The organism is Vogesella fluminis, assembly GCF_014652335.1.
Taxonomy (GTDB): domain Bacteria; phylum Pseudomonadota; class Gammaproteobacteria; order Burkholderiales; family Chromobacteriaceae; genus Vogesella; species Vogesella fluminis.
Window position 1 is genome coordinate 1 of the sequence record NZ_BMYP01000023.1, and the last position, 53,158, is coordinate 53,158.

Genomic DNA, 53,158 nt, shown 5'->3' on the forward strand with positions numbered 1-53,158 from the left:
AACAAAGCCCAGCTCAATCGAGCTGGGCTTTGTGCTTTGTGCGCGTTGCGGTCAACGTTGGCCGCAGTGCTCAGCGAGACGCGTCCTCCATGCCGCTTTGTGCCTTGTGTTCTATAGTACGAGTCGATAGCGTTAGTCGTAGCAACAAGGTCGGCTCTGCATTAAGATAGACGTCTTTCCCCGGGTCATGTCGGAGTGGGGCATACATTATTTACCGTCTCTCCGTGTTGTTCCATGAGATTAACCATGAAGAATCCCCAGATGAAGTCCAATAATGAAACCGCGCTCGGTGCGGCGCTCAAATCAGCGGTCCAGAGCCTTAGCAAGAAAAGCCAGACAGAAATGATTGCGGCACATGTTTATGCCAAGTATGACGTGTTCAAACTGTTCCGCCCCTTGGCGCTGGGGATTCATGAGGCCTTGATTGCGGAACTGCCGCAGTTTGATCCGCAACTGGTTTCGCGCATGCTGGCCAATCATTGCCGCAAGCAGCGTTACGTGAAGTCGCTGGCTCGCGGCGGCAAGCGGTTCGATCTCGCACTGAAGCCGGTGGGGGTAGTCTCTGCCGAGGAAAAAGCGGCCGCCGAGAAAATGTGTCTGCCGAAGGTGGAGAAGCCTGCTGCAGCCCCTGTGCCTTCCGATGCCGCCGAGGCGTAACGGGCAGATATTGCCGTCCCTCTTGTGAGGGATTTTTGTTGTGCAGTGCCCGCTTGAGGTGTGGTGATGCTGACTGTCCGTAACGGCGTGCGAGTCGAGGTATGGCGCGGTGATATCACGCAGCTGGATGTTTCGGCTATCGTGAATGCGGCCAACGTTTCGTTGCGCGGCAGTGGCGGGGTCGATGCTGCCGTGCATCGCGCGGCTGGGGGTGAGCTGCTGTCGGCCTGCTTGCAGTTAAATGGTTGTACCGTCGGGGAGGTCTGTGCCACGCCGGGTTTTGCTTTGCCTGCGCGCTGGATTTTCCACGCAGTCGGGCCAGTGTGGAAAGGCGGCGAGGATAACGAAGCGCAACTGCTGGCGTCCTGTTATCACAAGAGCCTGCAATTGGCGGCAGAAAAACAGGTGGCCTCGCTAGCTTTTGCGGCTATCAGTTGTGGTGCCAACCGCTTTCCTCCGCTGGCTGCGGCCAATATCGCCTGGCATGTGGTGGAGACCTATCTGGCGGCACCTCCGCCGGCATTGCGCAGGATTGTCTTTGTCGCCTTTGATGATGAAGTCCATCATGCCTGGCAGAAGGTGCTGGTTGGTATCAGTTGATTCGTGATCCGGACGGGGCAGGCTCTCGCCAGGGGGAAGGTCATGTGCTCCGGTCAATGCTTGGCAGGAACCGGTATTAGGGCCTGTTGACGTTTCGTTTGTGGATCGCGTTTGGGTCAAAACCAGCCTGGCCCGGCGTTACGGCCTCTGGCTGATGGCGCTGCTGATTAGAATAAACAGCAATGTTTATGCCGTGGAAAATGGATTGGAGGAATCGAATGCATATTGCGAATTCTGTAACAGATTTGATCGGTAATACTCCGCTGGTGCGTCTGAACCGGGTGACCGAGGGGGCGGTGGCAACAGTGGTCGCCAAGCTGGAATTCTTCAATCCGGGGCATAGCGTCAAGGATCGCATTGCAATATCAATGATTGATGCCGCCGAGCAGGCCGGCAAGATCGGGCCGGATACCATCATCGTTGAGCCGACCTCGGGCAATACCGGTATCGGGCTGGCCATGGTATGTGCCGCACGTGGCTACAAGCTGGTCATTACCATGCCGGAGACGATGAGCCGTGAGCGGCGCCAATTATTGCGCGCTTACGGTGCGGAGCTGATCCTGACGCCCGGCCCGGAAGGCATGAATGGTGCCATTGCCAAGGCCAGGGAACTGGTTGCTGCCAACCCTGAAACCTACTTCCTGCCGCAGCAATTCGAGAATCCTGCCAATCCGGAGATTCACCGGCAAACTACGGCAGAAGAAATCTGGCGGGATACCGATGGCCAGGTGGATATCTTCGTGGCTGGCGTCGGTACCGGCGGCACCATTACCGGCGTGGGTGAGGTACTGAAGGCGCGCAAGCCCGGCGTGCAGATTGTTGCTGTCGAGCCGGATGCGTCGCCGGTGTTGTCTGGCGGCGCCAAGGGGCCGCACCTGATCCAGGGGCTGGGTGCCGGGTTTGTGCCGGCGATCCTGAATACCGCGATTTACGATGAGGTGATTCGGGTCACGAATGATGATGCCTTCGAGATGGCACGTGCAGTGGCGAGCAAGGAAGGCGTGCTGGTGGGGATATCTTCCGGCGCTGCGGTATGGGCGGCCTTGCAGCTGGCCAGGCGTCCGGAGAATGCCGGCAAGCTGATTGTGGTGGTGATTCCCTCCTTCGGTGAGCGTTACCTGTCAACACCATTATTTGAGCACCTTGCTTGAAGTGAGTGAGGGCGGGGTTACAATGGCGACCATGAAACAGATATTCATGGTCGCTTTTGTTTTGGGTGCGCTGTCCGGATGCGCGGTGTTGCCTCCGTTGCCAGGGGCTGCCGGCAGCATTTCGCGGCCGGTCGCCGTGCCGCCATCGCAGCGGCTGTATGAGGAAGCACAGACGCTGTCGGCACGGGTTGCCAAGGGCGAGTTGAGCCGGGTGGCGGTTGCCGACCGCCTGGGGGAGCTGCGTGTACAGCTGGTTGGCCGCAATGTGGTCGATGATGACGTGTTTGCCCTCTATCGGCAGATTGCGGTGCGTCGCGATGCCGGGCAGATCGACAGTGCCAAGGCGCAGCAGTTGATGCAGCAGCGGCTGCAGATGTGGCTGCAACGTTGGCCGCACCTTGCCGGCAAACCGGCTCAACCGGCATTCACGGATTTCATGCTCAAGTTGTATGGCATGCCGGCGCTGGGGCGGTGACATCATGAAGCGCAAAGCAGCAAATAGTGCCATGCCGTGCCCGTGTGGCAGTGGCCAGGACTATGCGGCCTGTTGCGGCAGGTATCATGATGGACAGCCGGTGCCGAGCGCCGAGGTGCTGATGCGGTCGCGCTATGCTGCTTTTGTGCTCGGGAACGAGGCTTATCTGCGGCAGAGCTGGGCCGCTGAAACCTTGCCGGATGAGCTGTTGCTGGATGCAGGTGTCAAGTGGCTGGGGTTGTCCATCTTGTCGACAGAGGCCGGTGGCGAGCAGGATCAGACCGGTGTGGTTACCTTTGTTGCCCGCTACAAGATCAACGGCCGTGCCGGACGGATGCGGGAGTGCAGCCGCTTTGTGCGCGAACAGGGCTTGTGGCGTTATCTCGATGGCGAGGTAGACAATCAGGGTCTGTCATGAGCCGGAAAAACGCCGGTTTTCCGCTCATGAGCACCGTGTTCTGGCGGTGAAGACAAGACAATCCCTGCCGGTCGCTTCGCGTACTTCCTGCCGCGGCAGCCGTTTGCTCTTGAAATCCATGGCACGGCAGCCGTAGGGGAAGCGGGCATCGTGGGTGATGTAGTAGTGTGCGCAGGTGCGGCAGTGCGGCGCAGGGGAGCTGGGGCGGTTCACGGTCGGATTCGGCTCTGGGGGTGGAAGCGGATTGTCGCACGGCAGGGGCGTTGCCGGCCGGGTGGGGGTAACACTCACCCGTCGAAAATCGTGCGCAACTGTCCCTGATAAAGTCGTCGTCGCGGGTCTAGAATGGTGACAGACCGATGACAGCACGGCTGTCACCCCGAATGGCGATACACAGGGACATCCCCATGAACCATACCTATCTTGCCCATCTGCAAGCTACCCTGGCGCAGATCCGCGCCGACGGTTTCGAGAAGCCGGAGCGCGTGATTGCCTCGCCGCAACGTGCCGACATCACCCTGTCCGGCGGCCGCGAGGTGCTGAACTTCTGTGCCAACAACTACCTCGGCCTCGCCGACGACGCGCGTCTGATCGTGGCGGCGAAGCAGGGCCTGGACGACTACGGCTACGGCTGCGCCTCGGTGCGTTTCATCTGCGGCACGCAACAGGTGCACAAGGACCTGGAAGCGGCGATTTCCGGCTTCCTCGGCACCGACGACACCATCCTCTATTCCAGCTGTTTCGACGCCAACGGCGGCGTGTTCGAGACCCTGCTCACCGAAGACGACGCGGTGATCTCCGACGAGCTGAACCACGCCTCCATCATCGACGGCGTGCGCCTGTGCAAGGCCAAGCGTTTCCGCTACAAAAACAACGACATGGCCGATCTGGAAACCCAGCTCAAGGCCACCGACGCCGCCGGCGCCCGCTTCAAGCTGGTGGTCACCGACGGCGTGTTCTCGATGGACGGCATCATCGCCGACCTGAAAACGCTGTGTGATGTGGCCGAGCGCTACGGCGCCATCGTGATGGTGGACGATTCGCACGCCGTCGGCTTCATGGGCGAGCACGGCGCCGGCACCCCGGAGCTGTGCGGCGTCAGCGACCGCGTCGACATCTACACCGGCACGCTGGGCAAGGCGCTGGGCGGCGCATCCGGCGGTTATGTCTCCGGCCGCAAGCCCATCATCGACCTGCTGCGCCAGCGTTCGCGCCCCTACCTGTTCTCCAACACCCTGGCGCCGGCCATCGCCGCCGCCAGCCTGAAGGTGCTGCAGATACTGGCCACGGAAGAGGGCGCAGCGCTGCGCGCCAGGCTGAAGCGCAACGCCGACCATTTCCGTCAGGCGATGAGCGAGGCCGGCTTCAGCCTGGTGCCGGGCCAGCATCCGATCATTCCGGTGATGCTGGGCGATGCCAAGCTGGCCGGCGAGATGGCGGCGGCACTGCTGGCGGAGGGCGTTTTCGTCACCGGCTTCTCCTACCCGGTGGTGCCGAAGGGCAAGGCGCGTATCCGTACCCAGATGTCGGCCGGCCATAGCCTGGCGCAGGTGCAGCACACCGTGGCCGCCTTCATCAAGGTTGGCCGCGAGCTGGGCGTGATCTGATTTTTTGGCCACGACCCCCACGAAGAGACACGATAGTTTTGCCACAGAAACCACCGAAGACACAGAAACGATACTTGCAGCCGGCAATCGTGTGACGGGGTGCTGTATGTTCGTGTCTTTCGTAGGGTTCGTGGCTATTAGTCCGGCCTTTAAATACCCTGGTCCCGCTCGTCCTGAGTCTGTCGAAGGGCGTGGTACCGCGGGCTTCGACAAGCTCAGCCCGAACGGGCATTTTGTGGCCGGCTTTAAGCGTTTTCCGTGTCTTCCGTGGATTCTGTGGCAATAAGGGGTTTAGCAATGAAAGCACTAGCCAAACTGCAGGCCGCTCCCGGCCTGTCCATGACCGATGTTCCGCATCCGGAAGTCGGCCACAACGACCTGCTGATCAAGATCAGCAAGACCGCGATCTGCGGCACCGACATCCACATCTGGAACTGGGACGACTGGGCGCAGAAGACCATCCCGGTGCCGATGCACGTCGGTCACGAGTATGTCGGCGTGGTCGCCGGCATGGGTTCGGAAGTACAGGGCTTCAAGATCGGCGACCGAGTCTCCGGCGAAGGCCACATCACCTGCGGTCACTGCCGCAACTGCCGTGCCGGCCGTCGCCACCTGTGCCGCAACACCACCGGTGTCGGCGTCAACCGCGAAGGCGCGTTCGCCGAATACCTGGTGATCCCGGCCTTCAACGCCTTCCCGATCCCGGACGACATCTCCGACGATCTGGCGTCCATCTTTGACCCGTTCGGCAACGCGGTGCACACCGCGCTGTCGTTCAACCTGGTCGGCGAGGACGTGCTGATCACCGGCGCCGGCCCGATCGGCATCATGGCGGTGGCCATCGCCAAGCACGTCGGCGCCCGCCACGTGGTGATCACCGACGTCAACGACTTCCGCCTCGATCTGGCGCGCAAGATGGGCGCCACCCGCGCGGTGAACGTCGGCCGCGAAGACTTGAAAGCGGTGATGCAGGAACTGCACATGAGCGAAGGCTTCGACGTCGGTCTGGAAATGTCCGGCAACCCGCATGCCTTCCGCCAGATGCTGGACACGATGAACCACGGCGGCAAGGTGGCGCTGCTGGGCATTCCGCCGGCCAACACCGCCATCGACTGGAATCAGGTGATCTTCAAGGGCCTGGAGATCAAGGGTATCTATGGTCGCGAGATGTTCGAGACCTGGTACAAGATGGTGGCGCTGATCCAGTCCGGTCTGGATATATCGCCCATCATCACCCACCACTTCAAGGTCGACGATTTCGAAGCCGGCTTCGCCGCCATGCTGTCCGGACAGAGCGGCAAGGTGATTCTGGACTGGCAGTAAGCGCAATATGATGTTTGCGGCCAACCTTTGGCACAAGGTTGGCCGCAATGGATGGCAGAGCAAGGCACGATGCGGTTAGAATCGTGCCTTGTTTTTCATCTTTGAAACGCCGCGACATGCTCACTTTTCAGGAAATCATCCTCACCCTGCAGCACTACTGGAACCGTCAGGGCTGCGCCTTGCTCCAGCCGTACGATACCGAAGTGGGCGCAGGCACCTCGCATACCGCCACCTTCCTGCGCGCCCTCGGCCCGGAACCGTGGCACGCCGCCTACGTGCAGCCCAGCCGCCGCCCGAAAGACGGCCGCTACGGCGAGAACCCCAACCGCCTGTTCCAGCACCACCAGTTCCAGGTGGTACTGAAGCCGTCGCCACCGAATATTCAGGACCTGTACCTGGGCTCGCTGCGCGAGCTGGGCATCGATCCGACCGTGCACGACATCCGTTTCGTCGAGGACGACTGGGAAAACCCGACCCTCGGTGCCTGGGGCCTGGGCTGGGAAGTGTGGCTCAACGGCATGGAAGTGACGCAGTTCACCTACTTCCAGCAGGTCGGCGGCCTCGATTGCAAGCCGGTGCTGGGCGAGATCACCTACGGCCTGGAACGTCTGGCGATGTACCTGCAGGACATCGAGAACGTGTACGAGCTGGTGTGGACCTACCTGCCGGACGGCACGCCGGTGAGCTACGGCGACGTGTTCTTCCAGAACGAAGTCGAGCAGTCGCGCTTTGCCTTCGAGCACAGCAATGTCGAGCTGCTGTTCAAGCAGTTCGGCGACTACGAAGCCGAGGCCCGCCGCCTGCTGGATGCCGGCCTGCCGCTGCCGGGCTACGAGATGATCCTGAAGGCCGGCCACACCTTCAACCTGCTGGACGCGCGCGGCGCCATCTCGGTGACCGAACGCGCCGCCTACATCGGCCGCATCCGCAACCTGGCCCGTGGCGTGGCGCAAGCCTATTACGCCGCGCGCGAGGCGCTGGGCTTCCCGATGTGCAAGAAAGACTGATGCCATGAAGACGTGGGCAGCGCTGTTCTTTGTGCTGTTGGCCACGCTGGCCGCGCTCAGCTGGTATGTGCGCAGTCAGCAGGCGGTGCCGCAACCGGAGGGCGAGTTCCAGGTGTACCAGAGCGGTACCGGCCTGGAACTGTCCCTGGAGCTGGCCACCATCGCCAACGTCAATGACGGCCTTGTCCGTTTCGTCAACCAGGAGCGGTTCAGCGAGCGCAAGACCCAGAAAGAGCTGGGCATCCGCTATCACATCCGCCGCCTCGAAGGCCGTGCCGACTGCAACGCGCGCCAGTATGCGTTCATCGGCGCCTCGTACTGGACCGCCAGTGGCCAGCACGTGTACACGCAGATGTTCCCGTTGCAGCGTTTCAACTGGACCTTCGTGCCGGTGGTTGCCGATTCGACTGCCGATACCATGCTGCGCCTGGTGTGCCAGCTCGCCCCCAATGCTCCTAGCTTGAAGATTGAATGACCATGACTGCTACCCTGTTGATCGAGCTGCTCACCGAAGAGCTGCCGCCCAAAGCACTGGAAAAGCTGGCCGCCAGCTTTGCCGATACCATTACCGACGAACTGAAAAAACTGCAGTTCGTGGCCGGCAACGTGCAGTCGCACGTGTTCGCCAGCCCGCGCCGCCTGGCGGTGCAGATCCCGTCCGTCGCCGCCATCCAGCCCGAGCAGCATAGCGTGCGCCGAGGCCCGGCGGTCGCCAGCGGCATGAAGGATGGCCAGCCGACTCCGGCGCTGGCCGGCTTCGCCCGCTCCTGCGGCGTGGAGGTGAGCCAGCTCACCACCGTGCACGACGGCAAGCAGGACGTATACGCCCATGCATCGACCAAGGCCGGCGAGAGCCTGTCCGCGGTGCTGTCCGGCATCGTCGCCGCCGCGCTGAAAAAGCTGCCGGCACCGAAGCTGATGCGCTGGGGTGATCTGGACGTGCAGTTCGTGCGTCCGGTGCACGGCCTGATGATGCTGCACGGCGAGCAAATCGTCGCCGGCGAGGTGCTGGGGCTCTCCAGCGGCAACGTCACCCGCGGCCACCGCTTCCTGTCCACCGGTGAGGTGAGCATCCCGAGCGCCGATGCCTACCCGCGCACGCTGGCGGAGGAGGGCAAGGTGATCGCCAGCTTCCTCGCCCGCCGCGAGTTGATCCGTCAGCGCCTGTCGCACGCCGCCGCCAAGCTGAACGCCACCATCGCCGCACCGGACGCGCTGTTCGATGAAGTGACCGGCCTCGTGGAATGGCCGGTGGTGCTGGAGGCCGGCTTCGAGGCCGAGTTCCTGAACGTGCCGCAGGAATGCCTGATCCTGACCATGCAGCAGAACCAGAAATACTTCCCGCTGCTGGACAGCTCGGGCCGCCTGATGAACCGCTTCCTGCTGGTGTCCAACCTGGAAACCGACGACCCGCGCTACATCGTCGGCGGTAACGAGCGCGTGCTGCGCGCGCGCCTGTCCGACGCCAAGTTCTTCTACGAGCAGGACCAGAAGCACCGCCTCGACAGCCGTCTGCCGCGTCTGGAGCACGTGGTGTACCACAACAAGATCGGCAACCAGCTGGAACGCGTCACCCGCCTGTCCAGCATCGCCGCCGCCATCGCCGGCAAGCTCGGCGCCGACAGCTCGCTGGCCGGCCGCGCCGCGTATCTGGCCAAGGCCGATCTGGTGTCGGACATGGTCGGCGAATTCCCCGAGCTGCAGGGCATCATGGGCCGCTACTACGCGCGCCTCGACGGCGAGGACGAGGTGGTGGCCGACGCCATCGAAGGCCACTATCACCCGCGCTTTGCCGGCGACAGCCTGCCGCAGGGCGCCATCGCCACCGCGGTGGCACTGGCCGACAAGCTGGAAACCATCGTCGGCATCTGGGGCATCGGCCTGGTGCCGACCGGCGACAAGGACCCGTTCGCGCTGCGCCGCGCCGCACTGGGCGTGCTGCGCATGGTGCTGGAGCAGCCGCTGGACCTGAAGGCGCTGATCAGCGCCGCCGCCGATGCCTTCCCGGCCGGTCTCTTGTCCGCCACCGTGGTGGACGAGGTGTACGCCTTCTGCCTGGAACGGCTGAAGAACTACCTCGCCAACGACTACAAGGGCGACGAGATCGACGCCGTGCTGGCGCTGGCGCCGACGCAGCTGAACGAAGTCGGCGCCATCCTGGCCGCCGTCGCGCAGTTCAAGGCGCTGCCGGAAGCGGCAACGTTGGCCGCAGCCAACAAGCGCGTGAAGAACATCCTGAAGAAGACCGAGGGCGACATCGCCGCGGTGAACCCGGCGCTGTTTGCCGAGGACGCCGAGCGTGCACTGTTCGCGGCGGTGGAAGCACTGGCACCGGCGGTGGACGCCAAGTTCGCCGCCCATGACTTCGCCGGCGCGCTGACCCAGCTCGCCTCGCTGCGTGCGCCGGTGGATGCCTTCTTCGATGGCGTGATGGTGATGGCCGACGACGCGGCGGTGCGCGGCAACCGTATCGCGCTGTTGGCAAGGTTGGCCGCACTGTTCAACCGCGTGGCCGACATCTCGCTGCTGGCGGAGTAAGTTCGTTCTTGCCACAGAAGGACACGGAAGACACGGAAATTTTCGGCAGCGTTTGTCGCTGCTGAATGACAGTTTCCGTGTTTTTCCGTGTGTTTCCGTGGCTAAATACCGGTTTTTGCTGTTTTCAGTGGCCTGAAGGACTCCATGAAACTCGTCATCCTCGATCGTGACGGCGTGATCAACGAAGATCGCGACGATTTTGTCAAAAACACCATGGAATGGCAGCCGCTGCCGAAGAGCTGCGACGCCATCGCCAACCTGACCCAGGCCGGCTGGCGTGTGGTGGTGGCTACCAACCAGTCCGGCATCGGTCGCGGCCTGTTCGACGTGAACGCGCTCAATGCCATGCACGAGAAGATGCACCGCCTGGTGGGGCAGGCCGGCGGGCGCATTGATGCCGTGTTGTTCTGTCCGCACGTTACCGGCGACAACTGCGGCTGTCGCAAGCCGATGCCCGGCATGATCGAGCAGATCGCCGAGCGCTTCAATGCACGCTTCGAAGGCCTGCCGATGATCGGCGACAGCCTGCGCGACCTGCAGGCCATCGCCGCGGTCGGCGGCCGGCCACTTTTGGTGAAGACCGGCAAGGGCCTGCGTACGCTGGAAAAGGGCGGCCTGCCGGAGGGCACGCAGGTGTTCGACAACCTGTTCGCCGCCGCCGACTACCTGATTAACCTGGAAAACTGAACTGCTCATGTTGCTGATTCGTAACCTGATCTACTGGCTGCTGGTGGCCATTGTCACGCCGCTGTTTTTCCTCGGCCTGTTTATCGGTGCGCCGCTGCCGCGCCGCACCCGGCACGTGATCGGTGAAAGCTGGGCGCGGCTGTTGACCTGGCTGCTGTGGCACGTGATCGGCTTGCGCTACCGCGTGATCGGCGCCGAGAACATCGTCAAGCAGCCGGCGATCATCTGCGCCAAGCATCAATCCGGCTGGGAGACGCTGGCATTGCAGGAGATCTTTCCGTCGCAGGTGTTCGTCGCCAAGAAGGAACTGATGTGGATTCCGTTCTTCGGCTGGGGGCTGGCGCTGACCAACCCGATCGCCATCAACCGTTCCGACCGCGCCAATGCCAACCGCCGCATGCTGGAGCAGGGGCTGAACCGCAAGCAGCACGGCTTCTGGATCAGCGTGTTTCCGGAGGGTACCCGCACCCGCCCCGGCGTGGCCGGCAAGTACAAGCCGGGTGCGGCGCGGATGGCGAAGCAGCTGGACATGCCGCTGGTGCCGGTGGCGCACAATGCCGGCGAATTCTGGCCGCGCAACGCCTTCCTCAAGCATCCGGGCGAGATCACGCTGGTGATCGGCCCGGCGATTTATCCGCGCGACGATGTCGGCCCGGAGGCGATGACGCGGCAGGCGGAGGCATGGATCGAGGCGCGCCAGCGCGAGATCGGCGGCGTCGGTCCGTTTGCCCATCCCGATGAACGCAAAGCCCGCGCCGCTTAGCCTGCAGTTGCCGCACGGCGCGGTGACGGTGCGCCTGATCCGCCGCGCGCGGCAGAGCGTCGGCATCCGCATCAAACACGGCGAGGTGGAACTGATCGCGCCGCCGGCGGTGTCGCTGGCCTACCTGCATGAGGTGCTGGCCAGCAAGCGCGACTGGATCGCCCGCCATCTGGCGCGCCACCACGCCGAGCAGGACGAGCGCGCGCTGACGCAGGGCCAAGTGCTGCTCGGCGGCGAGAGCTACCGCCTGCACTGCGTCGCCGCCAGCCGCCACCAGGCGCAGCTGGTCGGCGACACCCTGCACCTGGCCGGGCCGATGCTGGAGCAGCCGGCACGGCTGGCCGCCAGCGTGGTCGGCTACCTGCAGCAGGAGGCGCGGCAGCGCTTTGCCGCGCGGCTGGCGTTGTGGCAGCCGCGTGCGGCGCGGCTGCTGTCCGGCTGGGGCCTGTCCTCGGCGCGCACGCGCTGGGGCAGCTGTACCGGCAAGGGGGTGGTGCGCCTCAATTGGCGGCTGGTGCAGGCGCCGGAATCGGTACTCGACTACGTGATCGCCCACGAGCTGGCCCACCTCTTGCACATGAACCATTCGCCGGCGTTCTGGGCCGAGGTTGGCCGCCTCTATCCCGGCTGGCAGGGCGCGCGGCAGTGGTTGAAGCAGTACGGCGACAGCCTGTTCCGCTACGGCTAATGTAGTGTTTCACGCTATTTGAAACATATGAAAACCAATATCCATGCGGGTTTCAAGCTGATTTCAAGTTCCATCAAGAACGCAGCACTACACTAAGTACCTGTTCACGATCTGCTGCGCTTCGACGATACTGCGTTGAAAACGACTTCGGCATGCTTGTTTATATCTGGCTAAATGCCGCTTCCTCAGCCGTTTTCGCCTTGTCTCGTCCTGGCTCACTAGTGTAGTGTTTCACGCTATTTGAAACATATGAAAACCAATATCCATGCGGGTTTCAAGCTGATTTCAAGTTCCATCAAGAACGCAGCACTACACTAGATCGTGAGTATGTTCTGGATACGACCCGCAAACACACTGTTCTAGCCGGCGCGGGCTTTGCTTTCACCTGCGCCGTCCCCATCTGATCTGCCTCGCTGCCTGTTGCGGCCAACCTTTTCCGGAGAACACCATGCGCCTCTTGCATACCATGATCCGCGTCGGCAACCTCGACCGCGCCATCGCCTTCTACACCGAGGTACTGGGCATGAGCCTGCTGCGCCGTCACGACTACCCCGACGGCCGTTTCACCCTGGCCTTTGTCGGCTACGGCGACGAGGACAGCAACAGCGTGATCGAGCTGACCCACAACTGGGATACCGACAGCTACGAACTGGGCAACGCCTTCGGCCACTTGGCGGTGGAAGTGGCTGACGCCTACGCCGCCTGTGACGCGGTGCGCGCCAAGGGCGGCAAGGTGGTGCGCGAAGCGGGGCCGATGAAGCACGGCAGCACCGTGATCGCCTTTGTAGAAGACCCGGACGGCTACAAGATCGAATTCATCCAGCGCGGCACGCGCTAAGCCGACACGGATAAGCAGCGGCCAGTTGCAGCATTGCGGCTGGCCGTTGTGCCGTCTGCCGTTGTAGATGCGGCGGCAGCGGCGGCGACTCGGTTACAATGAATATCATCCGGACAAGGGAAGTGCCGCTTGCATGCTGATCCTCAATCAACGTCAGAAAGACCTGCTGGCCTGGGTTAACCGCGAGGGCTATGTCGCGGTCGAGAAAATGGCCGCCCATTTCGCCGTCACCCACCAGACCATCCGCCGCGACATCACACTGCTGGCGGAACACAAGCTGCTGCAGCGCTACCACGGCGGCGCCAGCGTGCTGTCCAGCGTCGAGAACGTCGCCTACGACGCGCGCCAGGTGCTGATGATCGAGGAAAAGCGCCGTATCGCGCGCGCGCTGGCGGCGGAAATCCCCGACAACGCCTCGCTGTTCATCAATCTCGGCACCACCACCGAGGAGGTGGCCAAGGCGCTCTCCCAGCACCGCGGCCTGCGCGTGATCACCAACAACTTCCACATCGCCAACCTGATGTGCGACTACCCCGACTGCGAGGTGCTGGTCGCCGGCGGCGCGCTGCGCAAGCGCGACCGCGGCCTGACCGGCGAGGCGACGGTGCAGTTCATCCGCCAGTTCAAGGTCGACTACGGCATCATCGGCGTGTCCTGTATCGAGTACGGCGGCGTGCTGCGCGACTACGACTACCGCGAGGTGCTGACCACGCAGGCGATCATGCAGCAGTCGCGCCAGGTGTGGCTGGCGGCCGACCACTCCAAGTTCGATCGCCCGGCGCTGGTGGAACTGGGGCATCTGGCGCAGGTGGATGCGCTGTTTACCGACCAGCCGGTAAGTGCGGAAATGGCCGAGGTGCTGGCCGCCGGCGATACCCGGCTGGTGGTGGCCTGATCATGGCGGCGACCGACTACTTGGCTTGTGACCGGCTGCTGGCAGAGGTGCGCGCCTGCCGGCTGTGTGCTGCACATTTGCCGCAGGAACCGCGTCCGCTGCTGCAGCTGGGCCGAGGTGCGCGCCTCCTGATCGCCGGTCAGGCACCGGGGCGCAGGGCGCACGACAGCGGCGTGCCGTTTGATGATGCCAGTGGCGAGCGCTTGCGGCTGTGGCTGGGGGTGGACAAGGCTGTCTTTTACGATCCGCAGCACATCGCCATCCTGCCGATGGGACTGTGCTATCCCGGCAGCGGCAAATCCGGCGACCTGCCGCCACGGCCGGAGTGTGCGCCGCAGTGGCGCAATGCCTTATTGGCACAGCTGCCGCAATTGCAGCTGACCCTGGTGCTGGGCCAGTACGCACTGGACTGGCATCTGCCGCAGTACGACACGGTGACGGCGGCCGCGCAGGCCTGGCAGCAGACCCTGCCGCTCGGCGTACTGGCACTGCCGCACCCCAGCCCGCGCAACAACCTGTGGCTGCGGCGCAACCCGTGGTTCGAGACCGAGGTGCTGCCGGCACTGCAGGCGCGGATAGCGGCCCTGCTGCGCTGAACACGGATGTATTGCCGGGCGCGCGTTGCGGCCAACCTTATCCGCCTGCTTCTGCCTGTGCCAGCAGCCATTCGCGGAACATGCGTACCTTGTAGACGTCGGTGCGGGTGGCCGGATGCACCAGATAGTAGGCATGCTGGCTGCGCACCGGCTTGTCCAGCGCCAGCACCAGCCGGCCGCAGGCCAGCTCTTCCGCCACCAGGAACTGCGGCAGCACCGCGATGCCGAGTCCGGATACCGCCGCCTGTATCACCATGAAGAAGTGCTCGAAGCGCGGGCCGGACAGCAGGCTGGCCTGGCGTGCATTCATGTCCGGCAGGCCGGCGGCGGACAGCCAGTCGTTCCATGCCTGTGGCCGCGTGGTGTGTTGCAGCAGGGTGTAGTCCAGCAGCTCGCGCACATCAAGCAGCGGTTGCTTCAGCAGGCCGGGGGCGCATACCGGCACGATATCCTCGCCCATCAGCCGGTGGCAGATGGCACCCGGCCACAGCGCCGGGCCGAAGTGGATCGCCACATCGGCCTCTACCTTGTCGAAATCGAACGGCCGCACCTGGGTCACCAGATTGAGCTGGATGTCCGGGTAGCGCGTGCTGAAATCCACCAGCCGCGGCACCAGCCAGCGCGAGCCGAAGGTGGGCAGCATGGCCACGGTCAGTACACCGCCCTCGCCGCGACAGGCCATCAGCTGCAGCGTGGCGGCCTCGGCGCGGTCCAGCACGTCCTGTATCGCCGCGGCGTAGGCCTCGCCGGCCACGGTCAGCACCAGCCGCTGTTTGACGCGCTCGAACAGCGGGCGGCCGATGAAGTCTTCCAGCCCGCGAATCTGCCGACTGACCGCGCTTTGCGTCAGGCTCAGCTCTTCGGCGGCGCGGGTAAAGCTGAGGTGGCGCACGGCAGCTTCGAAACACTGCAGGGCCATCAGCGAGGGCAGGGTGCGGCGCATGGCAGTTCATGAGTTTCCGGAATGAAGTCAGCAGAATACATCGCTTGAGCGCGACAGGGAAAGCCGCAACACTTTGCCTTGCCAGGACCGCCTCCGGATTGCCGGCATTCATCAGGCTGGCCGGCAACGGGCATTCGCAAACGACGCTGCCGGCGCATTGCGGCGTCGCGCGCCCCTGACAGTGAATGCACTGCGGCGGGGCACGCTCCTTGCACTGCATCCGGCAGCGCGTGGCCGCAGCTACAAAAAAGACCTTGAACAGGTTCTTACACTGCGCGGCCATAGCGTATCCGGCCGGTGGCACACTGCCGCCGGCCGTGACTGTTTTGCCGTGAACCGCCAGGGTTGGCCGCACGGCAACCGGTCACCACCAGAACAAAAGGGAAAACATATATGAACAGCAAGTTGGCAGGGCATCTGCTGGTGGAGTGCCTGGTGGCACAGGGTGTGGACATCGCTTTTGGCGTGCCGGGCGAAAGCTACCTGGCGGTGCTGGACGGCTTCTATCGCAGCCGCGAGCAGATCCGCTTCGTGGCCTGCCGTAACGAAGGCGGCGCCGCCTTCATGGCCGAGGCGCACGGCAAGCTCACCCGTCGCCCCGGCGTGTGCCTGGTGACGCGCGGCCCCGGGGCCACCAACGCCAGCATCGGCGTACACACCGCGTTCCAGGATTCCACCCCCATGGTGCTGCTGGTCGGTGACGTGGGCAGCGATTGCCGCGACCGCGAAGCGTTCCAGGAAATGGACTACAGCGTGTACTTCGGTCCGTCCACCAAGGGCATGGCCAAGCGGGTGGAGCGCATCGACGACGCCAACCGCATCCCGGAATACATCAGCCGCGCCTTCGCCACCGCCATGAACGGCCGTCCCGGCCCGGTAGTGCTGGTGTTGCCGGAAGACATGCTGGTGCAGCCGGTGGCCGACAGCCTGCAGCCGCTGCCACGGGTGGAAGCCGTAGCGCCGTTCCCGGACCCGGCCGGCATCGCCGCGCTGCAACGCCTGCTGGAGCAGGCCGAACGCCCGCTGATCATTGCTGGCGGCAGTGGCTGGGATGCCGCAGGCGCCGCCGCGCTGCAAGCCTTTGCCGAGCGCTGGCAGCTGCCGGTGGGCAACGCCTTCCGCTTCCAGGACACGTTCGACAACCATCACCCGCTGTATGCCGGCGACGTCGGTATCGGTATCAACCCTCTGCTTGCGGCCAACATCCGTAACAGCGACCTGATCATCGCCATCGGCGCCCGGCTGGGCGAGATGACCACCGGCGGCTACACCCTGCTGCAGGCGCCGCGCAGCCAGCAGCAACTGGTGCACATCCTGCCGCAGGGCGATGAACTGGACCGCGTCTACCAGGCCGACGTGGCGATCCAGTCCGGCGTCAACGCCGCCGCCCAGGCACTGGCCGCATTACCATCTCCGGTGGCGGCCCCGGCTGCTGCGCCGCGCTGGCAGGCCTGGAGCCGGCAGCTGAACGCCGACTACCGCGCCAACCTGGTGCCGCAACGCCTGGCCGGGCTGAACGAAGGCATCAGCGGCGACATCGACCTGCCGCGCGTCATCGCCAGCCTGCAGCGCCAGCTGCCGGCCGATGCGGTCATCACCAACGGCGCCGGCAACTTCGCCAGCTGGATCCACCGCTACTTCCAGTACCACGGCGTGGTGAAAGGCCACAAAACCCAGCTGGCACCCACCAACGGCGCCATGGGCTACGGCGTGCCGGCCGGCATTGCGGCCAACCTCGCCACCGGCCGCACCGCCTTCACCATCGCCGGTGACGGCGACTTCCTGATGAACGGCCAGGAACTGGCCACCGCGCTGCAGCACGGCGGCAAATCCATCATCCTGCTGCTCAACAACGGCGTGTACGGCACCATCCGCATGCACCAGGAACGCGAGTACCCCAACCGCATCAGCGGCACCCAGCTGGGCAACCCGGATTTCTGCCAGTTGGCCAGCGCCTATGGCTACGCCGCCGAGCGCATCGCCAGCAACGACGAGTTCGACGCGGCACTGGGACGCGCACTGGCACACCCGAACGGCACGCTGCTGGAAATCCGCCTGCCGCCGGACATCATCAGCACCCGCGCCACGCTGTCCACCATCACTGAGCAGGCCCTGCAGCGCGCCAGGTAAGCATCTTCATCAAACCGCTGCCGCTGGTGTGCGGGCTGTTTGCCCGGCCGCACCAGCGGCTTTGTCATGTCTGCCGGTGGCGCCGCTACAGCGCAACACGCTGCTGGTGTTCCGGCACCGCCACGTTCCAGTGCAGCTCCAGGCTGATGCGGCGGCGCAGCGCGTCGGCGGCGGCCGGCTCGCCGTGGATCACGAATACCTGCTGCGGCGCGGTGTTGAAGCCCTGCAGCCAGTGCAGGATCTCGTTGCTGTCGGCGTGGGCGGACAGGTGCTCCAGCGCCACCACTTCGGCCTTGATCGGCACGTCCTGACCGTGGATGCGCACCGAGCCGGCGCCGGCCACGATCAGCGCGCCGCGGGTGCCGCCGGCCTGGAAGCCGGAAAACAGCAGCGTGTTGCGCGTATTGGGCGCGAACGCCTTCAGGTGATGCAGCACGCGGCCGCCGGTGGCCATGCCGCTGGCGGCGATGATGATCGCCGGTTCCTTGCTCTGGTTCAGGCGCTTGGATTCCTCGACCGAGCGCACGATGTGGGCGACGCGGCACATGCCCTCGCACTCGCTCTGCGACAGTTTGTGCAGGTGGTGGAACTGCTGGTACAGCGCGGTGACATCGCTGGCCATCGGGCTGTTGAGATAGACCGGCAGCTGTTGCGGGATGCGGCCGCGCTGCTTCAGTTTGTAGATGTAGTACATCAGCAGCTGGGCGCGGGCGACGGCAAAGGACGGGATCACGGTGATGCCGTGGCGGCCCGCGGTGCGGTTGATGATCTCGGCGAGGAGGTCTTCCACCGGCTCGGCGGGGTGAGTGCGGTCGCCGTAGGTGGATTCCACCAGCAGGTAGTCGGCGTGGCGCACCGGCTGCGGTGGCGGCATGATCGGGTCGTGCTGGCGGCCGAGGTCGCCGGAGCAGACCAGGGTTTTGCCTTCGGCCTCGATGGTGACGCTGGCGGCGCCGAGGATGTGGCCGGCCGGGCGCAGCAGCAGGTGGATGTCGGGGAAGATTTCGCGGCGCTGGTTGAACGGCAGCGGCCGCAGGTAGGCCAGCGCGCGTTCGGCGTCGGCCTCGGTGTACAGCGGCAGCGCCGGCTGGTGCTTGGAGTAGCCGCGGCGGTTGGCGTATTCGGCTTCTTCTTCCTGCAGGTAGCCGCTGTCGGGCAGCAGGATCGCGGCCAGCTCGCAGCTGGCCTCGGTGGCGTACACCGGGCCGCGAAAGCCGTCGCGTACCAGCGCCGGCAGGTAGCCGCTGTGGTCGAGGTGGGCGTGGCTGAGCACCACGGCGTCGAGATCGGCCGGGGCGAACGGCAGCCCGGCCCAGTTGCGCAGCCGCAGCTGCTTGTAGCCCTGGAACAGGCCGCAATCGAGCAGGATCTTGCGGCCGCTGCACTCCAGCAGATACTTGCTGCCGGTGACGGTGCCGGCGGCGCCGAGAAAGGTGAGGTGCATGAGCGTTTCCTGTGCCGCTGGGGCGCTGGTGGCTGGGGCCGCACAGCGGGGCGGCGCGACGGTTCACTCTTATATATAGAGAGTCGCCGCGCGGGCGGTGAGGCCGATTGACGATGGCCGGCACCGGCTGGCCGTGTCAGGGCCGGTGAACAGGAGGCAGTGCGGAAGGCGGCCGAGGTGGGGCCAAAAGCAAAAAGGTTGGCCGCAGCGCGGACGCTGCGGCCAACCTTGTCATGCGGCGGATAGCGCTCAGAGGCGGAAGCGCGCCACCATGCCGTGCAGGTGATTGGACAGCTGGTGCAGTTCGTCCACGGTGCGGGTGGCACTCTGCACCGCCTGGTCGGTTTCGATCGCCATGTGGTTGGCGGTCTCTGCCGCGCGCGCCATGTCGGTGGTGGCGATCGACTGTTCACGGGTGGCGTCGGCGATGTCGCGGATGGTGAGCACCACGCGCGACACCTCGTCCTCAATGCCGGCCATCTGCCCGGCGACCTGGCGCGAGGCGCTGACCCCGTGCTGCACCGATTGCCGGGTGTCTTCCATGCCGCCCAGCGCCGATTCCACATCGTGATGGGTGGCGTCGATCAGCTCGCCGATCTCCACCGTAGCCTTGGCGGTGCGCTCGGCCAGCTTGCGCACCTCGTCGGCCACCACCGCGAAGCCGCGTCCGGTCTCGCCGGCGCGCGCCGCCTCGATCGCCGCGTTCAGCGCCAGCAGGTTGGTCTGGTCGGCAATGTCCTTGATCACACTGATGATCTGGTCCATCTGTGCCGAACGCTGTCCCAGCGCGCCGAGGGTGGTGGCCAGCTGGCCGACCTGGCCGGCGATGCGCTCGATGCCGCCGGCCAGCTCGCCCACCGCCTGCGCCGACTGGCGCGAGGTCTGCCCGGTCTGCACCACCACCTCTTCCGCCGAGGTGGCGTTGCCGGCGATGTGGTTGATGCTGACGGTGATCTGTTCGATGGTGGCGGCGGTGGCGCTGGAGGCGTCGGCCTGCTGCTTCGAATCGCTGGCCAGCTGGCGGGTGATGCCGTTCAGCGCGTCGATGCCGCCGTTGAGCGATACCGAGTGCTCGCGCACTTCCAGGAACATCTGTCGCAGGCTGCCGATGAAGCGGTTGAACGCCTCGGCGGTCTGGCCGATTTCGTCCTGCTTGTCCACCACCAGCTGGTGGGTCAGGTCGCCGTCGCCGGTGGCGACATCCAGCAGCGCATCGCGCAGCCGCACCAGGCTGGCCAGCAGGCGGGTGAGGGCGAAGTTGGCCAGCACGATGCCGATCACCGCGACCGCGAGGCCGGCCAGCACCAGCGTCAGCAGCAGCTGGTTCAGCGGCGCCAGCATTACGTCCTTCTCCACCACCGTGCCCAGCACCCAGTCGCTGCCGGCGACGCTGGCGACCTCGGCGTAGTGGCTGCGGCCATCGATCTCCACTTCATGCAGCGTCGGGCTGTTGCCGGCGGCGCTCACCAGCGCGGGGTCAAAGCCCGGCATCACCTCGGCCACCGGCTTGAGGGTGGAACCGGCCGCCGGGTGGCTGACGATCTTGCCGTCGCGCGTGACCAGGAAGGCATAACCGTCGCCGCGCAGCCTGATCGCCTTCACCACAGCGGTCAGCCCGTCCAGCGCGATGTCGCCGCCGACCACGCCGATCTGCGCGCCGCCGCGCAGGATCGGGCTGGCCACGGTCACGCCCAGCTTCTGTGTGCTGCTGAACACGTAGGGCGCGGTGACGGCAGCGCCTCTTTGTGCAGTCGCCAGCTGGTACCACGGCCGCGCGGTCGGGTCATAGCCGTCGGCCGGCTGTTTGTCAGGTGTGTGGTAGTGCATCGCCTTGTCGGCGTAGCCGGCGAACAGCTGGTCGAAGTGACCGGCGTCCTTGCCCTGCTGCAGGAACGGGTAGGGCGCGCTGGCATCGACATCGGCGAGGCGGTTGGCTGTTGACTCGATGGCGTCGCGGCGCTGGGCCAGCCAGCGGCCGAGCGCCTCGCCGTTGCCGGCGATGGCGGCGTCCAGCTCCTGCTGCACGCCGTGGATGATCTCGCCGCGCATGCGCTGGTAGGAGAGCGCGGACAGCAGCGCGATGGCAATCGCCAGCAGGATGGCGACAAAAAACAGGAGTCGCTGTTTCAATGACATGGTATTCCTCGTGATAAGCATGGCAACGCGGCGGACCGGGTTGCCACAGGTGTTGACCGGATGCAGCACAGGCTGTTCCGGGCTATTTTATTGGTTTAATGACAAATGAGCGCGCAGAATGGTAAGGCATTGTGACAAGTTGCGCCAGTGTGACAGGCAGGCCCTGTGCTGCGCATGCAGCATTGCAGGAGTGTCGGTCAGTTTGATGACAGCGCGCGGCGCATGGGCAGCCCAGGGTTGGCCGCATGTGGTGGTGGCAGCCGGCTGCTTTACCCATCTGAAGTCCTGAGCCGGCCGCTCTGAACCGTAGGGTCTGTTGACGTTTCGTTTTGCGATCCACAAACGAAACGTCAACAGACCTTGGTATTCCTGCCGTGCGGCAGGGCGGGCAATGGCGTAATAAGAAAAATAAAACTATTCGAAAAAAACAATCAATTGGAATTTGCTATTGCTATCCGGCATCATCCATCCGTCGATAACGACTAACCCAATGCCAAGGAGCGAAGCATGTCCATCATCAACAGCCAGATCAAACCGTTTGCCAGCAAAGCCTTCCATAACGGCCAGTTCATCGACGTGACCGACCAAACCCTGCTGGGCAAATGGTCTGTTGTCTTCTTCTACCCGGCCGACTTCACCTTCGTGTGCCCGACCGAGCTGGGCGACCTGGCTGACCTGTACCCGGAATTCCAGAAGCTGGGCGTGGAGATCTACTCGGTGTCCACCGACACCCACTTCACCCACAAGGCGTGGCATGACACGTCCGACACCATCAAGAAGATCCAGTACCCGATGCTGGCCGACCCGACCCACCTGATCGCCCGCAACTTCGGCGTGCTGATCGAGGAAGCCGGCCTCGCCGACCGCGGCACCTTCGTGATCGACCCGGCAGGCAAGATCCAGATCGTGGAAATCAACGCCGGTGGCGTGGGGCGCGATGCCGCCGAGCTGCTGCGCAAGGTGAAGGCCGCCCAGTACGTGGCCGCGCACCCGGGCGAAGTGTGCCCGGCCAAGTGGCAGGAAGGCGATGCCACCTTGGCACCATCGCTGGACCTGGTCGGCAAAATCTGAGTTTCCGCCGCGCTGCTCCGGCAGCGCCCCGGCAAGCCGGCTGACTCTCTCCGGCCGGTTTGCCAATCACCCGACATTCATTGCCGGGTGCCCCGGAAAACGGCCTTGCGGCCAACCTTGGGGCCGCTTTCCCGGGTACCCGTATACCAAGGAGCACATCATGCTGGACAACACTATCAAGACCCAACTGCAAGCTTACCTGACCAAGTTGCAACAGCCGATCGAGCTGGTGGCCAGCCTGGGCGCCGGCGCCAAGGACGAAGAAGTGCGCGGCCTGCTGGCCGACATCGCCGGCCTGTCCGACAAGGTCAGCGTGCATTTTGACGGCACGGCCAGCCGCCAGCCGTCGTTCACCGTTGGCCGCAAGGGTGAAGACACGGCCCGCGTGCAGTTTGTCGGCGTACCGCTGGGCCACGAATTCACCTCGCTGGTGCTGGCACTGCTGCAGGTGGGCGGCCATCCGTCCAAGGCCGGACAGGAGCTGATTGCCCAGATCAAGGACCTGGGCGGCGAATACCGCTTCGAAACCTATATCTCGCTGTCGTGCCAGAACTGCCCGGACGTGGTGCAGGCGCTGAACCTGATGGCGGTGCTCAACCCCGGCATCCGCCACAGCATGATCGACGGCGCGCTGTTCCAGGACGAGGTAGCCGCCCGCCAGATCATGTCGGTGCCGACCGTGTACCTGAATGGCGAGGTGTTCGGCCAGGGCCGCATGGGGCTGGAAGAGATCGTCGCCAGACTCGACACCGGCGCCGCGGCGCGCGAGGCGGAAAAAATCGCCAGTAAAGACGCGTTCGACGTGCTGGTGGTCGGCGGCGGCCCGGCTGGCGCCGCCGCCGCCATCTACACCGCGCGCAAGGGCATCCGCACCGGCGTGGTGGCCGAGCGCTTCGGCGGCCAGGTGCTGGATACCCTGGGCATCGAGAACTTCATTTCGGTGAAGGAAACCGAAGGCCCGAAACTGGCGCTGGCGCTGGAACAGCACGTGAAGGAGTACGACGTGGACGTGATGAACCTGCAGCGCGCCAGCAAGCTGGTTCCGGCCAGTGAAAGCGCCAGCGGGCTGACCGAAATCCAGCTGCAAAGCGGCGCCACGCTGCGCGCCAAAACCGTGATCATCGCCACCGGCGCGCGCTGGCGCGAAATGAACGTGCCGGGCGAACAGGAATACCGCAACAAGGGCGTGGCCTACTGCCCGCACTGCGACGGCCCGCTGTTCAAGGGCAAGCGTGTGGCGGTGGTGGGGGGCGGCAACTCCGGCGTGGAAGCGGCCATCGATCTCGCCGGCATCGTGTCGCATGTCACGCTGCTGGAATTCGGCGACGCCATGCGTGCCGACGCGGTGCTGCAGCACAAGCTGCGCAGCCTGCCCAACGTGACCATCATCCTGCAGGCGCAGACCACCGCAGTGACCGGCGACGGCGGCAAGGTGAACGGCATCGACTACATCGACCGTGCCGGCGGCGAGGCCCGCCATATCGAACTGGAAGGCATCTTCGTGCAGATCGGCCTGCTGCCGAATACCGGTTGGCTCAAGGGTTCGGTCGAGCTGTCCAGCCGTGGCGAGGTTCTGATCGGCCGCCAGCAGGACACCACCGTGCCCGGCGTGTTCGCCGCCGGTGACGTCACCGACGTGCCGTACAAGCAGATCATCATCGCCATGGGCGAGGGCGCCAAGGCCGCGCTCGGTGCCTTCGACCACCTGATCCGCAGCGGCGTCGCCGCAGGCTGAGCCCAAGGTTGGCCGCAGCCTGCGGCCAACCTTGTCATTCTGTCATCGCCAGAGCAAGCCCCGCATCGTTCGATGCGGGCATATCCCTTTTTATGGCGATTGTTTGTCATGACATGTTTTTACCGGTACGGCTGCGATGGCGTACCTGGTATCGTTGCCGCCGGCTTGCGGCCAACCCTGGTGGTCGCGGCAAGGTTGGCCGCAACGGTGCTGCCGGACCGGATGGTTCGCGCCGGCTGCAGGATGCCGGGTGAAGATGGCCGCATTCGCGGTGCGGTATAAACGCCACGCCAGTCCGCAGCCGTTGGCATGAGCGGCGGCGGCTTCAGGTAACATGCATCCGGATGTGGTGCTTGGCGGTTGCGGCGGCATGGCCGCCTTGCCGCACCCCGCCGGTATGCCGTACCGGTGTGCAACCAAGGATGAATGTGGCATGACAGGTAGCCCCCGTAATCGTTTTATCCTGCTATCGACCATCGGCTATGCCGTGCTCGGGCTGTTGTGGATTCTATTGTCCGACCGCATGCTGCTGCTGTTTACCGATGCCGGCGCCCTGACCCGGCTGTCGACTGCCAAGGGCATATTCTTCGTCATTGCCACGGCGGCGGTATTCTTTATCCTGCTGCATGCGGTGCCGCCGGCCAGCGCCGCAGCCCGTGCAGCTACGCTGGCACCCGGCATGGGGCTCCGGCGGCGGCTGCACTGGCTTTTTTATGTCTTTGCGGTGGCAATTACCGCTGCGGTGCTGCTGCTGCGCCTTTACATTCCGTTTGACTTCAGCACCCGGCCGATACTGATCCTGTTCATGTTGCCTATCGTGCTGTGCGCGCTGCTGGGCGGGCTGGGGCCGGGGCTGTTTGCCACCGCACTCTCCGCGCTGGTTACCGATCTGGTTGCCCAGCCGCACTTCCACAGTGCGGCATCGTCCCCCTATGTGCAGCTGCAATGGATATCCCTGGTGCTCAACGGCATCGGCGTCAGCCTGCTGAGCGGCTTGCTGCACCAGTCGCTGGCCAGGCAGGAGCACAGCCGCCGCCTGCTGGACGTGGTGGTAACCGGCACCACCGATGCCGTATTCGTCAAGGACGGGCAGGGGCGCTATTTGCTGGCCAATGCCGCTACTGCCGCCATTGTCGGCAAGCCGGTACGCGACATCCTTGGCCACGATGACCGCGAGCTGTTCGATGCGGCCTCGGCGCAGGCGCTGATGGCGAAGGATCGTGACATCATGGCCGCCGGTGTGGTGCAGACCGGCGAAGAGCACCTGGTGCTGCCCGATGGCAAGGCGATGGCGTTTCTGGTCACCAAGGGGCCGATGTACGATGGCAACGGCCACATCTGCGGCCTGTTCGGCATCTCGCGCGATATCACCGGGCGCAAGCAGTCCGAGCTGGCGCTGAGAGAGGCGGCGGTGGTGTTCGATGGCAGCTACGAGGGCATCATCGTGGTCAACCCGGATGGCCTGATTACCAAGGTCAACGCCGCCTTCTCGCGTATTACCGGCTACCGCGCGGACGAGGCCATTGGCCGCTCGCCGCGAATGCTGTCATCCGGGCGGCACGATACGGCTTTTTACCGCGCGATGTGGGATTCGGTGCTGCAGCAGGATTTCTGGCGCGGCGAAATCTGGAACCGGCGCAAGAGCGGCGACTGCTATCCCGAGCTGCTGACCATCTCGGTGGTGCGTGACGAGTCGGGCCGGATCTGTCACTACATCGGCATTTTTGCCGATATCAGCCAGCAGAAGGCGCACGAGGCCGAGCTGGAGCGCATTGCCAATTACGACCCGCTGACCGGCCTGCCGAACCGGCGCCTGCTGTCCGACCGGCTGGGACAGGCGATCCGGCACAGTGCACGCAGCGGCAAATCCTGTGCCGTCTGTTTTCTGGACCTTGACGGGTTCAAGACCATCAACGACCGGCACGGACATGCTGCCGGCGACCGCTTGCTGGCCGGTGTCACCGACAGCCTGAAGACGGTGCTGCGCGCCGACGATACCCTGGCACGCCTGGGCGGCGACGAGTTCGTGGTACTGCTGGTTGATGTGGCCGGCACCGGCGAATGTGCGCTGGTGCTGGAACGGTTGCTGGCAGCGATCCGGCAGGAGGTGCGTCTTGGCGATGTGGCGGTGTGCGTCTCGGCCAGCATCGGCGTCAGTCTCTATCCGCAGGACAATGTCGATGCCGACACCCTGCTGCGCCACGCCGACCAGGCGATGTACCTGGCCAAGAATGCCGGCAAGAACCGTTACCAGATATTCGATCCGGAGATCGACCGCAAGGCGCAGGCGCACCGCAAGGAGCTGGAACTGCTGCGCCATGCCCTGGCCAACGGCGAGTTCGTGCTCTACTACCAGCCCAAGGTGGACCTGGAAAGTGGCGACATCATCGGTGCCGAGGCGCTGATCCGCTGGCATCACCCCGAGCGTGGCTTGCTGCTGCCGGGGGAGTTTCTGCCGCTGCTGCATGGCAGCGAGCTGGAGAACGCGGTCGACGAGTGGGTGATCAACACTGCGTTGGCACAGGCCTCGGCATGGCACGACATCGGGCTGTCGATGCACGTCAGCGTCAACGTCAGCGCCGGCTACCTGCTGGCGCCGACTTTCTGTGCCGATCTGGCGCGTGCGCTGCAGCGCCACGGCAACGTGCCGCCGGCGCACCTGGAACTGGAGGTGCTGGAGACGGCAGCCATCGCCGACATGGAGCAGGCGGTTGTCGTCCTGCAGCGCTGCCGCCAGTTGGGCGTGCACTTTGCGCTGGATGATTTCGGTACCGGCTATTCGTCGCTGACCTATCTGCGCAAGCTGCCGGTCGATACCCTCAAGATCGACCAGAGCTTCGTGCGCGACATGCTCAATGATGCCGACGATCTGGGCATCGTCGAAGGCGTCATCCAGTTGGCAACGGTATTCGGGCGGCAGGTGATCGCCGAAGGGGTGGAGACGCTGCAGCACGGCGCGCTGCTGCGCCGGCTTGGCTGCCGCGTGGTGCAGGGCTACGGCATTGCACGGCCACTGGCTGCCGACGCCTTCCCGCAGTGGTGCCAGCAATGGCAGGCCGATGCCGCTTGGCACACCCTTACCGTCTCATCCTGATCGTCAACCTCAGAACCTGCCGGCGACGTGCTTGCTGCCTTCCAGCAGCAGCAGGGTGGCGCAGCCCAGCGCGAACGCCGCCAGCCACAGCCCCGGCGCCGGCGGCACGAAGCCGAAGGCGCCGGCCAGCGCCGGGATGTCGGTGATCAGCAGCAGGCTGAGCAGGGTGCCACCCAGCACCCACGCCGCCACCGCCGACAGCCCGCCGAACAGCGCCCGCCAGCCGCTCTGCGCCGAGCGGTTGGGCAGGATCAGCAGCGCATTGGCGCTGACCAGCACGATGAAGGCCAGCGTCCGCGCGGTGGCGTCGTCGAGCGCCGCCGCCAGGCTGGCGGCGTAGGCGACGCCGCAGCTGAGCAGCACCAGCGCGCCCTGCGCCAGCGCCAGCCACACCTGCGGCAGCGACAGCAGCGCCTCGCCGGTGTGGCGTGGCGGCTGCTGCATCTGCTGCGGTCGTTCGCTCTCGGCCTCGAACACGATGGAGCAGGCCGGGTCGATCAGCAGCTCCAGGAAGGCGATGTGGATCGGCGCCAGGATCAGCGGCATGCCGAACAGCAGCGGCAGCATCGACAGCCCGATGATGGGCACGTGCACCGCCAGCGTGTAGCTCATCGCCTGGCGCAGGTTGGCGAAGATGCGCCGCCCGAGGCGGATCGCGGCCACGATGGCGGTGAAGTCGTCGTCCAGCAACACCAGCGCGGCGGCTTCGCGTGCGACATCCGTGCCGCGCTTGCCCATCGCGATGCCGATGTGCGCCGCCTTCAGCGCCGGCGCGTCGTTGACGCCGTCACCGGTCATCGCCACCACCTCGCCGGCGGCCTTCAGCGCGTTGACGATGGCCAGCTTCTGCTGCGGCGTGACGCGCGCGAACACGTTGATGCCGGCCAGCTGCCGGCCAAGGTTGGCCGCATCGTCGCCCAGTGCCGCAAGCTCGGCGCCGGTCAGCGTGCCGCGGCTGGCGATGCCGGCCTGGCGGGCAATGGCGCGCGCGGTGTGCGGGTGGTCGCCGGTGATCATCAGCACGCGGATGCCGGCCTGCCGGCACTCGCGGATGGCGGCAGGCACCTCCGGGCGCAGCGGGTCGGCAAAGCCGGCGAGGCCGAGCAGCGTGAAGTCGAAATCATGCTGTAGCGCCGGCCACGCCCGCTGCGGGCTGTGCCGCGCCTTGGCGATGGCCAGCACGCGCAGGCCGCGGTCGGCCAGCCGCGTCGCGTCCGCGATCAGGCGCGCGCGCGCCGCGTCCGGCAGGTGGCACAGCTCGGCGATCGCCTCCGGCGCGCCCTTGGCGGCGACCACGTCGTCGTCGCCGCCGCCCTGCCGCCACAGGTGCGACATCGCCAGCAGCGCCGGCGACAGCTCGTACTCGCGCGCCAGCGACCACGCCGGGTGCAGGTGTCCGGTGTCGGCCAGATGGGTGCGCGCGTAGTGGTGGAAGGCCTGTTCCATCGGGTCGTGCGGCTCGATCTCGCTGGCCAGCACCGCGTACTCCAGCAGCTCGTGGTAGGCCTCCGGCAGCTCGCCGCCGGGCAGCCGGCCGGTGTCCAGCAGCTGGCCGTCCACCGCCAGTGCCGCCAGCGCCATGCGGTTCTGCGTCAGGGTGCCGGTCTTGTCGACACACAGCACCGTGGTTTCCCCCAGCGTCTCGATGGCATTCAGGCGCCGGGTCAGCACCTGGTGGCTGGCGATGCGGCGCGCGCCCAGCGCCAGGAACACGATCATGATCACCGGGAATTCCTGCGGCAGGATACCCATCGCCAGCGTGATGCCGGCCAGCAGCGCGTCCAGCCAGCTGTCGCGCAGCAGCCAGTACAGCAGCGCCAGCAGCAGGCACAGGCCGACACCCAAGAGCGCCAGCTGCCGCGTCAGCCGCGCGATCTCGTCGCGCAGCGGCGAGGCCTCGACGGCGATGCTGGTCAGCGATTTGCCGATACGGCCCAGCTCGGTGCGCTGGCCGGTGGCGCACACCTGCAGCAGGCCCTGGCCACGCACCACCAGCGTGCCGGCGTAGGCCGGCTCGCGCTGGCCGAACTTGGCCACCGGCTCCGATTCGCCGCTGAGCATGGATTCGTCGGTGGCCAGCTCGTGCGCCTGCAGCACCACGCCGTCGGCCGGAATGCGGTCGCCCTCGCTGAGGATCAGGATGTCGTCGCGCACCACCTCGCGCCCGGCGATGCGCTGCGCCTCGCCGTCGCGGATCACCAGCGCGCGCGGGCTGGACAGCTCGCGCAGCGCCTCCAGCGCGTTCTCGGTGCGCCGCTCCTGCACGATGGTGACGGTCATGATGATGGCGACGAAGCCGAGCAGGATCAGCGCCTCGTGCGCGTCGCCCATCGCCAGATAGATGGCGCCGGCGCCGAGCAGCAGCAGGAACATCGGCTCGCGCACCACCTCGCCGGCGATGGCGGCCAGGCTGCGGCGCTGCTCGGTGCCCAGCTCGTTGGCGCCTTCGGCGGCCAGCCGGGCGCGGGCAACGCTGTGGCTGAGTCCGCGGGGAAAGGCTTCGCTCATGACGGCTCCGGCAGGAAGACAAGGCAGGGATCGTATAGCGGTTATAGCAACTGACGCCGGCCCTGGTGGTAGGGAGAGGCGTTCGCTTTTGGCCGGCGGCGCCGGCGAGCGGCTTACCGTGGGTGCCGGGCGTTCAGGGCGTACAAGGCGTGCCGGAAACGGCTCAGTCGCCGGGCAGCGTCTCGCGCGGCAATTGCAGGCGCTGGCGCAGGCGCTCGAACACACCCTCGCGCTGCAGCAGGCGGAACAGGCGGGCATAACGGCGGCTCAGTTGCGGCGCGGTGCCGGGGCTGAACGCGAGGTACAGCGGGGTGGACAGCGCCGGCAGCGGCAGCACCGGCTGCAGCTGTTGCGGGTCCAGTCCCAGCTCGCGCGCACGCCACGCCAGCACCAGGGAATTGGAGAACGGCAGCAGGTCGATGCGGCCGGCGTACAGCTTGCGGATATTGGACAGATCGTCGCTGCTTTGCTGCAGGTTGCGCTCGTAGGCAAAACCCTGTTGCAGCAGGTAGTCCGCCTTCATGTCCCGCGCGGTCACGCCCAGCTGCCAGCGCTGTGCCTGCTGCAGCGTGGCGGGGTTGACCTCGGGGCGGCTGGCCAGGCGCCACAGCCTGGCGTCGCCATTGGCGATGCGCCCGATCCAGCCATAGCGCGCCTCGCGCTGCGGCGTGCGGCCCAGGCAGAAGATCAGCAGCCCGGGCGTGGTCTCCGCCATCTGGTAGGCGCGCGGCCACGGCAGGAACTGCACGTTCAGCGTATCGCCGTTGCGCGCCGCCAGCGCTTGCGCCGCTTCCAGAGCCAGTCCCCACGGCGCCAGCCCCCACGGCGCCGGCTGCTCGCTCTGGAACGGCGGGAATTCGGTGGTGACGGCGTGGATGACGGCCGCCGTGGCCGGGGCGGGCAGCCACAGCAGGCACAGCAACAGCGGTAACAGCGGGCGCGGCATCATGATGCCCTGATGATTTTTTGACAAACGGCAGCATGAACGCAAGCCGGGCAATCTTCAAGCATTCCAGCATGGCGCAGCGCAGCGTAAGTCCCTAAAATGGGGCGGTTATCCCCACAGCCGCTACGCTGGAGAACACATCAATGGCTATCATCCGTCAGGAAGACTTTATCCAGAGCATCGCCGATGCTTTTCAGTACATCAGTTGCTATCACCCCAAGGATTACATTGACGCGCTGTACAAGGCGTATCAGCACGAGGAAAGCCCCGCCGCCAAGGACGCGATGGCGCAGATCCTGATCAACAGCCGCATGTGTGCCGAAGGCCGTCGTCCGATCTGCCAGGATACCGGCATCGCCGTGGTGTTCCTGAAGGTGGGCATGAAGGTGCAGTGGGACAGCACCCTCTCCGTGCAGGAAATGGTCAACGAAGGCGTGCGTCGCGCCTACAACAACCCGGACAACAAGCTGCGCGCCTCGGTGCTGCTGGATCCGGCCGGCCTGCGCAAGAACTCCAAGGACAACACCCCGGCGGTGGTGCACTTCGAGATCGTCGAAGGCGACGGCGTGGAAGTGATCTGCGCCGCCAAGGGCGGCGGCTCGGAGAACAAGTCCAAGTTCTACGCGCTGAACCCGTCCGACTCCATCGTCGACTGGGTGATCAAGACCGTGCCGACCATGGGCGCCGGCTGGTGTCCGCCGGGCATCCTCGGCATCGGTATCGGCGGCACGCCGGAAAAGGCGATGCTGCTGGCCAAGGAATCGCTGATGGACCACGTCGACATCCACGAGCTGAAGGCGAAAGCCGCCAAGGGTGAAGAGCTGAGCCGCGTCGAAGCGCTGCGTCTGGAAATCTTCGACAAGGTCAATGCGCTGGGCATCGGCGCGCAGGGCCTGGGCGGCCTGACCACGGTGCTGGACGTGAAGATCCTCGATTACCCGACCCACGCGGCATCCTTGCCGGTGGCGATGATCCCGAACTGCGCCGCCACCCGCCACATCCACTTCCATCTGGACGGCAGCGGCCCGGCGCACCTGGAAACACCGAAGCTGGAAGACTGGCCGGAAATCACCTACGACACCAGCAACGGCAAGCGTGTCGACCTCAACAACATCACCCGCGAAGAAGTGGCCAGCTGGCAGCCGGGCGACGTGCTCTTGCTCAACGGCAAGATCCTGACCGGCCGTGACGCCGCGCACAAGCGCATGGTGGACATGCTGAACAAGGGCGAGAAGCTGCCGGTGGACTTCACCAATCGCTTCATCTATTACGTCGGCCCGGTGGATCCGGTGCGTGACGAAGTGGTCGGCCCGGCCGGCCCCACCACCGCCACGCGCATGGACAAGTTCACCCGCCAGATGCTGGAACAGACCGGCCTGCTCGGCATGATCGGCAAGGCCGAGCGCGGCCCGGCGGCGATCGAAGCGATCAAGGACAACAAGGCGGTGTACCTGATGGCGGTCGGCGGCTCGGCTTATCTCGTGTCCAAGGCGATCAAGGCGTCCCGCGTGGTCGGCTTCGAGGACCTGGGCATGGAGGCGATCTACGAGTTCGACGTGCAGGATATGCCGGTGACCGTGGCCGTGGATTCCTGTGGCACCTCGGTGCACAATACCGGCCCGGCCGAGTGGAGCGTGAAAATCGCCGATATCGCGCGCAAGCAGCTGGCATAAGCCGGAGATTGCGGCCAACGTTGGCCGCAGGCACAAACGCCGGTCCCCTGTGGAGCCGGCGTTTTTTATCGTGGACCAAGGGTTTGCACGGCCATGTCCGTTTTTGAGGAGCAGAACAGATGAACAGTATTCCGGGTGCCTTGCTGCAGCTTGGGCGCATCAATGGTGACAGTTGCGACGTAACGCTGGCGACGCGTGCCAACCTGAGCGTGCCGCCACATCGTCACGATACCCATAATTATGTACAGGTCTGCAGTGGTGTGCTGTATCTGACACTGGATGGTACTGAACGGGCCATCGGCGCCGGACAGTGGTGTGATATCCCGGCCGGGGCGCTGCATGCCGAACGTTTTGCCGAGGAAACGACGGTGATCGTGTTCTGGAAAAAGGAGGCGGCGGCCTGAGCGGCACGGACCGCATCCTTTACTGCCGGCATTCAGGCAAATACCGGCCTGCTTTGAACAGACCCTAGCGGTTGGCGTACACCCACTGTTTGCCCTTGGCATCAAACGCCATCACCTGGTAGGGCTGCTTGGCGCCGGTTTCCATGCCGGGACTGCCCTGCGGCATGCCGGCTACCGCCAGGCCGCGGATATCCGGTTTTTCCTTCAGCACTTTCTGCACCAGGTCGGCCGGCACATGGCCCTCGAATACATACTTGCCGATGGTGGCGGTGTGGCAGGAGCGCAGCTTGGCCGGCACCTGCAGCTGGTCCTTGATGGCGCTCATGTCGCTGCGCGGCGCGATGGTCAGGGGCAGCTGCTTGCTGGCCATGTGCTCGCCCCATTTGCTGCAACAGCCGCAACTGGGGTCCTTGAACAGGGTGGCCACCGGTGCGGCCAGCACCGGCAGGGAAAGTGCCAGCAGGGTGCCGGCGCGGAACAGGGATCGGATCAGCATGGGGGGCCTCGTCAGGAAAGGGGTGGCCAGTGACAGACCGTGGCCGGCGTCACCGGTTCCCGTCGGCGGGTGTCAGGCGGTCAACTGCACGCTGCTGCCACTGTTGCTGTCGTCGTCGCTGCCGTAGGCGCGCAGCATCGCCATCAGCCGCATCATGATGCGACCATCCTGCTCGCTGTCGGCGCCAGCAACGCTGCCGTCCCCGCTGCTGCCGTCACTGCTGCCGCGCTGTGCCTCCTCGTAGGCGATGCTTTCCGCGAAGCTGACCTTGCCATCCTGGTTGCTGTCGGCGCTGTCGAAGTTTTCCGCCAATGCGGTGAAGCGGGCTGCCGCCACGCTGTCGCCGGCCTCGCTGGCGTCGACAGCCATCGCCGACAGCTGTTCCTGCTCAAGGCCAGCGTCGTCCCCGCCGCCTGCCGGTGGTGGCGGCATGCCCTGCCTGCCGCCGGCCATCATCATGCCGCCCATACCCTGGCTGCGCAGGGCGTTGAACTGGCTGTCCAGCTCTTCTGCCAGCTGTTTCAGGCGCGTGCTCAGCTCGCTCTTGCTGACCTTGCCGTCGCTGTCGCTGTCCAGCGCGGCAAACAGGTCTTCGTTGTCGCTGCCAAAATCGCTGGCTTCGAGATAACCCTGGTTGTCGGTATCCAGCTTGCTGAAGATCTCGCTGGCCATCTGCTCGCTGTCCGGGCGCTTCATCGCGCGCGGACCGCCGCCCATGCTGCTCATGCCGGACAGGTAGCTGCTGCCGACACTACTGATTGCGCTGCTCATTGTCATGCTCCTCGTCTCGCTGTCGGATTTCCCGAGCGCACCCGTGGCGCGGCTGCGGGTGATGACAATTTATAGCCGTTGTGTCGGCGCCATTTATCCGCTTTGTATCAAAGCTGATACAAGGCGCCGTGCGCGTCGCGCGGCAGGGTCAGGCGCGCAACCAGGCCGCCCTGCGGCGCATTGTGCAGCGTCAGCGTGCCGCCCATGCGCCGCGCCGCGTCGCGGGCGATGGCGAGGCCCAGGCCGACACCGCCGGTGTGGCGGTTGCGCGATTCTTCCAGCCGCACGAAGGGCTCGAACACCGAGCTCATGCGGTTTTCCGGAATGCCGGGGCCGTGGTCGCGGATCTCGATGCACACCGTATCGCCGCTCTGCTGCAGGTGGATGTCGGCGCGTTCGCCATAGCGCAGTGCGTTTTCCAGCAGGTTGTCGAGGCAGCGGCGCAGGCTGCCCGGCAGCGTCAGCAGGCTGTCGGTGTGGCCGTCGACGCTGACGTGGTGGCCCTGTTCCTGCGCGTCCTCGGCCAGCACCTGCAGCAGCGCGGTGATGTCCAGCAGCTGCCAGCTTTCCTGTTGCGATTCGTCGCGCAGGTAGGCCAGCGTCGCGTCCAGCATCGCGGTCATGTCGTCGATGTCCTTGCCCAGCCTGGCCTGTAGCTCGGCATCGTCCAGCTGTGCGCTGCGCAGGCGGATGCGGGTCAGCGGTGTGCGCAGGTCGTGCGAGACCGCGGCCAGGAAGCGGCTGCGCTCCGCCAGCTGCTGGCGCAGCTTGTCCTGCATGCGGTTGAACAGCCGCGCCGCCTGCCGCGTTTCCAGAGGCCCGCTTTCCGCTATCGGCGGCGCCTCCAGATTGTCGCCCAGCCGGGCCGCGGCCTGGGTCAGCTGCTGGATGGGGCGCGCCAGCCGCCGCGCGCCGTACCAGGCCAGCAGGCCGATGATCGCCAGCGTCACCAGCTGCGCCAGCCAGAATGGCGCCGGAAAGCGGTTGCGATTGTCCGGTGGCGGCGGTGGCGGCTGCTGCACGGTATCGCCGGGCGCCAGGGTTGGCCGCAGGCCGGCGCCGGGGGCGGTACGCTCCAGTGGCGGGCGCGGCGGCGGCTCGTCATGCGAAAAGTGCGGGCCGAAAAACAGCAGCAGGCTGGTCATCACCAGATGGGTGGTCAGCAGCGCCGCCACCACCAGCCCGAACAGGCGGGTGAAGACGGTATCGGGAATCAGGCGTTTCATTGGCGTACCTTGCAGTCAAACAGGTAACCCTCGCCGCGCACCGTCTTCAGCAGGCGCGGCGCTTTCGGGTCGTCGCCCAGCTTCTGGCGCAGGCGCGATACCAGCAGGTCGATGCTGCGGTCGAAGGCCTCCACCGTGCGCCCGCGCGCCGCGTCCAGCAGCTGCTCGCGGCTGAGGATGCGCTGCGGCCGCTCCAGGAAGGTGCACAGCAGCCGGTATTCGGCGTTCGACAGCGGCACCAGCAGCTGCTGCGGGGTGGTGAGTTCGCGCTTCAGGTGGCTCAGCGTCCAGCCGTCGAAGTGCACGTCCTGCTGCGGGTTGCCGTTGCCGCCGGCGGCGCTGCGCAGGCTGCGCCGCAGCACGGTATGGATGCGCGCCACCAGTTCGCGCGGGTCGAACGGCTTCACCACGTAGTCGTCGGCGCCCAGCTCCAGCCCCACCACGCGGTCGGTGGCCTCGCCGCGCGCGGTGAGCATGATGATGGGCAGCTCGCCCTCGCCGCGGATCTGGCGGCACAGCGCCAGGCCGTCCTCGCCGGGCAGCATCAGGTCCAGGATCACCAGGTCGAAGCGCTGCGCGGCCAGCGCCGCACGCATCGCCACGCCGTCGCCGACGCAGGTGCAGTGCATGGCGTAGGCCTGCAGGTACTGGCCGAGCAGGCTGCGGATCTCCGGGTCGTCGTCAACGATCAACAGGCGGGTGGCGGGGCGGGTCATGCGGGCTTCCGTTTCGGTTCGGTGGTGGGCAGCCGTGATTATGGCTGATCCTGCGGCGCCGCCGGCACGGCAAGTTCGCTGTTCATGTGCGCCAGCAGGCCTTGCCGCACCAGGCTGGCCTGTTGCGCGTCCAGGCTGTCGAGGAAGGCGAGCCACGCGGCGGGCAGGGCGCCCGCCGTGTCGCTGGCCGCCACGCCGGTGCGCAGCGCGGCCGACAGGCTGCTGCTGTCGTCTTCCAGCTGCCGGCGCAGGGTCTGCTGCGCCTGTTGCCGCGCCTGGCGGCGGGTGGCCTGCGCGCTGAGCTCGGCGATGTCGGCCTTCAGCCACAGCGCCTGCTGTCTGGCGTTCAGTTGCAGATAGGGCAGCAGCGGCTCCAGCTGGCCGGCCAGGCCCGGTCGCGGGTGGTGGGCGCCGCTCTGGTGGGGCGGCGGGGCGACCGGCGGCTGCGCCAGCGCGCCGTGCAGCACGGTCAGGCAGAGCAGGGTGGCGAGCAGGCGCGGCAGGGCGGGACGTTTCATCGTGGCTTCCTTTGCATAGGGACGGGGCATTCCCGCAGCCTGCAGTGTCCGCCGCCACCGTGTCGGCGCCTTGTCGGCTTTGTATCGGCGCTGACACAGTCGCGCCGCATGTGGGAAACGGATGGCGCAATCGGTCCGCAGGTGGTCGGCTTTGCGCCTCGCGGCCAGGGTTGGCCGCAGCCACAATGGTGTCATTCCCTGCCACTACCCGAGGAAAGCACCATGTCCCGTTCCGCCCTGCTCGTGATCGATGTCCAGGATTCCTTTCTGCAATGCCCGTACTGGGATGCCGCCGCCTTGCCCGCGTTTCGCGACCGGCTGCTGGCGCTGATAGACGGCGCCCGTGCGCGCGGCGTGCCGGTGGTGCATGTGTTGCACGAGGACGGTGACGGCCCGTTCGGCGCTGCCTCCGGTCTGGTGCGGCCGATGGCGTGGCTGCCGGACGGCGCCGACGTGACCTTTACCAAGCACGTGCACAACGCGTTTACCGATACCGGCCTGCAGGCGTGGCTGGCGGCGTGCGGCATCGACCGCCTGATCGTCAGCGGCATTCGCAGTGAACAGTGCTGCGAGACCACCACCCGCGTCGGCAGCGATCTCGGCTTTGCCGTCGATTACGTGTCGGAGGCGACGCTGACCTTTGCCATGACCCATCCCGTCAGCGGCCGCGTCTACAGCCCGCAGGACATCATCGCCCGCACCGAGCTGGTGCTGGCCGGCCGCTTTGCCGAGATCCACCGCGTAGACAGCGTGCTGGCGCGGCTGGACGCGGAGGAGGTGTGCCATGCTTGAGCTGCGCCCCGGCTGCGAGCTGTGCGATACCGATCTGCCGGCCGATCTGCCCGGCGCCTTCATCTGCAGCTTCGAGTGCACCTTCTGCCACGACTGCGCGGCGCGTTTGGAGCATTGCTGTCCCAATTGTGGCGGCGAGCTGCTGCCGCGGCCGTGGCGAACGGGCGCGAGGCTGGCGGCCAAGCCGGCCAGCACGCAGCGCGTGGTCAAGCCGCGCCCGCTGTAGCCACGCCATCGTGAACACACTGTCGCTGTTGCCACCGGCATGGCTGGCGTAAGGTAGCAGGCTGGGTTTCCCCGCCCGGCCGCCGAGGTGGCTAGGCACAACTTCGCAGGAGCAAAGGCCATGAACTGGCAAGACCGACTGATTGCCCTCGCCATCGTCGCGGTGTGGGGCTTCTGTTTCGTGGTGATCAAGTGGGGCGTGGCCGGCGTGCCGCCGTTCCTGCTCGGCGCGCTGCGCTTTGCCGCGGCGGCGGGCATCGGCCTCTTGTTCGTGCGCCGCCCCGCTATCCCGTGGCGCTGGCTGGCGCTGTACGGGCTGTCGGTCGGCCTCGGCCAGTTCGCCTGCCTGTTCACCGCCATCAAGCTGGGCATGCCGGTGGGCCTCGCCTCCATCGTGCTGCAGTCGCAGGCCTTCCTCACGCTGCTGATCGCGATGCTGTGGCTGAGGGAGTCGTTCTCGGCCTGGCAACTGGCCGGTTTGCTGATCGGTAGTGCCGGGCTATACCTGATCGGCGGCCTCGGCGCCGCCGGCTTGCCGCTGTCGGGCTTCGTGCTGACGCTGTGCGCCGCCGCCAGCTGGGCGCTGTCCAATGTGGTGGTGCGCCGCATCGTCGCCGCCGGCTTCAAGCCTGACATGCTGGGGCTGGTGGTGTGGAGCAGCCTGGTCCCTGTCGTGCCGTTTTTCGCGCTGTCGGCGCTGTTCGAGGCTGACAACATCGTGTGGGCGCAGGTGTTCAGCGGCAAGAGCCTGTTCGCCATCGCCTATCTGGCGCTGATCGCCACCCTGTTCGGCTACGGCCAGTGGAGCAAGCTGTTAAGCCGCCATGCGGCCAACGTGGTGGCGCCGTACTCGCTGCTGGTGCCGTTCTTCGGCGTGCTGTCGGCGGCGCTGGTGCTGGGTGAGCGGCTGAGCTTCTGGCAACTGGCCGGCGGCGGCGTGCTGCTGGCCGGCCTCGCGGTCAACGTGTTCGGCGCGCGGCTGCTGGCCTTGCTGCGCAAGCCGCAGCCGGCGTAAGGTTGGCCGCATCAATTATTACCGGGAGAGACACCATGAAACTGTACCGACTGCTGACCGGCCCCGACGACGCCGCCTTCTGCCACCGCGTCAGCGAGGCGCTGAACCGCGGCTGGCAGCTGCACGGCAACCCGGCGCTGACCTTCAACGGCGAGCGCGTGATCGCGGCGCAGGCGATCGTGAAAGAGGTCGACGGCGAGTACGTGCCGGAGATCCGGCTGGGCGAGCTGTAGCCGGCACCAATCTTGGCCGCAACGGCCGCAGCTTTGGCTGCCGCCGCTGTCCGCAATGCAGCAGCCGGCGCGATAACCCCGTACAATCCGGCCATTGTTTTTGCGGTACACCCCATGAAAGCCACACCCAAACCGACCGGCAAAGCCGGTCTGCACCCGCGCAATGCCCATCGCCAGCGCTATGACTTCCCGGCGCTGATCGCCAGCCTGCCGGAGCTGGCCGCCTTTGTGCGCCCCAACGACTACGGCGACGACAGCGTCGACTTTGCCGATCCGGCGGCGGTGAAGGCGCTGAACCGCGCGCTGCTGGCGCACTACTACGGCATCGGCTTCTGGGATCTGCCGCCGGGCTACCTGTGCCCGCCGATTCCGGGGCGCGCCGACTACATCCACCATCTGGCCGATCTGCTCGCCGACTGCAACGGCGGCACGGTGCCGCCACGCGTCAACGTGCTCGATGTCGGCGTCGGCGCCAACTGCGTGTATCCGATCATCGGCCGCAGCGTGTACGGCTGGCGCTTCGTCGGCAGCGACATCGACCCGGTGTCGCTGAAAGCGGCGAAGGCGATTGCCGATTTCAACCCGGCGCTGTCCGGTGCGCTGACGCTGCGGCTGCAGGCCGACGCGGGCAAGGTGTTTGCCGGCGTCATCCAGCGCAAGGACCGTTTCGACGTCACGCTGTGCAACCCGCCGTTCCACGCCTCGGCGGAAGAGGCGGAGGCGGTGTCGCGGCGCAAGGTGACCAACCTCACCGGCGAGGTGCCGGACAAGCCGGTGCTGAATTTCGGCGGCCAGCACGCCGAGCTGTGGTGCGACGGCGGCGAAGTCGCCTTCCTGCGCAACATGGCGCAGGAGAGCCGCGAGTTTGCCGAGCAGTGCTGCTGGTTCACCTCGCTGGTGTCGCGCGAGGCGCACCTGCACGAGCTGTACCGCCAGTTGCGCAAGCTGGGCGCGAAACAGGTCAAGACCATCGACATGGCGCAGGGGCAAAAGATCAGCCGTTTCGTGGCGTGGACCTTCCTCGACAACGCGGCGATGGCCGAGTGGCGCGAGGAGCGCTGGCAGGGCTGAGGCCTGGCCGCGCTTGGCTCCATATGAAAAACCCCGCCGGTACGAACCGGGCGGGGTTTTTTTCTTGCCGGTGCGCAGCCCGGCTCAGTCCGGCTTGGCGACCTGTTGCGCGGCGGCTTCTGCGGCGGCGGCGCGCAGCTTGTCCTTCTTGCTCGGGCGCTTGCCCTTGATGCCACCGTTGTCGTCGGCTGCGGCCAACCTTGGCGACGGCTGGTCGGTGGGGATGAAGCCGGCCAGCTGTTCGCGCGGCAGTTTCAGTTGCAGTCGCTTCTCGATCAGGCGGAAGTGGGCACGGCTGTCGGCGTCGATCAGGCTGATGGCGAGGCCGCTTTCGCCGGCGCGGCCGGTGCGGCCGATGCGGTGGGTGTAGTCCTGCGGCGAGCGCGGCAGGTCGTAGTTGATCACCACCGGCAGCGCCGGGATGTCGATGCCGCGCGCGGCGAGATCGGTGGCGACGATCACCTGCAGCGTGCCGTCCTTCAGGTTCTCCAGCACCCGCTCGCGGCGGCCTTGCGCCAGCTCGCCGAACAGCGCGGCGGCGCGGATGCCCTCGCGCTGCAGCGTCTGCGCCAGCTCGGCGGCCCCCTGCTTGCTGGCGACGAAGACCAGCATCCGCGCGCCATCCTGCTCGGCGATCAGCCGGCACAGCAGCGGGGTACGCTGGCGGCTATCGACCTCGATCGCGCGCTGGCGGATGTCCGGCGCCTGTTCCGCGATGTGGATGCGCTGCGCGTCGCTGAGCAGCCTTGTTGCCAGCTGCTGCACGTTGGCCGCAAAGGTTGCGGAGAACAGCAGCGTCTGGCGTTGCGCCGGCAGTTCGGCCAGCACCTGTTCCAGCTCGTCGGCAAAGCCCTGTTCCAGCAGGCGGTCGGCCTCGTCCAGCACCAGGGTGCACACCTGTTCCAGGCGCAGCGCGTTGTTGGCCTGCAGCTCCAGCAGCCGGCCGGGGGTGGCGACGATGATGTCGGCGCCGCCGCGCAGCGCCATCAGTTGCGGATTGAGCGACACCCCGCCGTAGACGGTGACGATCTTCGGCGGTGGCAGATGGCGGGCCAGCTGTTGCAGCACGCTGCCGACCTGTTGCGCCAGCTCGCGCGTCGGCAGCAGCACCAGCAGCGTCGGCTGCTTGCCGTCATGGCGGCCGTGCTGCCAGCGCTGCAACAGCGGCAGGCAGTAGGCGGCGGTCTTGCCGGAGCCGGTGCGGGCGGTGGCCAGCAGGTCGCGGCCGTGCAGGATCGCCGGGATCGCCTCGCGCTGGATGGCGGTGGCGGTGTGGAAGCCCTGTTCGTCCAGCGCGTGCAGCAGCGCCGGGTCAAGGCCGAGGGTGGAAAAGGGCATGGGCGGGGGCGGGGCGTGAATTCGTGAAGGCGGCAGTCTACGGCTTTTGTGTGCGCGCTACCATGTTGATATCCGGTGGCAGGCCGGTGCCGTACGGGAAAGTGCAGCGGCTTTGACCTGGCGCATTCGCTGCCGTTAGCGGACATGATAGAAAGCGGGCTGTGTTCATTTCTGCGACCGTTTCCGGCCATGTTCCGACTGCAATTCGACCTCGACCGCATCATCGGCACCCTGGAGCGCGAGGGTTGGGTGGTGATCCCCAACGCGCTGTCCGCCACGATCACTGCCAACCTGCGTACCGCCTGTCTCGACATGTGGCGGCAGGGCCTGTTCCACGAGGCTGCTACCGGTCGCGCCAGCGGCCAGGCGTGCCGTGCCGAAATCCGGGCGGATTCGGTGCTGTGGCTGGACCAGGTGGCGGCGTTGCCGGCAGTACAGGCCTACAACGCGGCGATGGACGACATCATGCAGGCGGTCAATCGCGGCCTGTACCTCGGCCTCGTCGAGCTGGAGTCGCACTTCGCCGTGTACCCGGAGGGCGCGTTCTACAAGAAACATCTGGACCGCTTCCGCGACGACGACGCGCGCACGCTGACCACGGTGTTTTATCTGAATGAAGGTTGGCCGCAGCAGGCCGGCGGCCAGATCCGCCTGTACCTGGACGCCGACTGCCGCGAGTTCGTCGATGTCGGGCCGGAAGCCGGCACGCTGGTGCTGTTCCTGGCCGACCGCTTCTGGCACGAGGTGCTGCCGGCGCGGCAGCAGCGGTTGTCGGTCACCGGCTGGTACCGCCGCCGTCGCAGCAGCATGCCGTGGTGAGCATGCATCATCACAGCGCAGGCGCCCATGGGGCGCTTTTTTTGCGGCCAACGTTGGCGGAAGCATGGCCTGCCGGCCTTGCCGTTTGGTGAATCGTTACACCGTGCAAGCACCGGCAGCGTTGCCGGTCCGTGCTAGAATCAGCGGCGATCACCAAATAATAGGCAAGGGATAAAGCGATGTCTGGCAATAGCATGGGCCTGCTGTTTACTGTTACTTCATTCGGCGAAAGCCACGGGCCGGGCATCGGCTGCGTGGTGGATGGCTGCCCGCCGGGCATGGCCCTGTGCGAGGCCGACATCCAGGCCGAGCTGGACCGCCGCAAGCCCGGCACCAGCCGCCACGTGACCCAGCGGCGCGAGCCAGATACGGTGGAAATCCTGTCCGGCGTGTACGAGGGCAGGACCACCGGCACGCCGATCGCGCTGCTGATCCGCAATACCGATCAGCGTTCGCGCGACTACGGCAATATCGCCGACACCTTCCGCCCCGGCCACGCCGACTACACCTACTGGCACAAGTACGGCATCCGCGACCCGCGCGGCGGCGGCCGTTCCTCGGCGCGCGAGACCGCGGTACGGGTCGCTGCCGGTGCCATTGCCAAGAAGTGGCTGCATGAACAGTACGGCATCGTGATCCGCGGCCACATGACGCAGATCGGCGACATCGAGATCCCGTTCCGGAGCTGGGACGTGGTGAACGACAACCCGTTCTTCGCCGCCGACGAGAGCAAGGTGGACGAGCTGGAAGCGTACATGGACAGCATCCGCAAGAGTCTGGACTCGGTCGGCGCGCGCCTGCGCGTGGTGGCCGAGAACGTGCCGGTGGGCTGGGGCGAGCCGGTGTACGACCGCCTGGATGCCGACATCGCTTATGCGATGATGAACATCAACGCGGTGAAGGGCGTCGAGATCGGCGCCGGCTTCGGCTGCGTGACCCAGCGCGGCAGCGAGCACGGCGACGAGCTGACGCCCGAGGGCTTTGCCAGCAATCATGCCGGCGGCGTGCTGGGCGGCATTTCCACCGGCCAGGACATCGACGTGTCGATGGCCATCAAGCCGACCTCGTCCATCGCGCAGCCGCGCCGCTCCATCGACAAGGCCGGCGAGGCGATTATGGTCGAGACCCACGGCCGCCACGACCCGTGCGTCGGCATCCGCGCCACGCCGATCGCCGAGGCGATGCTGGCGCTGGTGCTGATCGACCATGCACTGCGCCACCGCGCGCAATGCGGCGACGTGCAGGTCGCTACCCCGCGCATTCCCGGTCGCATCGGCTAGACACTGTTTCATCCAGGAGGCGGCGCCAGGCTGCCCGCCGCTCGCACACAGTAGGGTTTGTCATGTTCAAAAGTCTGTTTGGCAGCTTGACCGGCAAGGGGCAAGCGCAAGAGGTCAGGGAAAGCCGCGGCGAGAAAAGCACAGCCAGCGCACCGGCTGCCGAGGTGGATGACAATGTTGTGCTGCCGCACACGCTGGGCTTTGTCACCCACCAGCCGCTGCACGACCTGCAGCAGCGGGTGGTGGCCTACGAGTTCATGGTGCGCGATACCGTCAAGCGCCGCGAATCGTCTGCCGGACAGTGGCTGCAGTTCGACCGGCTGATGATCAGCACCCTGATCAATATGGACGTGTTCCGGCTGCTGAATTCGCGCCGCGCGCTGGTGCACGTGTCGACGCTGTCGCTGCAGGATGCGTCGCTGGAGGCCTTTCCCAGCGACCGCGTCTATTTCGTGCTCAACCCGGCGAGTGACGATCCGGTCAGCAACGCCACCATCGTGCTGCTTGACCAGCACCGCGCCCAAGGGCGCCGCTTCGCACTGGAACCGTCGCTGTTCGACCGTCGCGTGCTGCCGGAGGCGCTGCAGGACGAGCTGTTTTCCCGCATCGACCTGCTGATCCTCGATTTCAGCGGTGCCGCCGACGAGGTGCTGGCGCCGTTCATGGACCAGATGCTGGCGCGCTACCCGGCGGCGCGCTGGTACGCGCGCAATATCGGCTCCAGCGAGGATTTCGATGTCTGCATCAAGACGCCGGGTGCCGCCAGGCGTTTCGTGCTGTTCCAGGGCGCCTTCCTGACCGCGGTGCATCTGCAGCCTGCCGGCAAGGCCGACGCCAGCCAGATGCGGGTGCTGGAAATCATGCGCCTGCTGCGCGCCGGAGCGGAAACGCCGGAGATCGACGCCCAGTTCAAGCTGGATTCGGTGCTGCTGTTCAAGCTGCTGCGCTTCATCAACTCGCCGGCCAACGGCCTGTCGCGCAAGGTGATGTCGATCGAGGAATCGCTGCTGCTGCTGGGGCGCGAGTCGCTGTTCAAGTGGCTGACGCTGCTGCTGTTCACCTCGCGCAAGGACGACGGCCGCTCGGTGGCGCTGCTGGAACGCTCGCTGTTCCGTGCCCGTTTCATGGAGACGCTGGGCAAGCTGGGCGGCAACAACCGCTTGGAGTGCGAGCACCTGTTCCTCACTGGCATGTTCTCGCTGCTGGACGCGCTGATGCACATCGAGATGGCCGGCGCGCTGGCACCGCTGGACCTGCCGCCGCCGGTAGCCGATGCGCTGCTCAACCAGCGCGGCATGTTCGCGCCGTATCTGGCACTGGCCATTTCCGCGGAGCAGGACAACGCCGACCGCATCGTGGCGCTGGCCGGGCTGCTGAAGCTGGAGCCGGCCGACGTCAACAAGGCACACATCGATGCCATGGTGTGGGCGCAGGAAATCCTGCAGCAGTCGGAGTAAGCTGCTGGCCGGTGCCGTCAGGTGCCGGCAGTCAAGAAAAAACCCCTGTTTCGCAACAGGGGTTTTTTGCGGCCAACGTTGGGGGCTTAGCCGCCGACGTGGTAGTTCGGTGCTTCCTTGGTGATCTGCACGTCGTGCACGTGCGATTCGCGCATGCCGGCGGAGGTGATCTCCACGAAGCCGGCCTTGTCGTGCATTTCGTCGATGGTCTTGCAACCCAGGTAGCCCATCGAGGAGCGCAGGCCGCCCACCAACTGGTGGATCACCTGGGCGATCGGGCCCTTGTAGGCGACGCGGCCCTCGATGCCTTCCGGCACGAACTTGTCGGCGTTGGCGTTGCCGTCCTGGAAGTAGCGGTCGGCGGAGCCCTGGCTCATCGCGCCCAGGCTGCCCATGCCACGGTAGGACTTGTAGGAACGGCCCTGGTACAGCTCGACTTCGCCCGGTGCCTCTTCGGTGCCGGCGAACATGCCGCCCAGCATCACGGCGTTGCCGCCGGCGGCCAGCGCCTTGGAGATGTCGCCGGAGAAGCGGATGCCGCCGTCGGCGATCATCGGCACGCCGGTGCCTTTCAGCGCTTCGGACACATTGTGGATGGCGGTCAGCTGCGGTACGCCGACACCGGCCACGATACGGGTGGTGCAGATCGAGCCGGGGCCGATGCCCACTTTCACGCCGTCGGCGCCGGCAGCCACCAGTGCGCGGGCGGCGTCGGCGGTGGCGATGTTGCCACCGATCACGTCCACCTGCGGGAAGGTGTCCTTCACCCACTTCACGCGGTCCAGTACGCCCTGGCTGTGGCCGTGGGCGGTATCGACCACGATCACATCCACGCCGGCCGCTACCAGTGCCGCCACGCGGTCGGCGGTGTCGCCACCGGTGCCGACCGCCGCGCCGACGCGCAGGCGACCCTGGTTGTCCTTGTTGGCGTTCGGGTGTTCGCTGGTCTTGATGATGTCCTTGACGGTAATCAGGCCCTTCAGCTCGAAGGCGTCGTTGATCACCAGTACGCGCTCCAGGCGATGCTTGTGCATCAGCTCGCGCGCTTCATCGATGCTGCCGCCTTCCTTTACCGTCACCAGACGCTCGCGCGGCGTCATGATGCTGGCCACCGGCTGGTCGAGACGGGTCTCGAAACGCAGGTCACGGTTGGTGACGATGCCGACCACCTTGCCATCCTGCACCACCGGCAGGCCGGAGATCTTGTGCTGACGGGTCAGCAACACCAGGTCGCGTACCAGCATGTCCGGGGCGATGGTGATCGGATCCTTGACCACGCCGCTTTCGTAACGCTTCACCTTGGACACTTCCAGCGCTTGCTGCTCGGCGGTCATGTTCTTGTGGATGATGCCGATGCCGCCTTCCTGGGCCATCGCAATCGCCAGACGCGATTCGGTGACGGTATCCATCGCAGCGGAGACCAGGGGCAGATTCAGGCTGATGTTACGGGTGAGGCGGGTGGACAGGGCAACGTCACGTGGCAGAACGGCGGAGTGGGCCGGCACGAGGAGAACGTCGTCGAAAGTGTAGGCCTTCTCGATGATGCGCATCTTGCTTTCCTTTAGCGGCAAAAACGCATTATACCGATCCCGCGCACGCAGTGCAAAAAGCCGTGGCGGGTGCGCTTGCAACAAGTCCTGTCTGCAACCGCGGCGGCACGCTAGAATACCGGTTCACGGCCGTGGGGGAAGCGGGAAACGATGAAGACGGTTCATTGGCTCTTTATGGGTGTGTTGCTGCTGCCTGCGGCGGCACAGGCGCAGGTCTATCGCTGGGTGGACGGCAGCGGCCGCACCGTGTTTTCCGATCGGCCGCCGCCGCAGGGCCGCAAGTCGGAAACGGTGAAGCTGCGCCCGCTGCCGCCGGTTGCGGCGCCTGCCTCGGCGCCGGCCAGCGACGGCGGCCTGCCGCAGCAGGTGAAGCAGCTCAATGAGCGCATCGACGAGCACAACCGCAAGATCAAGCAGGAAAACTGCAGCACCGCGCGCGCGCATCTGGCCAGGCTGGAGGGCCTGACCCAGCCGAATGCCACCACCAAGGCCGCGCCGCAGTCGGAGGCGCCGCTGGGCGCCGCCATCGCCGCCGCGCGTGATCACGTCAGGACCTGGTGTGGCAACTAAACCGCCGGCCTTCGACGCCAAGGCCTTTCTGGCCAACCTGCCGGGCCTGCCGGGGGTGTACCGCATGCTCGACGCCGACGGCAACGTGCTGTACGTCGGCAAGGCCATCGACCTGAAGAAACGCGTCAGCTCCTACTTCCAGAAGAGCGACCACAGCCCGCGCATCCAGCTGATGGTGCGCCAGATCGCCGCCATCGACACCACCGTGGTGCGCAGCGAGGCGGAAGCGCTGATCCTGGAAAACAACCTGATCAAGGTGCTGACCCCCAAGTACAACATCCTGTTCCGCGACGACAAGTCCTACCCCTACCTGATGCTGTCCGGGCATGCCTTCCCGCAGCTGGCCTATTTCCGCGGCGAGCCGAAAAAGCCGCATCAGTACTTCGGCCCCTATCCCAACGGCTACGCGGTGCGCGAGAGCATCCAGGTGCTGCAGAAGGTGTTCCGCCTGCGCAGCTGCGAGGACAGTGTGTTCGCCAACCGCTCGCGTCCCTGCCTGCTGTTCCAGATCAAGCGCTGCTCGGCGCCGTGTACCGGCGAGATCGGCAGCGAAGCCTACCGTGCCGATGTGCAGAGCGCGGTCACCTTCCTGCAGGGCAAGCACAACGAGCTGATCGACCTGCTCACCGCGCGCATGTTGGCCGCATCGGAGGCGATGCACTTCGAACAGGCCGCCGAGCTGCGCGACCAGATCCAGGCGCTGGCGCGGGTGCAGGAGAAGCAGTACATCTCCAGCAATACCAGCCAGCTCGACGCCGACGTGATCGCCATCGCCAGCGCCGGCGGCGTGGTGTGCGTCAATCTGGTGATGATCCGCGGCGGCCGTCACCTGGGCGACAAGAGCCTGTTCCCGCTCAATGCCGCCGACAGCCTTGCGGCCAACCTTGAGGCCTTCCTCGCCCAGCATTACCTCGGCGCGCCGCTGCCGGCGGCCATCATCTACAACGAAACGGTGGCGCCGGAGCTGCAGCAGCTGCTGATCGAGCAGGCGCAGAAGCGGCTGCAGTTCATCGGCAACCCGATCGGCGAACGCCGCGTGTGGCTGGAGATGGCACAGAAGAACGCGCAGCTGGCGATCGGCCAGCGCCTGGCCAGCGCCGCCAGCCAGAACGCCCGTCTGGCGGCGCTGGCCGAGCTGATGGAAGTGGAGGAGGTGGCGCGGCTGGAGTGCTTCGACATCAGCCACACCATGGGCGAGGCCACCGTGGCGTCGTGCGTGGTGTACGACCGTGGCGGCATGCAGCCGTCGGAGTACCGCCGCTTCAATATCGAGACCGCCGCCGCCGGCGACGACTACGGCGCCATGCGCGAGGCGCTGACCCGCCGCTACAGCAAGCTGGCGACCGGCGAGGGCAAGCTGCCCGACGTGCTGCTGATCGACGGCGGCAAGGGCCAGGTCGGCGTGGCGCTGGAAGTGCTGGCCGAGGTCGGTGTCGACGTGCCGATTGTCGGTGTCGCCAAGGGCGAAAGCCGCAAGCCGGGGCTGGAAACGTTGATCGTTCCCCATCTGCAAAAGACGCTACAATTGCCGCGCGATCACGCCGCGCTGCACCTGATCCAGACCGTGCGCGACGAGGCGCACCGCTTCGCCATCACCGGCCACCGTGCGCGCCGCGCCAAGGCGCGCACCAGTTCGACGCTGGAGGACATCGCCGGCGTCGGCCCGACGCGGCGCCAGCGGCTGCTGACCCGCTTCGGCGGCCTGCGCGGCGTGGTGGCGGCCAGCATCGACGATCTGGCGCAAGTGGACGGCATCAGCCGCGCGCTGGCAGAAAAAATTTACCAAGCCCTGCACTGAATAAAGACAACCGGATAATGCCCTTCAACCTGCCGATTTTCCTGACCTGGCTGCGCGTCGCCCTGATCCCGGTGTGCGTGGCCGTGTTCTTTCTCCCCGACAGCGTGCTGCTGTCCCACCATCGCAATAGCCTCGGCGCCTTCATCTTTGCGCTGGCCGCCGCCACCGACTGGCTGGACGGCTACCTGGCGCGTCGCCTGGGGCAGACCTCGGCCTTTGGCGCCTTCCTGGACCCGGTGGCCGACAAGCTGATCGTGGCGGCGGCGCTGATCCTGCTGGTGGAGCTGGGGCGCACCGAGGGCTGGATGGCGATGATCATCATCGGCCGCGAGATCGCGATTTCGGCATTGCGCGAGTGGATGGCGGCGCAGGGCAGCCGCGGCAGCGTGGCGGTGGCCTATATCGGCAAGCTGAAAACGGCGGCACAGATGATCGCCATTCTGCTGCTGCTGTATGCCGGTCCGGTTTTACCGGCAATCGATACGCTGATTCTCGGAAATTTTTTCATGGTCATCGCTATTGTTTTGACTTTGTGGTCAATGGTTTACTATCTGCGAATGGCTGCTGCGCAGTTTTCCGGCAAAAAAATCGAGCTGTAAGAGGTTGACAATAATTTTTTGGTCATTATAATTCGCAGCTCTCGACAACGCAGTAATACGGCGGCGACGAGAAGTGATGCGGGAATAGCTCAGTTGGTAGAGCGCAACCTTGCCAAGGTTGAGGTCGCGAGTTCGAGCCTCGTTTCCCGCTCCACACCGATTTTACAGCAGTACAGCAGTATCATGCGACGCGGGAATAGCTCAGTTGGTAGAGCGCAACCTTGCCAAGGTTGAGGTCGCGAGTTCGAGCCTCGTTTCCCGCTCCATACAATTTACGGCGTTATTGTAGTACCCCTGCGGGAATAGCTCAGTTGGTAGAGCGCAACCTTGCCAAGGTTGAGGTCGCGAGTTCGAGCCTCGTTTCCCGCTCCATACAATTTACGGCATCAGGCAGTATCCCTGCGGGAATAGCTCAGTTGGTAGAGCGCAACCTTGCCAAGGTTGAGGTCGCGAGTTCGAGCCTCGTTTCCCGCTCCATATTCGGTCGATATGTGGTCATCACGTATTGCAGGCTTGCGGCGCGATAGCAAAGCGGTTATGCCCCGGATTGCAAATCCGGTCAGTCCAGTTCGACTCTGGATCGCGCCTCCAGATAAAACCCCAGCAAACTAGGTTTGCTGGGGTTTTTGTTTGTCCCCCGTGTCTGTTGCGCTACGGCGACTTGCCCGCGCCGATTGCCGTGCCCGGCGATGTTGCCTAAGCTGGGAGCATCTCCCTGTTGCGGCCAACCTTTGCCATGAACATTCCCGTTACCGATTGTCTGTCCCTGCTGCACCGCTGCAGCTCCCTGGCGCTGGCGACGCAGTCGCAGGCGCTGCCGGGCTACCCCTTTGTCACCGTGCTGCCTTTTGCGCTGGATGCGGCGCATCGGCCGTGGCTGCTGATGAGCGAGCTGGCCGAGCATTGCCGCAATGTGCGTACCGACGGCCGTGTCAGCGTGTTGCTGCAGCAGGGCGGTACCGATGTGCTGCAAGGCGAGCGCATGACGCTGGTTGGCGATCTGCAGGCGATGTCGCCCGATGCGGCGACTCAGGCGCGGCTGCTGCGCTATTGCCCGGCGTTTGCCGACTACCTGGCGTTGGGTGATTTTCATTTTTTCTGCCTGCAGCCCAAGCGCCTGCGCTTTATCGGCGGTTTCGGCCGCATGGGCTGGATCGATGCCGGTGACTGGGCGGCGTTGCCGCAACTGGCGGCGGAACAGGAGCAGGTGTTGCTGGCAGCATTGCAGCCGGCCGATGCGGCATTGCAGCTGCTGGGGCTGGATGTCTGCGGACTGGACGTATTGTGCAACGGCATACGGCAGCGGCTGGATTTTGCCGCACCGGTGGGCGAGGCCGCGCTACTGGCCACGGCGCAGGCGCGGCTGGCCGCGGGTTAGGCGGCTGGTCCTGGCGGGTCTGCACAAGGCTGCCGCGGTGGCGTGCGGCTGCCGCCGTTCGGGTGCCCGGGTTGAATGCCGCGACAGAATGCGTCGGCCCGGTATCGGCCTCGGTCAGGCGTTGCCGTGCTAGCCGCTGCGCCAGTGGCAGATAAGCTCCCTGTGTACGGCGGCGGGCGGCGAGCCAGCCGCATTCGACGCCGCCTGCAAGCCGGGCGCTGCGGAGGTGATGGCGCACTGATCTTCCTCTGTACTATTCCTGCCTGCTTGGCAGCGGCCGCGTACTGAGCGCCGGCCACTGCCGCATCCTCACCCCATGTCACGCCGCAGATCGGGCTGCGGCCAACCTTGCGTTGGCCCTGCGCGCCAGACTGCGCGCATACCTGTCCCTGATCCCGTCTATGGGCAAGACTCTGCTCCAGCACCGCTGCTGGCAAACTTTGGTGTTTGCCGGCTTTGTCGCGCTCATGCGGTGGCGTGTCGCCGGCTGCTGTGGGGTGGCAATTCAGGCCGAAATGTTGCCGTTTGGCCGAGGTGATGCTCACCCCGATAGCGGGTGGCTGCACGACTGACAAACCACGAAGCAATCAGACGACCGCTGCTTGCCGGGTTGCCGCCTTAAACAACAACAGGCAGTCGCTACGGCCAACATTAGGGACAAGAAATACATGGGCTTGATGCGCAAGAAAAGCGTTCAGGGCATGCTGGCGTTCGCGCAGACCTCACAAGGGTTGCACAAGGAGCTGTCGGCGTTTGACCTGACCATGCTGGGGATTGGTGCCATTATCGGCACCGGGATTTTCGTGCTGGCTGGCACCGGTGCCACCGTGGCCGGGGCTGGTGCTGTCGTTCGTGATCGGCGCGCTGGCCTGCGGTTTTGCCGCGCTGTGCTACGCGGAGTTCGCGGCGATGCTGCCGATTTCCGGCTCGACCTATACCTACGCCTACGCCACGCTGGGCGAGCTGGTGGCGTGGATCATCGGCTGGGACCTGATGCTGGAATACCTGCTGGCGTCGTCGGCGGTGTCGGTGGGCTGGTCCGGCTACTTCCAGAGCCTCTTGGCCGGCTTCGGCATTACCCTGCCCGAGGTGCTGACCGCGGCCGCCGGTGCGATGCCGGGCAAGGACACGCTGTTCAACCTGCCGGCATTCTGCATCGCGATGATCATCGCCGGCCTGTTGGCGTTCGGCATCAAGGAATCCAAGCGCGTCAACAATATCGTGGTGCTGATCGAGGTCGCGGTGGTGGTGCTGTTCATCGCCATCGGCATGTGGTACGTGAAGCCGGTGAACTGGTCGCCGGTGCTGCCGTACGGTTTTGACGGCGTGTTCCACGGTGCCGCCATCGTGTTCATCAGCTTCCTCGGCTTCGATGCGGTGACCTGCGCGGCGGAAGAGGTGAAGAACCCGGCACGCGACATTCCGAAAAGGGGTGATCTGGTCGCTGGCGATCTGCTTGCTGCTGTACGTGATCATGACCGGCATCGTGCCGTACGCGCAGTTTGCCGGCATCGACCATCCGGTGTCGCTGGCGCTGCAGGTGGCGAAGCTGGACTGGTTCGCCGGTTTTGTCGACCTGGGCGCCATCCTCGGCATGATGACGGTGATCCTGGTGATGACCTACGGCCAGACCCGCATCCTGCTGGCGATGTCGCGCGACGGTCTGCTGCCGAAGGTGTTCTCCGACATCAACCCGAAATACGGCACCCCGTACAAGGCGATGTGGCTGATCGGGACGGTGATCGCGCTGATCGCCGGCTGCGTGCCGCTGCACACGCTGGCGGTGATCGTGCTGCGCAAGCGCGAGGCGGACCTGCCGCGCAAGTTCTATTGTCCGGCGGTGCCGTATGTGCCGGCGCTGGCGATCCTGTTCTGCGTGTTCCTGATGACGCAGCTGTCGGCGCTGACCTGGGCGCTCTTTGTCGGCTGGCTGCTGATCGGTCTTGGCGTGTACTTCGGCTATTCGCGCCGCAATTCGCTGCTGCACAAACCGCGCTGATCCGCGGTAACCGGATGCGGCCAACCTTGGGGCAGGGTTGGCCGCACTGCTTTTGTACTGCGTGACCGCGTGGAGGCTGCATTACCGTGGGTGTCTGAATAACGGGCGGCCACCCTGTCGTGCCGGGCAAGATGACCCCCGCAGATTGCAGCCGGCAGCGCTTATGCGCTAGAATCAGCGCCCTGTCTGTCGCGCTGTATTGCAGATGCTGGTACTGGTTTTGTTTCTTCCTGCACATGTCGTCAGGGCGGGAGGGCTGTAGTGGCAACGGCTTGCGAGTATCCTGGGCCTGGTTTTGCAGGAGTCAGGCAGGGGTCTGCAGAAAGTGTGCAGGCTGGTGCATCATGCAATGCCCGAGTGGTGAAATCGGTAGACACAAGGGACTTAAACAATTTGAGCCTTCGGGGGGAAACACCCGAAGTGAAGCCCGTCAAAGTCGGCGAAAGCCCTGGATGCCTTGCATCCGAGCCAACGCCGAGCCAAGCCCCCAGGTTCCATGGTTGGGAAGGTGTAGAGAGCAGACGGCGGGCACCTACGGCCGCAAGGCTATGGTGAAGGCGTGCTCCAGCCCACGAACAGCACTTTTGCGCTGGCGGCGAAAGCCGAAGTGGGAAGAAAATCCCTCGTCGCAAGGCGTGCCGGTTCGATTCCGGCCTCGGGCACCACGAAAAAGTCCAGAGCAGTCCAAGAAAGTCCAAAAACCCGCACAGCACAAGGCTCTGCGGGTTTTTTGTTGTCCGGTAGCGTGCAGCAATGTGCAGTAACATCCAGCTTTTTTGTGTACCTTTTTGTGTACCTTTTTTCGGTGCCGGANCCGTGTGTTGTTCTGCTTTTGCCCCTCTAAAAATGCGTAGTGACGGTAGTGACATAGTGACAGCATTGTTTTTAAAGGATTTTTTGAAGGTTTGCCGTAGTGACACCCCCGGTGTCAGGATAGTTGTCGTGTCTTCTGATCGAGTGAGTTGATGGTCCGGGGGCGG

Annotated in this window: 48 protein-coding genes, 5 tRNA genes and 1 pseudogene; 42 read left to right on the plus strand and 12 right to left on the minus strand. The window is 65.5% G+C overall.

Going from position 1 to position 53,158, the window contains the following annotated elements:
- The first annotated feature begins 261 nt into the window (after positions 1-261).
- The 16 genes from IE083_RS10060 (at position 262) to IE083_RS10135 (ending at position 14,243) form a co-directional block, all read left to right on the plus strand.
- Positions 262-657: a ProQ/FINO family protein gene (locus IE083_RS10060; RefSeq protein ID WP_189353520.1), complete on the plus strand. Its 396-nt coding sequence runs from the start codon at positions 262-264 to the stop codon at positions 655-657.
- 66 nt (positions 658-723) lie between these two features.
- Positions 724-1,257: a macro domain-containing protein gene (locus IE083_RS10065; RefSeq protein WP_189353475.1), complete on the plus strand. Its 534-nt coding sequence runs from the start codon at positions 724-726 to the stop codon at positions 1,255-1,257.
- Positions 1,258-1,475: 218 nt separating this feature from the next.
- On the plus strand, positions 1,476-2,408 hold the full coding sequence (gene cysK / locus IE083_RS10070; RefSeq protein ID WP_189353476.1) for a cysteine synthase A: 933 nt from the start codon (positions 1,476-1,478) through the stop codon (positions 2,406-2,408).
- Between the two features lie 46 nt (positions 2,409-2,454).
- Positions 2,455-2,883 carry a hypothetical protein gene (locus IE083_RS10075; RefSeq protein ID WP_229799708.1) on the plus strand — a complete coding sequence of 143 codons (429 nt, stop codon included), beginning with the start codon at positions 2,455-2,457 and terminating at the stop codon, positions 2,881-2,883.
- Between the two features lie 4 nt (positions 2,884-2,887).
- Complete coding sequence (locus IE083_RS10080) at positions 2,888-3,301, plus strand: YchJ family protein (RefSeq protein WP_189353478.1); 414 nt, start codon at positions 2,888-2,890, stop codon at positions 3,299-3,301.
- 407 nt (positions 3,302-3,708) lie between these two features.
- Positions 3,709-4,908, plus strand: a complete 1,200-nt coding sequence (locus IE083_RS10085; RefSeq protein ID WP_189353479.1) for a glycine C-acetyltransferase — start codon at positions 3,709-3,711, stop codon at positions 4,906-4,908.
- Between the two features lie 297 nt (positions 4,909-5,205).
- On the plus strand, positions 5,206-6,231 hold the full coding sequence (gene tdh / locus IE083_RS10090) for an L-threonine 3-dehydrogenase (RefSeq protein ID WP_189353480.1): 1,026 nt from the start codon (positions 5,206-5,208) through the stop codon (positions 6,229-6,231).
- A gap of 116 nt (positions 6,232-6,347) precedes the next feature.
- A complete protein-coding gene (gene glyQ / locus IE083_RS10095) occupies positions 6,348-7,238 on the plus strand; it encodes a glycine--tRNA ligase subunit alpha (RefSeq protein ID WP_189353481.1) in 891 nt (296 codons plus the stop codon).
- A gap of 4 nt (positions 7,239-7,242) precedes the next feature.
- On the plus strand, positions 7,243-7,713 hold the full coding sequence (locus tag IE083_RS10100; protein ID WP_189353482.1) for a hypothetical protein: 471 nt from the start codon (positions 7,243-7,245) through the stop codon (positions 7,711-7,713).
- A gap of 2 nt (positions 7,714-7,715) precedes the next feature.
- A complete protein-coding gene (gene glyS / locus IE083_RS10105; protein ID WP_373295185.1) occupies positions 7,716-9,776 on the plus strand; it encodes a glycine--tRNA ligase subunit beta in 2,061 nt (686 codons plus the stop codon).
- 144 nt (positions 9,777-9,920) lie between these two features.
- Positions 9,921-10,463, plus strand: coding sequence for a D-glycero-beta-D-manno-heptose 1,7-bisphosphate 7-phosphatase (gene gmhB, locus IE083_RS10110; protein ID WP_189353484.1), 543 nt, complete (start codon positions 9,921-9,923; stop codon positions 10,461-10,463).
- A 7-nt stretch (positions 10,464-10,470) separates the two neighbouring features.
- Positions 10,471-11,226 (plus strand): lysophospholipid acyltransferase family protein, encoded by a 756-nt coding sequence (locus tag IE083_RS10115; RefSeq protein WP_189353485.1) that lies wholly within the window; start codon positions 10,471-10,473, stop codon positions 11,224-11,226.
- Entirely contained in the window at positions 11,201-11,914 is a 714-nt protein-coding gene (locus IE083_RS10120; protein ID WP_189353486.1) for a M48 family metallopeptidase, read from the plus strand. Before IE083_RS10115 ends, IE083_RS10120 begins: the two co-directional genes overlap by 26 nt.
- Before the next feature lie 448 nt (positions 11,915-12,362).
- Positions 12,363-12,752, plus strand: a complete 390-nt coding sequence (gene gloA / locus IE083_RS10125; RefSeq protein ID WP_189353487.1) for a lactoylglutathione lyase — start codon at positions 12,363-12,365, stop codon at positions 12,750-12,752.
- A gap of 133 nt (positions 12,753-12,885) precedes the next feature.
- Complete coding sequence (locus IE083_RS10130) at positions 12,886-13,647, plus strand: DeoR/GlpR family DNA-binding transcription regulator (protein WP_189353488.1); 762 nt, start codon at positions 12,886-12,888, stop codon at positions 13,645-13,647.
- Positions 13,648-13,649: 2 nt separating this feature from the next.
- Complete coding sequence (locus IE083_RS10135) at positions 13,650-14,243, plus strand: uracil-DNA glycosylase family protein (protein ID WP_189353489.1); 594 nt, start codon at positions 13,650-13,652, stop codon at positions 14,241-14,243.
- A 37-nt stretch (positions 14,244-14,280) separates the two neighbouring features.
- Here the strand turns inward: IE083_RS10135 and gcvA are convergent, their stop codons facing one another.
- Positions 14,281-15,186, minus strand: coding sequence for a transcriptional regulator GcvA (gene gcvA, locus IE083_RS10140; protein WP_189353490.1), 906 nt, complete (start codon positions 15,184-15,186; stop codon positions 14,281-14,283).
- Positions 15,187-15,579: 393 nt separating this feature from the next.
- On the opposite strand from gcvA, the gene IE083_RS10145 reads away from it, so the two are divergent.
- Positions 15,580-17,316 carry a thiamine pyrophosphate-binding protein gene (locus tag IE083_RS10145; RefSeq protein ID WP_189353491.1) on the plus strand — a complete coding sequence of 579 codons (1,737 nt, stop codon included), beginning with the start codon at positions 15,580-15,582 and terminating at the stop codon, positions 17,314-17,316.
- Between the two features lie 85 nt (positions 17,317-17,401).
- Here the strand turns inward: IE083_RS10145 and IE083_RS10150 are convergent, their stop codons facing one another.
- Both IE083_RS10150 and IE083_RS10155 read right to left on the minus strand, forming a co-directional pair.
- Complete coding sequence (locus IE083_RS10150; RefSeq protein ID WP_189353492.1) at positions 17,402-18,760, minus strand: MBL fold metallo-hydrolase RNA specificity domain-containing protein; 1,359 nt, start codon at positions 18,758-18,760, stop codon at positions 17,402-17,404.
- A gap of 249 nt (positions 18,761-19,009) precedes the next feature.
- On the minus strand, positions 19,010-20,890 hold the full coding sequence (locus IE083_RS10155) for a methyl-accepting chemotaxis protein (protein WP_229799709.1): 1,881 nt from the start codon (positions 20,888-20,890) through the stop codon (positions 19,010-19,012).
- A gap of 513 nt (positions 20,891-21,403) precedes the next feature.
- On the opposite strand from IE083_RS10155, the gene ahpC reads away from it, so the two are divergent.
- The 4 genes from ahpC (at position 21,404) to IE083_RS10175 (ending at position 26,796) form a co-directional block, all read left to right on the plus strand.
- The gene (gene ahpC / locus IE083_RS10160) at positions 21,404-21,967 is read left to right on the plus strand and encodes an alkyl hydroperoxide reductase subunit C (protein WP_189353493.1); all 564 of its coding nucleotides are present in this window, start codon (positions 21,404-21,406) and stop codon (positions 21,965-21,967) included.
- A gap of 160 nt (positions 21,968-22,127) precedes the next feature.
- Positions 22,128-23,702: an alkyl hydroperoxide reductase subunit F gene (gene ahpF, locus IE083_RS10165; protein ID WP_189353494.1), complete on the plus strand. Its 1,575-nt coding sequence runs from the start codon at positions 22,128-22,130 to the stop codon at positions 23,700-23,702.
- Between the two features lie 108 nt (positions 23,703-23,810).
- Positions 23,811-23,984 (plus strand): hypothetical protein, encoded by a 174-nt coding sequence (locus tag IE083_RS10170; RefSeq protein WP_189353495.1) that lies wholly within the window; start codon positions 23,811-23,813, stop codon positions 23,982-23,984.
- 151 nt (positions 23,985-24,135) lie between these two features.
- Positions 24,136-26,796, plus strand: a complete 2,661-nt coding sequence (locus IE083_RS10175) for an EAL domain-containing protein (RefSeq protein WP_189353496.1) — start codon at positions 24,136-24,138, stop codon at positions 26,794-26,796.
- A 9-nt stretch (positions 26,797-26,805) separates the two neighbouring features.
- Here the strand turns inward: IE083_RS10175 and IE083_RS10180 are convergent, their stop codons facing one another.
- Both IE083_RS10180 and IE083_RS10185 read right to left on the minus strand, forming a co-directional pair.
- Positions 26,806-29,304, minus strand: coding sequence for a cation-translocating P-type ATPase (locus IE083_RS10180; protein ID WP_189353497.1), 2,499 nt, complete (start codon positions 29,302-29,304; stop codon positions 26,806-26,808).
- A gap of 163 nt (positions 29,305-29,467) precedes the next feature.
- Positions 29,468-30,253: a transporter substrate-binding domain-containing protein gene (locus IE083_RS10185; RefSeq protein ID WP_189353498.1), complete on the minus strand. Its 786-nt coding sequence runs from the start codon at positions 30,251-30,253 to the stop codon at positions 29,468-29,470.
- Positions 30,254-30,393: 140 nt separating this feature from the next.
- Here IE083_RS10185 and IE083_RS10190 point away from each other — a divergent pair, with 140 nt between their 5' ends.
- Both IE083_RS10190 and IE083_RS10195 read left to right on the plus strand, forming a co-directional pair.
- The gene (locus tag IE083_RS10190; RefSeq protein WP_189353499.1) at positions 30,394-31,923 is read left to right on the plus strand and encodes a fumarate hydratase; all 1,530 of its coding nucleotides are present in this window, start codon (positions 30,394-30,396) and stop codon (positions 31,921-31,923) included.
- A gap of 119 nt (positions 31,924-32,042) precedes the next feature.
- On the plus strand, positions 32,043-32,327 hold the full coding sequence (locus tag IE083_RS10195) for a cupin domain-containing protein (protein ID WP_189353500.1): 285 nt from the start codon (positions 32,043-32,045) through the stop codon (positions 32,325-32,327).
- 64 nt (positions 32,328-32,391) lie between these two features.
- On the opposite strand, the gene IE083_RS10200 is transcribed toward IE083_RS10195, so the two are convergent.
- The 5 genes from IE083_RS10200 to IE083_RS10220 all read right to left on the minus strand — a co-directional run bounded on the left by IE083_RS10200 (position 32,392) and on the right by IE083_RS10220 (position 36,054).
- On the minus strand, positions 32,392-32,823 hold the full coding sequence (locus IE083_RS10200) for a DUF411 domain-containing protein (protein WP_189353501.1): 432 nt from the start codon (positions 32,821-32,823) through the stop codon (positions 32,392-32,394).
- A 72-nt stretch (positions 32,824-32,895) separates the two neighbouring features.
- Positions 32,896-33,594: an EF-hand domain-containing protein gene (locus tag IE083_RS10205; protein WP_189353502.1), complete on the minus strand. Its 699-nt coding sequence runs from the start codon at positions 33,592-33,594 to the stop codon at positions 32,896-32,898.
- A gap of 107 nt (positions 33,595-33,701) precedes the next feature.
- On the minus strand, positions 33,702-34,820 hold the full coding sequence (locus IE083_RS10210) for an ATP-binding protein (protein WP_189353503.1): 1,119 nt from the start codon (positions 34,818-34,820) through the stop codon (positions 33,702-33,704).
- Positions 34,817-35,536, minus strand: coding sequence for a response regulator (locus IE083_RS10215; protein WP_189353504.1), 720 nt, complete (start codon positions 35,534-35,536; stop codon positions 34,817-34,819). Before IE083_RS10215 ends, IE083_RS10210 begins: the two co-directional genes overlap by 4 nt.
- Positions 35,537-35,574: 38 nt before the next feature.
- Positions 35,575-36,054, minus strand: a complete 480-nt coding sequence (locus tag IE083_RS10220; protein ID WP_189353505.1) for a hypothetical protein — start codon at positions 36,052-36,054, stop codon at positions 35,575-35,577.
- Between the two features lie 222 nt (positions 36,055-36,276).
- On the opposite strand from IE083_RS10220, the gene IE083_RS10225 reads away from it, so the two are divergent.
- From IE083_RS10225 to rlmF, 5 genes are all read left to right on the plus strand, one after another.
- Positions 36,277-36,846, plus strand: a complete 570-nt coding sequence (locus tag IE083_RS10225) for an isochorismatase family protein (RefSeq protein ID WP_189353506.1) — start codon at positions 36,277-36,279, stop codon at positions 36,844-36,846.
- A complete protein-coding gene (locus IE083_RS10230) occupies positions 36,839-37,072 on the plus strand; it encodes a DUF1272 domain-containing protein (protein WP_189353507.1) in 234 nt (77 codons plus the stop codon). The genes IE083_RS10225 and IE083_RS10230 overlap by 8 nt, the downstream gene beginning before the upstream one ends.
- A gap of 120 nt (positions 37,073-37,192) precedes the next feature.
- A complete protein-coding gene (locus IE083_RS10235) occupies positions 37,193-38,086 on the plus strand; it encodes an EamA family transporter (RefSeq protein ID WP_189353508.1) in 894 nt (297 codons plus the stop codon).
- A 35-nt stretch (positions 38,087-38,121) separates the two neighbouring features.
- The gene (locus IE083_RS10240) at positions 38,122-38,319 is read left to right on the plus strand and encodes a DUF1737 domain-containing protein (RefSeq protein ID WP_189353509.1); all 198 of its coding nucleotides are present in this window, start codon (positions 38,122-38,124) and stop codon (positions 38,317-38,319) included.
- A gap of 114 nt (positions 38,320-38,433) precedes the next feature.
- Complete coding sequence (gene rlmF, locus IE083_RS10245; protein WP_189353510.1) at positions 38,434-39,390, plus strand: 23S rRNA (adenine(1618)-N(6))-methyltransferase RlmF; 957 nt, start codon at positions 38,434-38,436, stop codon at positions 39,388-39,390.
- Positions 39,391-39,474: 84 nt separating this feature from the next.
- Here rlmF and IE083_RS10250 read toward each other — a convergent pair whose 3' ends face one another.
- On the minus strand, positions 39,475-40,728 hold the full coding sequence (locus IE083_RS10250) for a DEAD/DEAH box helicase (RefSeq protein ID WP_189353511.1): 1,254 nt from the start codon (positions 40,726-40,728) through the stop codon (positions 39,475-39,477).
- Between the two features lie 189 nt (positions 40,729-40,917).
- On the opposite strand from IE083_RS10250, the gene IE083_RS10255 reads away from it, so the two are divergent.
- The 3 genes from IE083_RS10255 (at position 40,918) to IE083_RS10265 (ending at position 44,284) form a co-directional block, all read left to right on the plus strand.
- Complete coding sequence (locus IE083_RS10255) at positions 40,918-41,547, plus strand: 2OG-Fe(II) oxygenase (RefSeq protein WP_189353512.1); 630 nt, start codon at positions 40,918-40,920, stop codon at positions 41,545-41,547.
- A 179-nt stretch (positions 41,548-41,726) separates the two neighbouring features.
- A complete protein-coding gene (gene aroC / locus IE083_RS10260) occupies positions 41,727-42,827 on the plus strand; it encodes a chorismate synthase (protein WP_189353513.1) in 1,101 nt (366 codons plus the stop codon).
- Positions 42,828-42,889: 62 nt separating this feature from the next.
- A complete protein-coding gene (locus IE083_RS10265) occupies positions 42,890-44,284 on the plus strand; it encodes an EAL and HDOD domain-containing protein (RefSeq protein WP_189353514.1) in 1,395 nt (464 codons plus the stop codon).
- A gap of 86 nt (positions 44,285-44,370) precedes the next feature.
- On the opposite strand, the gene guaB is transcribed toward IE083_RS10265, so the two are convergent.
- Positions 44,371-45,834 carry an IMP dehydrogenase gene (guaB, locus tag IE083_RS10270; RefSeq protein WP_189353515.1) on the minus strand — a complete coding sequence of 488 codons (1,464 nt, stop codon included), beginning with the start codon at positions 45,832-45,834 and terminating at the stop codon, positions 44,371-44,373.
- 150 nt (positions 45,835-45,984) lie between these two features.
- Here guaB and IE083_RS10275 point away from each other — a divergent pair, with 150 nt between their 5' ends.
- From IE083_RS10275 to IE083_RS16005, 11 genes and pseudogenes are all read left to right on the plus strand, one after another.
- Positions 45,985-46,404: a DUF4124 domain-containing protein gene (locus tag IE083_RS10275; protein WP_189353516.1), complete on the plus strand. Its 420-nt coding sequence runs from the start codon at positions 45,985-45,987 to the stop codon at positions 46,402-46,404.
- On the plus strand, positions 46,394-48,202 hold the full coding sequence (gene uvrC / locus IE083_RS10280) for an excinuclease ABC subunit UvrC (RefSeq protein WP_229799710.1): 1,809 nt from the start codon (positions 46,394-46,396) through the stop codon (positions 48,200-48,202). The genes IE083_RS10275 and uvrC overlap by 11 nt, the downstream gene beginning before the upstream one ends.
- 17 nt (positions 48,203-48,219) lie before the next feature.
- A complete protein-coding gene (gene pgsA, locus IE083_RS10285) occupies positions 48,220-48,801 on the plus strand; it encodes a CDP-diacylglycerol--glycerol-3-phosphate 3-phosphatidyltransferase (RefSeq protein WP_189353518.1) in 582 nt (193 codons plus the stop codon).
- A 78-nt stretch (positions 48,802-48,879) separates the two neighbouring features.
- A tRNA-Gly gene (locus IE083_RS10290) sits at positions 48,880-48,955 on the plus strand.
- Positions 48,956-48,991: 36 nt separating this feature from the next.
- Positions 48,992-49,067: transfer RNA gene (locus tag IE083_RS10295), tRNA-Gly, on the plus strand.
- Between the two features lie 30 nt (positions 49,068-49,097).
- Positions 49,098-49,173, plus strand: a tRNA-Gly gene (locus tag IE083_RS10300).
- Between the two features lie 29 nt (positions 49,174-49,202).
- Positions 49,203-49,278: transfer RNA gene (locus IE083_RS10305), tRNA-Gly, on the plus strand.
- Between the two features lie 40 nt (positions 49,279-49,318).
- Positions 49,319-49,392, plus strand: a tRNA-Cys gene (locus IE083_RS10310).
- 145 nt (positions 49,393-49,537) lie between these two features.
- Positions 49,538-50,179 (plus strand): HugZ family pyridoxamine 5'-phosphate oxidase, encoded by a 642-nt coding sequence (locus tag IE083_RS10315; protein WP_189353519.1) that lies wholly within the window; start codon positions 49,538-49,540, stop codon positions 50,177-50,179.
- Between the two features lie 852 nt (positions 50,180-51,031).
- Positions 51,032-51,875: pseudogene (locus tag IE083_RS10320) on the plus strand (amino acid permease); the annotation flags it as partial.
- Positions 51,876-52,064: 189 nt separating this feature from the next.
- Positions 52,065-52,178 carry an amino acid permease C-terminal domain-containing protein gene (locus tag IE083_RS16005; protein WP_308426742.1) on the plus strand — a complete coding sequence of 38 codons (114 nt, stop codon included), beginning with the start codon at positions 52,065-52,067 and terminating at the stop codon, positions 52,176-52,178.
- Positions 52,179-53,158: the final 980 nt, after the last annotated feature.

Excerpts from the sequence above, each read along its gene's own strand:
- IE083_RS10080 (WP_189353478.1), top strand. The coding sequence starts at position 2,888 with ATGAAGCGCAAAGCAGCAAATAGTGCCATGCCGTGCCCGTGTGGCAGT.
- IE083_RS10145 (WP_189353491.1), top strand. The coding sequence starts at position 15,580 with ATGAACAGCAAGTTGGCAGGGCATCTGCTGGTGGAGTGCCTGGTGGCA.
- glyS (WP_373295185.1), top strand. The coding sequence starts at position 7,716 with ATGACTGCTACCCTGTTGATCGAGCTGCTCACCGAAGAGCTGCCGCCC.
- IE083_RS10065 (WP_189353475.1), top strand. The coding sequence starts at position 724 with ATGCTGACTGTCCGTAACGGCGTGCGAGTCGAGGTATGGCGCGGTGAT.
- IE083_RS10175 (WP_189353496.1), top strand. The coding sequence starts at position 24,136 with ATGACAGGTAGCCCCCGTAATCGTTTTATCCTGCTATCGACCATCGGC.
- IE083_RS10200 (WP_189353501.1), bottom strand. The coding sequence starts at position 32,823 with ATGCTGATCCGATCCCTGTTCCGCGCCGGCACCCTGCTGGCACTTTCC.
- IE083_RS10235 (WP_189353508.1), top strand. The coding sequence starts at position 37,193 with ATGAACTGGCAAGACCGACTGATTGCCCTCGCCATCGTCGCGGTGTGG.
- IE083_RS10240 (WP_189353509.1), top strand. The coding sequence starts at position 38,122 with ATGAAACTGTACCGACTGCTGACCGGCCCCGACGACGCCGCCTTCTGC.
- tdh (WP_189353480.1), top strand. The coding sequence starts at position 5,206 with ATGAAAGCACTAGCCAAACTGCAGGCCGCTCCCGGCCTGTCCATGACC.
- IE083_RS10130 (WP_189353488.1), top strand. The coding sequence starts at position 12,886 with ATGCTGATCCTCAATCAACGTCAGAAAGACCTGCTGGCCTGGGTTAAC.
- IE083_RS10195 (WP_189353500.1), top strand. The coding sequence starts at position 32,043 with ATGAACAGTATTCCGGGTGCCTTGCTGCAGCTTGGGCGCATCAATGGT.
- IE083_RS10210 (WP_189353503.1), bottom strand. The coding sequence starts at position 34,820 with ATGAAACGCCTGATTCCCGATACCGTCTTCACCCGCCTGTTCGGGCTG.
- IE083_RS10170 (WP_189353495.1), top strand. The coding sequence starts at position 23,811 with ATGACATGTTTTTACCGGTACGGCTGCGATGGCGTACCTGGTATCGTT.
- IE083_RS10185 (WP_189353498.1), bottom strand. The coding sequence starts at position 30,253 with ATGATGCCGCGCCCGCTGTTACCGCTGTTGCTGTGCCTGCTGTGGCTG.
- IE083_RS10115 (WP_189353485.1), top strand. The coding sequence starts at position 10,471 with ATGTTGCTGATTCGTAACCTGATCTACTGGCTGCTGGTGGCCATTGTC.
- IE083_RS10150 (WP_189353492.1), bottom strand. The coding sequence starts at position 18,760 with ATGCACCTCACCTTTCTCGGCGCCGCCGGCACCGTCACCGGCAGCAAG.
- guaB (WP_189353515.1), bottom strand. The coding sequence starts at position 45,834 with ATGCGCATCATCGAGAAGGCCTACACTTTCGACGACGTTCTCCTCGTG.
- IE083_RS10250 (WP_189353511.1), bottom strand. The coding sequence starts at position 40,728 with ATGCCCTTTTCCACCCTCGGCCTTGACCCGGCGCTGCTGCACGCGCTG.
- IE083_RS10060 (WP_189353520.1), top strand. The coding sequence starts at position 262 with ATGAAGTCCAATAATGAAACCGCGCTCGGTGCGGCGCTCAAATCAGCG.
- ahpF (WP_189353494.1), top strand. The coding sequence starts at position 22,128 with ATGCTGGACAACACTATCAAGACCCAACTGCAAGCTTACCTGACCAAG.
- IE083_RS10180 (WP_189353497.1), bottom strand. The coding sequence starts at position 29,304 with ATGAGCGAAGCCTTTCCCCGCGGACTCAGCCACAGCGTTGCCCGCGCC.
- IE083_RS10215 (WP_189353504.1), bottom strand. The coding sequence starts at position 35,536 with ATGACCCGCCCCGCCACCCGCCTGTTGATCGTTGACGACGACCCGGAG.
- gcvA (WP_189353490.1), bottom strand. The coding sequence starts at position 15,186 with ATGCGCCGCACCCTGCCCTCGCTGATGGCCCTGCAGTGTTTCGAAGCT.
- pgsA (WP_189353518.1), top strand. The coding sequence starts at position 48,220 with ATGCCCTTCAACCTGCCGATTTTCCTGACCTGGCTGCGCGTCGCCCTG.
- ahpC (WP_189353493.1), top strand. The coding sequence starts at position 21,404 with ATGTCCATCATCAACAGCCAGATCAAACCGTTTGCCAGCAAAGCCTTC.
- IE083_RS10205 (WP_189353502.1), bottom strand. The coding sequence starts at position 33,594 with ATGAGCAGCGCAATCAGTAGTGTCGGCAGCAGCTACCTGTCCGGCATG.
- IE083_RS10100 (WP_189353482.1), top strand. The coding sequence starts at position 7,243 with ATGAAGACGTGGGCAGCGCTGTTCTTTGTGCTGTTGGCCACGCTGGCC.
- gloA (WP_189353487.1), top strand. The coding sequence starts at position 12,363 with ATGCGCCTCTTGCATACCATGATCCGCGTCGGCAACCTCGACCGCGCC.
- IE083_RS10230 (WP_189353507.1), top strand. The coding sequence starts at position 36,839 with ATGCTTGAGCTGCGCCCCGGCTGCGAGCTGTGCGATACCGATCTGCCG.
- rlmF (WP_189353510.1), top strand. The coding sequence starts at position 38,434 with ATGAAAGCCACACCCAAACCGACCGGCAAAGCCGGTCTGCACCCGCGC.
- IE083_RS10315 (WP_189353519.1), top strand. The coding sequence starts at position 49,538 with ATGAACATTCCCGTTACCGATTGTCTGTCCCTGCTGCACCGCTGCAGC.
- IE083_RS10135 (WP_189353489.1), top strand. The coding sequence starts at position 13,650 with ATGGCGGCGACCGACTACTTGGCTTGTGACCGGCTGCTGGCAGAGGTG.
- IE083_RS10225 (WP_189353506.1), top strand. The coding sequence starts at position 36,277 with ATGTCCCGTTCCGCCCTGCTCGTGATCGATGTCCAGGATTCCTTTCTG.
- aroC (WP_189353513.1), top strand. The coding sequence starts at position 41,727 with ATGTCTGGCAATAGCATGGGCCTGCTGTTTACTGTTACTTCATTCGGC.
- glyQ (WP_189353481.1), top strand. The coding sequence starts at position 6,348 with ATGCTCACTTTTCAGGAAATCATCCTCACCCTGCAGCACTACTGGAAC.
- IE083_RS10085 (WP_189353479.1), top strand. The coding sequence starts at position 3,709 with ATGAACCATACCTATCTTGCCCATCTGCAAGCTACCCTGGCGCAGATC.
- IE083_RS10265 (WP_189353514.1), top strand. The coding sequence starts at position 42,890 with ATGTTCAAAAGTCTGTTTGGCAGCTTGACCGGCAAGGGGCAAGCGCAA.
- IE083_RS10190 (WP_189353499.1), top strand. The coding sequence starts at position 30,394 with ATGGCTATCATCCGTCAGGAAGACTTTATCCAGAGCATCGCCGATGCT.
- IE083_RS10275 (WP_189353516.1), top strand. The coding sequence starts at position 45,985 with ATGAAGACGGTTCATTGGCTCTTTATGGGTGTGTTGCTGCTGCCTGCG.
- IE083_RS16005 (WP_308426742.1), top strand. The coding sequence starts at position 52,065 with ATGACGCAGCTGTCGGCGCTGACCTGGGCGCTCTTTGTCGGCTGGCTG.
- IE083_RS10075 (WP_229799708.1), top strand. The coding sequence starts at position 2,455 with ATGGTCGCTTTTGTTTTGGGTGCGCTGTCCGGATGCGCGGTGTTGCCT.
- IE083_RS10220 (WP_189353505.1), bottom strand. The coding sequence starts at position 36,054 with ATGAAACGTCCCGCCCTGCCGCGCCTGCTCGCCACCCTGCTCTGCCTG.
- IE083_RS10255 (WP_189353512.1), top strand. The coding sequence starts at position 40,918 with ATGTTCCGACTGCAATTCGACCTCGACCGCATCATCGGCACCCTGGAG.
- cysK (WP_189353476.1), top strand. The coding sequence starts at position 1,476 with ATGCATATTGCGAATTCTGTAACAGATTTGATCGGTAATACTCCGCTG.
- IE083_RS10120 (WP_189353486.1), top strand. The coding sequence starts at position 11,201 with ATGAACGCAAAGCCCGCGCCGCTTAGCCTGCAGTTGCCGCACGGCGCG.
- gmhB (WP_189353484.1), top strand. The coding sequence starts at position 9,921 with ATGAAACTCGTCATCCTCGATCGTGACGGCGTGATCAACGAAGATCGC.